Source organism: Enterococcus sp. DIV2467a (assembly GCF_050532945.1).
Classification (GTDB): domain Bacteria; phylum Bacillota; class Bacilli; order Lactobacillales; family Enterococcaceae; genus Enterococcus; species Enterococcus faecalis.
This window is the reverse complement of the sequence record NZ_CP172896.1, coordinates 2,692,501-2,742,853: the sequence shown is the minus strand read 5'-3', so window position 1 is coordinate 2,742,853 and position 50,353 is coordinate 2,692,501. Positions and strand designations below refer to the sequence as shown.

Genomic DNA, 50,353 nt, shown 5'->3' with positions numbered 1-50,353 from the left:
ACAGTGACCTCCTATATGTTTAAATTTTGGTTATCTAAAAAATGTGGATAACTTAAAAGAATGAGCATAGTCGATTTTAGCATTTTTTTAAAACTTTTTCCACAAGCAATTGTTCAATGTGGAAAAAAAGTACACAAGGGTGAAAAAAGTTTTCCACAGGGTGTCGACACTTGCGGAAGAAAGTGGTTGTTGAATGAGTTATCCACAAAAAGTTGAGAATAATTAAGCTTGACACAATCATGTTTAAAGAACTTATCAACAGCTGAAAAAACACCTGTGTAAAACTTTTTAACAGGCTGTTTTTTTGTGTAAAACTAGTGGAAAAATGGCTGTGAACAGAAAAAAATGTGGAAAACTATCCACAAGCTACTCACAGGAAAATTTAATTTGTGGATAATTGAAACGAATCTTTCTCAGGAAATATTTCTTAAATTTTATTGACAAAAGACCCCATTACTCGTTATACTATCAAAGTATGTCTATATATTGATGGATAGTTACAATTTCAGGAGGTGTAATTGCATGAAAAGAACGTATCAACCAAACAAACGTAAACGCCAAAAAGTTCACGGATTCCGTAAACGTATGAGCACTAAAAATGGCCGTCGCGTATTAGCAAGCCGTCGTCGTAAAGGTAGAAAAGTTATTTCTGCTTAATGATGGTCTGGTCTTTTAAACAGTCAATTTCTAAGAACCCTTAGTTATCTCCATAATTTTTTGGAAGATGTGAAGATAACTAAGGGTTCTTTTTCTGTTTTCAATAAAAGAAAGCAGGATTCTATAGAAAAGGCTACTAAAAAAGAGCGGAAATATGCTATTATTATTAAGAAGTAAAAAAATATAGAAACAAAGGGATGCCGATGAAAAAGTCCTACCGTGTCAAGAAAGAAAAAGAATTTCAACAGGTGTTTAATAAAAAACAATCTTGTGCAAATCGTCGTTTCGTGGTGTACGTTTTAGAGAAACCACAACAAGCCCATTTTCGAGTGGGGATTTCTGTTGGGAAGAAAATTGGAAACGCGGTCACAAGGAATGCTGTGAAGCGGAAAATCCGCGCGAGTTTATTTCAATTAAAAGACCGTATCTCTCCAGAAATTGATTTTATCGTGATTGCACGTCCAGGATTGGAAAAGTTATCGTCTGAAGAAGTGAAAGCTAATTTAACACATGTGTTAAATTTAGCTAAAATATTAGATGTAAGAGAGGGAATTGAGTAGTGAAGAAGTATAAGCGCTTATTATTAATGGCTGGGTTAGTGACCTTAGTCTTTGTTTTATCCGCCTGCGGAACCGCGCCCGTAAGTGAAAGTAGTACAGGAATTTGGGATCGATACATTGTTTATTATTTTGCCCAAGCGATTAAGTTCCTATCATTAGGCGGCAGTGTCGGAATTGGGATTATCCTATTTACGTTAGTCATCCGGATTATTTTATTGCCGTTGATGCATTTCCAAACGAAGAGTATGCGTAAAACACAAGAGTTGCAACCGCAATTAAAGGCCTTGCAACAAAAATATTCTTCAAAAGATCCTGAAACACAACGCTTATTCCGAGAAGAACAGCAACGTTTGTATGCAGAGAATAATGTGAATCCTTACATTGGCTGTTTACCACTGTTGGTTCAACTACCAATCATGATGGCTTTGTATCAAGCCATTTCACGCGTGCCTGAGTTAAAAGAAGGAACGTTCTTGTGGTTAAGCCTCGATAAGCCGGATCCGTATTTAATTTTACCGATTTTAGCGGCTGTCTTTACGTTTGCTAGTACGTATCTTTCAAGTATGAGCCAACTAGAAACAAATGCCTCACTGAAAATTATGAATTACGTTATGCCAGCGATGATCTTCTTTATGGGGATTTCATTAGCCAGCAGTTTATCTCTTTACTGGGTGGTCTCAAATGCCTTCCAAACAGGGCAAACATTGTTATTAAACAATCCATTCAAAATCCGTAAAGAGCGGGAGGAAGCAGCACGTCAAGCCAAAGCACGGGAGCGAGCGCTTGAACGAGCAAAAAGTCCTAAGAAAAAAGGGAAGAAAAAATAAAGGAGGTCGTTCAGATGCCGATTTATGAAGGAAATACAATCGAAGAAGCAACGCAGAAAGGCTTACAAGCACTTGGTTTAACCAAAGAGGATGTTACAATTGATGTGTTAGACGAAGGAAAAAAAGGATTTTTAGGTCTAGGAAAAAAACTTGCCCAAATTTCAATGGAACCAACGATTAGTGAGCAAGTCACAGAAGCGGTCGAAGAAACAGTGGAAGATATTGTTGTTGCCGATGAAGCAAAAGCAGTGGAAGAAGCAGTTGAGGAATTAACCGAAGCAATTCCTAGTCTCTCAGAGGAATCAACACATTCTTTAGAAAATCTGGAAGACGAAGCTGCTATTACTGAATTAGCGATGTATTTAACGAATATTTCAAATGAACTGAACGCCCCTGCCATGGTTCGCATAGCGCGCGAGAATGGCAATATTATCTTCCATTTAGAAACAGAAAAACAAGGTATCTTAATTGGAAAACACGGAAAAGTGTTAAATGCGTTACAGTATTTAGCGCAAGTCTTTATTCACCGCATTGCAAGCAATAAGCTATCGATTGTTGTGAATGTCGGAAATTATCGTGAAAAACGTCATGAAATTTTGGAACGTTTAGCGAAACGCACCGCGGAAAAAGCCAAACGCACTGGGCGGCCAGTCTTCTTGGAACCAATGCCGGCTTTTGAAAGAAAACAAATTCATCACACGCTAAGTAAAGATGAGCAAATCAAAACCCATTCTGAAGGGGATGAACCTTATCGGTATTTAGTGGTTGAACCAGTTAAGAAGTATTTTTAAACAGAGGTCGGGACGGAACCGTTTAGCTCCGAGAAATAAGAAGGAATTTCCGAAAATTGCTTTTTAATTTTTGGAGACCAAGTAGGTATTGTTCATCATCGAATCACTACGTTCTTCGTGATTCTCAACAATTTCGGCTTATTTCCGAAGGACCTTCAACTCTTAGAGCTTTAGCTCTTAGAAGTTGTTGAGATCGGAGCAACGCGTAGTGTTGGTTCTGTTCCCGCCGTTTATCAGGTTTTGTTCCAGGCTCTTTCCCAGTTAAATGATTTTTTAGCCGTCTCCGTTTCTTTTTTTATGTTATGATAATCAGTAATTACTCCAGTAGTAAATTCAAATGAAAAAGTTTTGTAAAGAGACGTAGGGGGAGCAACAGGTATGCGTACGGAGAAAATACTGGTTGTAGATGATGATGCAGCAGTTCGTCGCTTGATTTGGAAAGCATTACAATCAACAGGTATTCTTATTTACCAAAGTGAATCAATTGAAAAAACAAAAGATATCGTGTCCAGAGTTACCTTTGATTTGTTCATTTTAGATGATAACTTGGAACATGACAGCGATGGTTACTACTTAGTCCAAATGATTAGAGAGAAATATCCACTAGTGCCAATTATCTTTTTTAGTAGCAAAAAAGAAGAAGAGGATATCATCGCAGCCTTGGAAATGGGCGTGGATAGTTATATAACGAAACCTTTTTCCTTGAATGTTTTTAAGGCTCAGGTGATTGCTTCGTTGAATCGAGCTCGAATGATTCGAAAACAATTGAATGTTTATAAAAAAGAAGAGCTACAGGTAGGCGATTTCCGTTTTGATTATGGTCGTTATCAACTATTTAAAAAGGATTTACCTATTTCATTGTCTTCGAAAGAAGTTCAATTAATTCAATTTTTTCTGGAGAATCCCGAGCAAGTATTCTCTAAAGAACAAATTTACAGCAGTGTTTGGGGTACTGGGGATGTCGATGCGAATACGATTATGGTTTTTATTAATCGTTTACGAAGTAAATTAGAAGAAAACCCGAAAGAACCTTGTTACCTTCGGACCGTTTGGGGCATTGGTTATACCTTTACGCCAGATGGTTGCGTACAAAAAAAATGAAAAAAGGCCCGCAGTTGCACGAGCGACTGCGGGTCTTTTTGCTTATTCAATTTGCCGACGTTCCATTTCTTTCAAAATAAATTGAAGCGAACGATTTAGATGTTCATGGGTTAAAAGTGTGATCTGGTCAATATTCTTTGTTTTCATTCCGCGGAAAATTAACCAATGTTCTTCTAGGGCAATACTACGACGTTCTGAGGCACGAATCGCAATATCTCTGAAATAGATTAAGTAAGCATGGAGATCAGTCACAATTTTTTTTAAACGTAGCATCTGACTCTTAGTATAAATAAAGGAATTAAAATCTGAAAAGTTCTGTAGTAAGTCATCTACTTGGTTATTTTTATTGTATTGTTCTCCTTCGAGAAGTAAGGCTTCCAATTCATCAAAATCTTCTGGTGTCATGAGTTCCATGGCTTTAATGGTTGCTAAAGTGTCCAAAGATTTACGAATATCATAAATTTCATAAGCATCTTTCATACTAATCCCTTTAACCACGATACCCACCATAGGTATATGTTCCACCAATTGTTCTTTGACCAATTCTTGTAAAGCAAAGCGAATGGGCGTCCGACTAATGTTTAATTGCTCGGAAAATTCTTTTTCGTTAATCCGTTCACCCGCAGGAATATCCCCTAAAATAATGGTTTTTTTAAAGGCTTCGTAGGTACAAATTTTTAGAGGTTTACTGCTGGTTAAATCTAAGTTCCGTTTTACTGCTTCAACCGTTGGATTCATATGAGGCACCTCCCTATAGATTATTTTTATAGATAATAAATATAATATTAAAAATGAAAATATAACGCAAGAAAAGACAAAATGAAAAGAAAACCGAGGAGAAAAGGCACTCCTACGGTTTCAGCGACGACGTTTAATTTTGTGGAATAAATAAAGGCATGTGACCTAAAGCAACAATTGTAACAACGAAAATAACGAAAATTCCTAAGGCATATTTTGCTGATTCTTTTTGCCATTGGCCCATATCTAAACCAGTTAAACGTAATAGCAAGTAAATAAATGCCACTAATGGACTTAATAAGTGGAACGCTTGCCCCATTAAGGAAGCTAAAGCCATAGACATATTGTCAAATCCATAAGAACGTCCAGCTTCTGCTAGGACTGGTAAGACACCGAAATAGAAACCGTCGTTTGAAATAAAGAATGTTCCTGGTGCTGAAATGAACGCAATCACTAAGCCCCAAGCGCCGGCTAATTGTTTTGGAATAATATTAACAAAGCTATTTGCTAAGGCATTGGCCATACCAGAACCTTGGAATAAGCCCATGAAGACGCCAGCAGCAAAAACTAAGATAACTACTTGCACAGCATCACCAGCATTTGCACTGATACGGCTGCTTTGATCTTTTAATTTTGGATAGTTGATCATTAAAGCGATACAAGTACCAATTAGGAATAATAATAACGGTGGCATTTCAATCCACGAAGGCAAACCTAATTGACCAACGAATGAACTTAGGACTAACCAACCGATTAAGACAATCGTTAAAATACCATTGAATGCAAAATTCTTTGGACGACGAATTTCTAATAACTCAGGATCGTTAACAATAGTCATTTCTTCCAATTCTTTATCAGTAAGCGTTGTCACGCCTAAGCGAGCACGTTCTTTTTTCCCCATGCGATAAGCAACAAAGAAGATAACATACAATACAGATAAAATCATACCAGGTGCTAAATAAGAAAGAATATCGGCATCAACTTCTAGTACGGCCATGGCACGAGCTGTTGGACCGCCCCAAGGTAATAAGTTCATAATGGTGTTTTGTAAGATAACAAGCACACCTAAATTCATCAATTTCATATTAAGTTTTTTGTAGATGGGAATAAACGCAGAACAGCAAATCAAGGTTGTAGTTGTTCCATCTCCGTTTAAGGAAACAGCAGCAGCAACTACCGCAGTAGCCATCAAGACTTTCATTGGATCGCCTTTAGCAAAGTAAATCATTTTTTTAGTGATTGGGTCAAACAAACCAGCATCCAACATAATAGAGAAGTAAAGAATGGCAAATAATAACATAATACCAGTTTTTGAAGTAGTTGAAATCCCATCTAAGACGAAATTCCCAATGTTGACTTCAGGGACAACACCGTCAGCACCAGGTGGCGGACTCGCTACTCCAGTTGCAATTGCAATCAAAGTAAAAATAAGAGGAATAATTACTAAAGATGTAAACGGTGACAATTTCTTTTTCATGATTACATACATAAAGATGATAATCATACCATAAGCTAAAATAGTGAGTAACATGTTTTTCTTCCTTTCTTTTTTAGAACTTTTTTGTAAGCGTTAACAACCGGTGTTAATAAAAAAGAATAGCCATGAGAAATGTTTCACAGTATTCTTGTTTACAACAAAAAATATTTTTTGTGTTTGTCTATAGTGTGAGAATATACAAACTTTCGCAGAGAATAAATAGCCTAAAACAAAAAGAACATCAAAAAAACAATTCAACAATCAAATTCTTATTAATAACTTAATATAATATTAATAGAATCTTAACAGCTGATAAATGCTTATATACCAATGTTTACAGAGTTTTTTTCGCAAAATAAACAATAAAAGAACAATCTGAGCTAGTGTTTTCACTAGGTTTTTTAATGGTTTTTTCTATAATGAACGTATACCAAGAATTAGTGAAAGGAGAGACAATATGGGCCTATTTAAGTCCTTATTCAAGAAAGAGCAACACACACAGGATACCGAGATTAATGAAAGCGTTATCCAACGTGAAGCGGATAACTTGGAAAAGCGATGGATAGATATACCAGCATATATTCCTGCTGAGCCAAAAGAATATCAATTGGTAAGTATTGTGGCCACTGCCATCGCAGCAGGAGAGTTTCCAGAAAGTCGTTTTGTTATCAAAAAAATCGCAAAACGAAATCCAGAAGCAAAAGAAGTTGCCATTATTGCAGCCAGTATAGCTGCAGAGCTTTCAGAAGAGTCTCAGCTAGTTGTCAAAAGAATTTCAAAACAAAACCTTGAGGAGGATCATTATGTTACGCAAATTTAAAATTTCAATTGATGGGAAAGAATATTTAGTCGAGATGGAAGAAATCGGTGGCGTCCCACAACCAGCACCTGTTGCGCCACAACCAACAGAGCCAGTTGCTACGACAGAAACACCAGCCCCTGCTGTTGAAGAAACCCCAGCGCCAGCAGCACAGCCAGCCGCCCTAGCAGGAGCAGATGCAATGCCTGCGCCAATGCCAGGAACTGTGTTAAAAGTATTAGTCAATGTTGGTGATACGGTGTCTGAGAACCAACCATTGTTAATTTTAGAAGCAATGAAGATGGAAAATGAAATCGTTGCAGGAAAAGCAGGTACGGTAACAGGAATTCATGTTACCCAAGGCCAAATTGTGAACCCAGGGGAACCATTAATAACAATTAACTAGAATTAATTTAAGAAGAGGAAGTGATTTGTGTGGAGACACTGATTCAAGGTGTTATAGGAATGGGCCAAGAACCAGGACGCATTGTGATGATGCTGATTGGTGGACTATTAATGTATTTAGGAATAAAAAAAGAGTATGAACCAACACTTTTAGTGCCGATGGGTTTAGGAACGATTTTAGTGAACTTTCCTAATTCCGGCGTATTGAGCGCTGGCGGCGAGCCAGGTCCGTTTAATGTTCTTTTTGATTTTGGAATAAAAACAGAGTTATTCCCGTTATTATTATTTATTGGGATTGGGGCAATGATTGATTTCGGGCCATTGTTACAAAATCCGTTTATGTTGATGTTTGGTGCCGCTGCACAGTTTGGGATTTTCTTTACAGTTATTATGGCTGTTTTATTAGGTTTTGATTTAAACGATGCTGCTTCGATTGGGATTATTGGTGCCGCTGATGGTCCAACGTCTATTTTCGTAGCAAATACCTTACATTCAAAATACATGGGGGCCATAATGGTTGCCGCTTACTCCTACATGGCGTTAGTTCCGATTATTCAACCAGTAGCGATTAAAGCAGTGACGACGAAAGCCGAACGTCGTATCCGTATGACTTATCGGGCCGGTGAAGTTTCTCAAACAGCGAAAATTCTTTTCCCGGTTGTTATTACGATTGTCGCAGGGTTAATTGCGCCGGTGTCATTACCATTAGTTGGTTTCTTAATGTTTGGGAACTTATTAAGAGAATGTGGCGTTTTGGATCGTTTATCCATTACAGCTCAAAATGAATTGGTAAATATTATTAGTATCTTGCTAGGACTATCTATTTCCGTTAGCATGAACTATGCAGAGTTCTTAAAAGTCGATACATTGATGGTTATTGGCTTAGGGTTAGTCGCCTTTATTATGGACTCAGTCGGCGGCGTGCTTTTTGCTAAATTCTTGAATTTATTTAGAAAAGAAAAAATCAATCCAATGATTGGTGCTGCGGGTATTTCCGCTTTCCCAATGTCTAGTCGGGTCATTCAAAAAATGGCTACAGATGAAGACCCACAAAACTTTATTTTAATGCATGCTGCTGGTGCCAACGTTTCAGGACAAATCGCTTCTGTAATTGCTGGCGGCTTACTATTAGCCTTTTTAACATAGGACGGAAAGGAGAACGAATACATGTCTGTTAACATGGAAGATTTAAAAATTGCTTTTGAACTGTTAGGTTTTGGTTGGGGCGGCGTTTTCGTTGTTTTATTTATCATTTATCTAGCGTCTAAATTACTAACAAAATTATTTCCAATTAAAAAATAAAGGAGGTTATTGCTGTGAGCAGCGTATATACAATGAAAAGAATCTGGTTGCAAAAAGATAAAAAAGCTTATCAAGCTTGGCGCGAATTAATGGAAAAAGCCGAATTGCAAACGACAGAAGCACTTGATTACACCGTTGGCATATATGATGACACAGCATTAATCGCCTCTGGCTCGCTTTCAGGAAAAACGATTAAGTGCGTGGCCGTTTGTAAAAAATATCAATCTGAAAATTTGTTAACCCAATTGGTGGTTCATCTACTTGAAAAACTGAGAGAAGAAAACCAATTACACAGTTTTTTGTATACAAAACCAAAAAATGAACAAATTTTTCAGTCGCTAGGCTTTCAAAAAGTGGTTGCGAATCAAGAGGTGCTATTTATGGAGCAAGGCAAACCAGATTTTGCCGATTATCTTGATTACCTGACACAGCATAAAAAAGCAGGGCCAGCCAGTAGCATTGTCATGAATGCAAATCCTTTTACGAAAGGCCATCAGTACTTAGTCGAAAAAGCAGCCAAAGAAAGTCCGCACGTTTATGTGTTTGTTTTATCTGAAGATAAATCGCTGTTTTCAAAAGAAGCACGTTTCGCAATGGTGCAAAAAGGGGTCGCCCATTTACCCAATGTGACAGTCCTATCTACAGAAGATTACTTAGTTTCGTCTGCGACTTTTCCTACCTATTTTTTGAAAGAAAAAGCGCCATTAGAGGTAGCTGCAATTCAAGCAACGCTTGATGCAACGTTATTTAAAGAAAGAATTGCGCCAATACTCGAAATTCAGCAACGTTATGTGGGAGAAGAGCCTTATTCAGAAGTGACCGATGTCTACAATCAAGCAATGCAACAAGTTTTCGGACAAACGATAACGCTAACCATTGTCCCGCGATTAGCGAGTGATGGAGAGCTGATTAGTGCGACGAAAGTTCGCAAAGCGATGGCTGAAGGCGACAAAGAGACACTCAAGAAGTTTTTACCAGCAACAAGTTATCAATACTTAGTAGAACACAAGAAACTAATGAGGTGAAGAAAGTGAAGATTATCAAAAATGCTACTGCAGGGACAGTAGAATCAAGTGATATTATGATTACCGTCCAACCCATTGAATCAACAGAAAATACCATTGAATTAGAAAGTAGTGTCGAAAAACAATTTGGCAATCAAATTCGTCAGGTGATTACGACAACTTTGGAACATTTAGATGTCCAAGGCGTTGCGGTCAAGGCGATTGATAAAGGGGCATTAGATTGTACAATCAAAGCTCGGATGATTACAGTTTTACATCGAGGCGCTGAAAAAGAAACGTATGATTGGAAGGAGTTGGACTCATGGAACGTTTAAGAAGAACAATGATGTTTGTCCCTGGAGCGAACGCAGCAATGCTAAGAGATGCACCTTTGTATGGGGCAGATTCAATCATGTTTGATTTAGAAGATGCAGTTTCATTAAAAGAAAAAGACTCTGCCCGTGTTTTAGTCCATTCTGCTTTGAAAACTTTCGATTATGGCAATATTGAAATTGTTGTTCGGATCAATGCTTTAGATGCCGGTGGCGCAGAAGATATTGAAGCAATGGTCTTAGCTGGTGTCGATGTGATTCGTTTACCAAAAACAGAAACAGCCCAAGATATCATTGATGTCGAGGCAGTCATTACAGAAGTAGAACAGCAAAATGACATTCCCGTAGGAACAACGAAAATGATGGCTGCTATCGAATCGGCTGAAGGTGTTCTAAATGCGCCCGCGATTGCCAAAAGTTCAACTCGCTTGATTGGCATCGCGTTAGGCGCCGAAGACTATGTTACCAATATGAAAACACGGCGCCATCCAGATGGCCAAGAACTATTCTTTGCTCGTAGCATGATTTTACATGCCGCTCGAGCAGCTGGGATTGCAGCTATTGATACGGTCTATTCAGATGTAGACAATACGGAAGGCTTTGAAGCCGAAGTTCGTTTGATTAAACAGCTAGGTTTCGATGGGAAATCGGTGATTAACCCTCGTCAAATCCCATTAGTTAATACTATTTATGCGCCAACAGAAAAAGAAATCCAGAATGCTAAGGAAGTAATCTGGGGCATTCGGGAAGCCGAAGCAAAAGGTTCCGGTGTTATCTCCGTAAATGGAAAAATGGTTGATAAACCAATTGTTGAACGAGCTGAACGGGTCATTGCGTTAGCATTGGCGGCTAAATTAATTACCGAGGAGGAAATATAGACATGGTAGTAAATAAAGTAGGCAAAGACATTCCTCAATCTTATGCAGAGCAATACGGCATTTATGAAGGAGAATTAGCACACATTGATGCTTATCAAGAAGCGAGCCGAGCAATTAAACCAGTGAAACCTCGGGAGACAAAACTTTTAGGAAGTATTCGTGAAGCAATTGAAAAAACAGGGTTGAAAGATGGCATGACCATCTCTTTCCATCACCATTTCCGTGAAGGAGACTATGTGATGAATTTAGTTTTAGCCGAGATTGCCGCCATGGGGCTGAAAAACATTTCGATTGCACCTAGTTCAATTGCAAATGTTCATGAACCTTTGATCGAACACATTAAAAATGGAGTAGTCACCAACATTACTTCTTCAGGTTTGAGAGATAAAGTAGGCGCCGCTATTTCAGCAGGTATCATGGAAAATCCTGTGGTGATTCGTTCACATGGTGGCCGGGCACGGGCAGTAGCAGCAGGCGATATCCATATTGATGTAGCTTTCTTAGGTGCACCAAGTTCAGACGCTTATGGAAATGCGAATGGAACCAAAGGAAAAGCTACCTGTGGTTCTCTTGGATATGCGATGGTCGATGCAAAATATGCGGATCAAGTGGTCATCATTACTGACACATTAGTACCATATCCTAATACCCCTATCAGTATTCCACAAACAGATGTTGATTATGTGGTAGAAATTGATGCAATTGGTGATCCAGATGGAATTGCCAAAGGCGCGACACGTTTTACAAAGAATCCTAAAGAATTATTGATTGCTGAATATGCCGCAAAAATAATTACACATTCTCCTTACTACAAAGAAGGCTTCTCATTCCAAACAGGAACAGGTGGCTCTTCACTAGCAGTTACGCGGTTCATGAGAGAACAAATGCTTAAAGATGGCATTAAAGCAAGTTTCGCTTTAGGCGGAATTACGAATGCAATGGTGGAACTTTTGGAAGAAGGCTTAGTAGAAAAAATTATTGACGTCCAAGACTTTGATCATCCATCAGCTATTTCTTTAGGGGAAAATGCCAATCATTATGAAATTGATGCCAATATGTATGCTTCACCGCTTAGCAAAGGGGCGGTTATTAATCAATTAGACACAGCTATTTTATCTGCTTTAGAAGTGGACACAGATTTTAATGTAAATGTCATTACTGGTTCAGATGGTGTCATCCGTGGTGCTTCTGGCGGACATTCCGATACAAGTATGGCTTGTAAAATGAGTCTAGTGATTGCACCACTTGTTCGTGGACGGATCCCAACAATCGTTGAGCAAGTAAATACAGTCGTTACACCAGGTACGAGTGTCGATGTCGTAGTAACAGAAGTCGGCATTGCAATCAATCCAAAAAGAACAGACTTAATTGATTGTTTTAAAACCTTAGATGTTCCTCAGTTTACGTTAGAAGAGTTGAAAGACAAAGCCTACAACATTGTTGGCACCCCGGAACCAATTAAATATGGAGACAAAGTTGTTGCGTTAATTGAATACCGAGATGGTAGTCTAATTGATGTGGTACGCAATGTTTAATGGGGAAAAAGTAACACTTTTAGAGATGTTGGATGCTCGCGAACAAAGAGCTGCCACACAGAAGGAGTTGTTAGAAACAGCACCAGAAGCTAGTCTCTTATCTGCCACAATGAATATTCCTGGAGAAGTGAAAAATTCGCCCACCTTAACGGCAGTTTTTTTAGAAGTAATTGACGAAGTCGAGCAACAATTGCTGGATCAAGTACCGATTGTTAATTTTTACCGGAATGAAAAAACAGGGCCTGAATATTATTTGGCGGTTTCGTTAGCCCCACAAGAATTAAAACAAAGAATGGTCAAAATTGAAGAAACACATCCTTATGGTCGTTTAGTGGACCTAGATGTTTTATGGGGAAATGAGGAGCTAAAAAGCCTTCATCGAGGAGATTTAGGCTTGCCACCACGGCGCTGTTTTATGTGCCAAGAAGAGGCGAAAGTCTGTGGACGAAATCGACGTCACAGTCTTGAAGCAATGCAAGAAAAAATAACAGAAATAATTTTGACACGAAAGGAGCAGCCAAGTGAGTAAAAAAATTCGTTTTACAGAAACGGTGCTACGGGATGGACAACAAAGTTTAATTGCAACACGGATGCCAACCTCAGATATGCTGCCGATTATTAAAACAATGGACGAGGCAGGATTTCATGCATTAGAAATGTGGGGCGGGGCAACGTTTGATTCCTGTGTCCGCTATTTAAACGAGGATCCTTGGGAACGTCTTCGCCAAATTCGCAAAGAAGTTAAAAATACCAAACTTCAAATGTTATTACGAGGACAAAATTTACTAGGATATCGTCATTACGCTGATGATGTGGTGCGGGCCTTTGTCGAAAAATCAGTTGAAAATGGGATTGATATTATTCGTATTTTCGATGCCTTGAATGATGTCCGTAATTTACAAACAGCAATTCAAACAACAAAAGAAGCTGGCGGACACTGTCAAGCAGCGATTTCTTATACTACGAGTGAAATTCATACCATCGATTACTTTGTAAAATTAGCCAAAGAATTAAGTCAAACAGGAGCGGATTCCATTTGTATTAAGGATATGGCAGGCGTTTTGACGCCACAAACTGGTTTTGAATTAGTGAGCAAAATGAAAGATGCCATTGATTTACCTTTAGAGGTGCATACGCATGCGACTAGTGGTATTTCTGAGATGACCTATTTAAAAGTTGCTGAAGCAGGTGCGGATATCATCGATACAGCTATCTCTTCTTTCGCTGGCGGTACGAGTCAACCAGCCACAGAATCTGTAGCCATTGCGTTAGAAGATTTAGGCTTTGAAACAGGTTTAAATATGGAAAAAGTAACAGAGATTGCTGACTATTTCAATCCGATTCGTGATCGCTTTAGAAGTGAAGGCATTTTAAACCCTAAAGTTAAAGATACGGAACCGAAAACCTTGATTTATCAAGTGCCTGGTGGTATGTTATCAAACTTATTAAGTCAATTAACGGAGCAAGGTTTACAAGACAAATATGAAGAAGTTTTAGCTGAAGTACCTAAAGTAAGAGCGGATTTAGGGTATCCACCACTAGTTACGCCGCTTTCACAAATGGTCGGAACACAAGCCTTAATGAATGTGATTTCTGGGGAAAGATATTCCTTAATACCGAATGAAATTAAAGATTATGTGCGCGGAGAATACGGCAAATCACCAGCACCTATCGCAGAAGAGATTAAGCAAAAAATCATTGGGGATGAAGAAGTAATTACTTGTCGACCAGCGGATTTATTGAAACCAGAGTTGCATAGTTTAGAAAATGAAATCCAACAATACGCAAAATCTGAAGAGGATGTCCTATTATATGCGATGTTCCCGCAACAAGGAAAAGACTTTTTAGGACGTCGTGAAGATCCTTTTTACGATGTACCGTTACAGAAAGTGACAGTCAAACTTGACTTGCCAGAATAGAACAGGCAAGTGCTCCGCAAATGTATAAAGAAGCAAGGGTTTGAGCGACGATAACGGTTGTTCAAACCCTTGCTTCATCAAATAGAAAAAAGGCAGCCCGTGAAAGGAAGTGACAATGTGTTAGAAGAAGTTCTAGCAATTCATCAAAAAAATATTGGTGTACTAAGTCTTGAAGCAACAGAAGCGGTGTTAAACCATCATGATTTAGCCAAAATGTATACACCTGGTGTCGCAGAATTGAGTTTAATGATTGCCCAAAATCATGAATTAGCGCGCGAGTGGACCATTAGTGGTAAGTTAATTGCGGTTATTACAGATGGGTCAGCTGTTCTGGGTCTCGGCAATATGGGCACGCAAGCGGGCTTGCCAATTGTTGAAGGCAAAGCTTTACTTTATAAAAATTTGGCGGGGGTCGATGCTATTCCTTTAGCACTGGAACAAAAATCAGTGGACGAGATGGTTCAAACAATTGAAAATTTACAAAATAGTTTTGCAGGAATCCATTTAGAAGATATTTCTGCACCAAAATGTTTTGAAATTGAAGAAAAACTTCAACAACGTTTGAACATTCCTGTGTATCATGATGACCAAGAAGGCACAGCCATTGTCGTTTTAGCTGGGCTAATCAACGCAGCCAAAATTAAAGGAAAACCTTTAAATGAATTGCGTGTGGTGATTAACGGAGTTGGTGCTTCTGGTGTAGCGACCGCTAAGTTATGTATTCAAGCGGGAATTACGCATCTCACCTTAGTAGATCGCCAAGGTGTTTTAAGAGAAGAAGACCAGACATTGAATCCTTACCAACGTGCTTTGCTTCGACAGGTAATAAAACCATCAGTAGAAAACAAAGATTTAGCCACAGCTGTCGTCAATCAGGATGTTTTTTTAGGCTTATCAGAAGCGGATGTGCTAACGCCAGCCCTGATTAAATCAATGAACCAAGACCCAATTATCTTTGCTTTAGCAAATCCTAAACCAGAAATTGAACCAGCCCTCGCCCAAGCCAATGGTGTCCGTTTATTAGCAACTGGTTCTTCCAAATATCCGAATCAAGTGAACAACATTTTAGCTTTTCCAGGTCTTTTTAAAGGGTTATTGGCAGCGAAAGGCAGAAAAGTCGATGTCGGTTTGCAAATGACAGTAGCACGAAGCTTGGCCGCTATGATTTCAGAACCCACAGCAGAAAAATTCATACCTAATGTATTTGATGGCGGCGTAGTTGACACGGTTTTTAATGCTGTACTAGACTATATAAAACAAGAAAAGGCCACGGCAGAAGAAGGGACGTAAAAGGCAATGACAAAGCAAGCAAGGAGTAAATTAGCGCAGCAAGCACAATTGGCACTACTCTATGAAGTGACCTGTTTAAATAAACCAGGCTTGGTGGATCCAGTCGATGCAGGCGCCCATCAAGATATGGATGTTTTCACTTTTTTAGAAAGTAGTGTGGTTTTGACTCCTTATTTTGAAACCTTCGTTCAAGCTGGGACAGAGCTACGTCATTTGCCGATTGAGGCAACATTTCGCGCGATTCGACAAGTTGGTTTAGAAGCAGAACGAGCGATGTTTGAGGCAACAGAAGGTATCAATACACATAAAGGAGCGATTTTTTCTCTAGGTATTTTTTTAGCTGTCTGTGGTCGTCTAATGATTTGGGAGACCCCTTGCACCTTACAATTGTTTCAACAAACGCTTCAAACAATGACGCAAGACTTACTGGCCGACTTTGAAAACCTCGCTACGAATGAGCTAGAAAAACTAACTTGGGGTGAACGACTATTTGTTCAGCATGGCTTGACTGGAATCCGTGGTGAGGCGCAACAAGGCTATCCCGCTGTCTTTGAACAGGGAGTGCCTTATTATCAAAAACATCAAGGCACACAACAACAAAAACTCATTGATACGCTCCTTTATTTATCGCTCTATGTTGAGGATACGAATTTGATTAAACGAAGTCAAAATGTCCAAATTTTTGAAATATATCAACCGTTAATCCAGGAATATTTTGCTTTAGGGGGGACACAAACGTTACGGGGAACCCTTTGCTTAGAAAGATTGAATCACTTATTCAAAGAAAAAAATTGGAGTATTGGTGGCAGTGCAGATGCTTTAATTTTGGTGGTGTTTTTAGATAAACTAATGAAATTAAATTGGCTGACCCCTTAATTAAAAAGATAGTTACAACGCTGATTTGGTCAGTTGTTTTGACCTTATATGCTTATGGAAAGGTCTCAAGAGAATTCAAGAAAGCGATTGACAAATACCACGAAACACAGTATATTTTATTACGAAATCATTCTTATCAGAGTATACAAATACGATGATAAACAGTTGAAGCGAATCTTGATTTGCTTTTCCTAAACCTGATTCTTTTAGAATCAGGTTTTTGTTTATCTAAAAGGCGGCATTCGTTCAAAAACGGCTGTCGCCTTTTTTTATGAAATTTTTTTAATATAAAAAATTTCATAAAAAAATCTTAAAAACAGAAAAAATTGTTATATATTAGAGTCATTTTTTTGATGTAAAGTTTTTATGACTTACAGCCATAAAATTGATAAAAACAGTCAAAGAAGCATAAAAAATAATAGTGGAATTTCTCAAAAAAATAAAAAAATTTTCCGTTATTTAATTATCGATTTATCAAACGATAAGTTATAATAAAATAATTTATTTATCTTTAATGATTGAGGAGAAATGTATAAACTTCCTCATTTTCCTCTCATTGTATAATAACTCACTAATGAATTAGTGAGTTTTTTAACATATCCAGGATGTTTGTTATCAAATGAATTTTTATATAAAAATTCACAGCATTATATTTTGAAAAGCTGAGGAAATGTACTAAACTGCAGGTGTTAAATCCATTTAAATCGCTAAAGGGGGAGATGAACAACTAGGGGAAGCTAATGATCTTGGTATTTATCGTTTATTTTAAAGAAAAGAGGGACGATCAGATGAAAAAGAAAATTGTTGAGGATTTTAATCGGAAAAGTCAGCATAAAAAATGGACAAAACGCAAGATGCTTAATTTAGCAATATCAAGTGGTTTATTATTTACGTCATTAGCAATCCCTGTAAGTATAGCTGTTACCTCTGGCACAATCAGTGCATCAGCAGCGGTCTTGGATATCGAACTATTATCAAATGTTACGTCAAATAATGACAGTGGCACTTCAACGAGTAATCGTTGGACAGCCGCAAACCAAAATCAACCAGTTAATTTCACGGTTTCTGGTGGCGCTTTAGCAGATGCTTCCGCTGTGTTTAGTGGACAAAAACAAGCGGTGTTAGTGGTTCCTCCTGAGTTAAGAGGAAATGTAGCTGCAGCAGGCAGCTCAGCAATCAATACCAATGTCACGATTGATCTTTCAAAAGTTACTTTTTTGACCGCCGTTTTGAATGCAGCCAATGATTTAACCAATGTCATTACTCAAATTACCAGTGGAGCGTTAGGGAATTTAACTGGTGTTGATATTGATCTGACGGAAGTGAATCGTCAATTGGAATTAGTGAATAACATTGAAAACTTAGGTGCTGCTTCATTTACAGCTCCGGAAACATTAGCAGCTGACGGCTCATACATTAGCGCACCAATTAGTGATGGTTTAGGGTTAGTTTTAGCCCAAAATGTTTCAAACATCTTACAAGATTTGAATGCGGCAGTTCAAGCTTTGGAGGCAAAAGGAACCAGTATCCCAAGTAATCTTGTCGCCACAGCCATAAATGCAGCCTTGCTTCCTGTCAAAGGCACGGTAAACGTGGCTGTTTCAGGTGCTTTGCCTTTATTAGCGGTTGGTGGTTCAGGTGTGAATGAGTTAGTGGATGCTTCTTTACTAGGCGCAACTACGGTTACTTTACCAACTACCGTTTCAACACCTCAAAATTTATCCAATAATTTAGATGCTCGTTTTGTAGGAACAGTCGTTCAAACAGATCTTTTAGACGTTAATTTATTAGCAACAGCAGACGGTGTATCCAACATTTATTTTGCTGCAGGTACTACTAGTGAAGTAACCGCACCTACCGTAACAGGAGTAACAGGCAATTCAACGGCAGGTTACGAAGTTAAAGGAACTGCCGATGCCAATGCCACGGTTGAAATCCGAAATGCAGGAGGTGCCGTGATAGGTACAGGTACTGCTGATGGGACAGGGGCATTTACAGTTACCATTCCCGCAGGTGAAGCAGGTGCGAATGAAACGTTAACCGCCGTAGCGAAAAACGCCAGCGGCACAGAAAGTACGCCAACAACGTTCCAAACACCAGCGGATGAAGCAACCGTAACCGCACCAACAATCACAGGAGTGACAGGTAATTCAACGGCAGGTTACGAAGTTAAAGGCACCGCTGATGCCAATACCACGGTTGAGATCCGAAATGCAGGAGGTGCCGTGATAGGTACAGGTACTGCTGATGGGACAGGGGCATTTACAGTTACCATTCCCGCAGGTGAAGCAGGTGCGAATGAAACGTTAACCGCTGTAGCGAAAAACGCCAGCGGCACAGAAAGCACGCCAACAACGTTCCAAACGCCAGCGGATGAAGCAACCGTAACCGCACCAACAATCACAGGAGTGACAGGTAATTCAACGGCAGGTTACGAAGTTAAAGGAACTGCCGATGCCAATGCCACGGTTGAAATCCGAAATGCAGGAGGTGCCGTGATAGGTACAGGTACCGCTGATGGGACAGGGGCATTTACAGTTACCATTCCCGCAGGTGAAGCAGGCGCCAATGAAACGTTAACCGCCGTAGCGAAAAACGCTAGCGGTACAGAAAGTACGCCAACAACGTTCCAAACACCAGCGGATCCTAATACGCCCGTGGCGACGCCAATTGTTGAGACTGTAACAGGTAGTACAACAAAAGGCTATGAGGTCAAAGGGACTGCTGAAGTTGGCACCACCATTGAGGTTCGCGATGCAGCTGGCACGGTCCTTGGTACTGCAACAACTGGAACTGACGGAAAATATACAGTGACTTTAGATTCAGGAACAGCAACAGCAAATCAAACGCTGAGCGTTGTAGCGAAAAACGCTAGTGGCACGGAAAGTCAACCAGCAACGGCGACAACACCAGCTGATGTCACTGCACCAACAGTTGATAACATCACAGGCAACTCTGGTTCGGGTTATGAAATTACAGGAACAGCAGACCCTAACACAACAATCGAAGTTCGTGATCCATCTGGGGCAGTCATTGGTACAGGTACCTCTGATGCGAATGGTGATTTTACTGTAACGCTACCAACGGGAACGACCAATCCTGGGGATACGTTAACAGTGATTGGAAAGGATAACGCGGGAAATGAAAGTCAACCGACTGAAGTCCTTGTTCCTGCTGATGCCACGGTTACAGCACCAACTGTAACAGGAGTAACAGGTAATTCAGTTGCTGGTTATCAGGTGACAGGCACCGCTGATCCGAATGCTACCATCGAAATTCGTGATGCAGATGGGAACGTGATTGCAACAGGGACTGCCGATGGGACTGGTTCCTTTGCTGTGAACCTTCCAGCTGGGACGGCAAATGCGAATGAAACATTGACAGCGTTAGCCAAAGATCCTGATGGCAATACAAGTACACCGACAACCTTCCAAACACCAGCAGATGAAGTAGTGGCACCGCCAAGTGTCGACAAAGTAACTGGGAATACAACACAAGGATATCAAGTGACAGGTACCGCTGAACTTGGCACCACCATTGAAGTTCGTGCAACAGACGGAACAGTTTTAGGCACCGCAATAACTGGACCGACTGGCCAATATACTGTGACGTTAGCTTCAGGAAAAGCAACAGCGAAACAAACAGTGAATGTAGTTGCTAAAAATGATACTGGACTTGAGAGTCAACCAACTACAGCTATGACACCCGCTGATGTTACCACACCAACAATTGGTGACATTACTGGAGATTCAACAACTGGTTATGAAATCACTGGGACTGCGGACCCTAATACCACCATTGAAGTGCGGAACCCAGATGGAACAATTATTGGTACAACGACAACGGATGATCAAGGAAACTTTACTGTGGACCTTCCAGCGGGAGCCGCTAATCCTGGTGATACATTAACAGTTGTTGGAAAAGACGGTGACGGCAATGAAAGTCAACCAACGGAAGTGACGGTCCCTGAAGATGCAACCGTGGCAGCACCGACTGTGACGAATGTCACAGGAACAACTGCTACTGGGTATCAAGTAACTGGCACGGCAGAGCCAAATGTCACCATTGAGATTCACAATGAAGCAGGTTTAGTTATTGCTACGGGAACGACTGATGGTGCTGGCGCCTTTACAATCACTCTTCCGACGGGCACAGCAACAGCCAACGAAGCCTTAACTGCCATTGCAAAAGATGCTGCTGGGAAAGAAAGTAATCCGACTGCTTTCAAAACACCTGCTGATCCAGATGCACCAGTTGCGACACCTACTGTTGACAAAATCACTGGTAGCACGACAAAAGGCTATCAAGTAGTAGGAGCAGCAGAAGTTGGTACAACAGTTGAGGTGCGTGACGCCGATGGCACAGTCCTTGGCATGGCAACTACTGGAACTGATGGCAAATACACAGTGACTTTAGAGCCAGGGAAGGCCTCAGCTAACGAAACAATAATTGTCGTAGCGAAAAATGCAACAGGAAAAGAAAGTCAGCCAGCTACAGCAACTACACCAGCCGACTTAGCCACACCAACCATTGATTCTATTACCGGAAATTCTGGTAAAGGTTACGAAATCACTGGAACGGCGGAGCCCAAAACCACTATTGATGTCCGTGACGCAGACGGAACCATCATTGCTGCTACCACTGCTAACGAAACCGGCCAATATACGGTGACTCTACCAGCTGGCGTAGTGACACCAGGAGAAACGATTACGATTATTAGCAAAGATGGCGCTGGCAATGAAAGTCAACCAGCTACAGCCGTTATTCCAGCGGATGTTGTTTTAGCGGCGCCAACTATTACGAAGGTTGAAGGAAACAAAGCCAATGGCTATACAGTCACTGGAACTGCTGATCCAAATGTCACGGTTCAATTTTACAATAGCAGTGAACAATTATTGGCAAGTGGCAATACAACTACTGGAGGCACCTTCTCCGTTCATATTGCAGCAGGGTTAGCAACAGAAAAAGAAACGTTAACCGCACTAACCACAGATACACAAGGAAATGTGAGTCCTAAAACCACATTTATGACGCCAGCCGATATTACGGGAGAACCAGAAATTAAAATTGCGGCACCAACTGTTTCTTCAGTTTTAGGAACGTTTAAAGCCGGCTACCTTATCAAAGGAACAGCTGAACCAAACCGAATCATTCAAATTAGTAACCGACTATTAAGAAGTGTGATTGCTGTATGTGCCACCGATGCTGAAGGCAACTTCGCTATCCAATTAACAGCGGGACAAGCGACTGCTCAACAAAGTTTACTTGCGACAGCTACCGATGGCGCAGGACATTACAGTACGGCTACAACCTTCATGACACCAGCCGACCCAACGAATCCTGGAGGAGGCAATGGTAACACTGGCGGAAATAACGGCAATACAGGCGGCAATACAGGAAACAATGGCGCAACTGGCGGGAATAATGGGAATGGTTCAAACACAGGTTCAAATCCAAATGGAGGTTCTGGTTTAGGCACAACAGGTTCTGGCTTAGGTTCACTAGGCAATGGCCTCGGTACAAATGGTAGTGGCTACCACCCTAAACTAAGCACCATCAGTTATGGCACTGGAAATCACGGGAAAACAGGCTTCTTACCTAGCACAGGTGAAAAAGAGTCTTCAGCCGTGACAACAAGTTTGTTTGGCGCCTTTGTCGCACTCCTTGCGAGCATGGGAATCATCAAACGCAAACGTAAAAACTAGCTCTCTCCTTTAATTCCTATAGATGAGAAAACGTATTGTTGAGAATTCCCCACTCAATGATACGTTTTCTCGTTCCATTTAATGAAGAAAAATTGCCAAATAGAATAAAATGTGCTATTCTATTTTCAGAAAATCGAAGGAACAAGCAGTGAAAGTGCTAAATCCAACCTGAATTTTTTAATGCAGGAGGAGTGGGCGCTTTTTTTGTTGTTATGAAGAAAGGAAGCTAATTATGCAATCAGCTACAATGGAATTTGATACAATTGCGGCGATTTCTACGCCGCCAGGTGAAGGTGCGATTAGTATTGTTCGTTTAAGTGGCGAGCAAGCAGTTGCTATTGCAAACAAAGTTTATCGGTCAGGCACTAAAGATTTAGCTAAAGTCCCCACGCACACGATTCATTATGGTCATATTGTTGATCCGCAAAACGATCAATTGATTGATGAAGTCATGCTTTCTGTGATGCGGGCACCGAAAACATTTACACGAGAAGACGTGGTAGAAATTAACTGTCATGGCGGCATTGTCGTGGTGAACCAACTACTGCAATTACTGTTACGTGAAGGCGCACGAATGGCCGAACCTGGGGAATTTACAAAACGTGCTTTTCTAAATGGCCGAATGGATCTTTCACAAGCAGAAGCAGTGATGGACTTAATCCGTGCTAAAACGGATAAAGCGATGAATGTTGCATTGAACCAATTGGATGGTAACTTGTCGGCGTTAATTCGTTCATTAAGACAAGAAATTTTAAATACTTTAGCACAAGTAGAAGTTAATATCGATTATCCAGAGTATGATGATGTCGAAGAATTAACCACGAAATTACTTTTAGAAAAAGCCGAATTTGTGAAAGCGCAGATTCAACAATTATTAACGACCGCTAAACAAGGAAAAATTTTGCGAGAAGGTCTAAGTACAGCAATTATTGGCCGACCAAATGTCGGGAAATCCAGTTTGTTAAACCATCTGTTACGAGAAGAAAAAGCTATCGTTACAGATATTGCTGGAACGACACGTGATGTCATTGAAGAATACGTTAACGTTCGCGGCGTTCCTTTAAAATTAATTGATACAGCGGGGATTCGCGAAACAGAAGACATTGTGGAACGAATTGGTGTTGAACGTAGCCGCAAAGCGTTAGCAGATTCGGATTTAATTTTGTTAGTCTTAAATCAAAGCGAAGAATTGACAGAGGAAGATCGTCAACTGTTGGAAGCAACGAAAGGCTTAAAACGCGTTATTCTTTTAAATAAAATGGACTTACCGACAAAACTAGATCCTAACGAATTACAAGAATTAGTCCCTGCAGAAGAAATTTTATCCGTTTCGGTGTTGTCAAACACAGGCTTAGACCAGTTAGAAGCGAAAATTGCTGATCTTTTCTTTGGCGGCCAAACAGGCGAAAAAGATGCTACCTATATTTCTAATACACGTCATATTGCTTTGCTAGATCAAGCAGCGCTTTCGTTACAAGAAGTGATTAACGGCATCGAAGCAGGTATGCCAGTCGATTTAGTTCAAATTGATATGACCCGTTGTTGGGATTATTTAGGGGAAATCGTCGGCGATAGTGTCCAAGATGAATTAATTACACAGTTATTTAGTCAATTTTGTTTAGGAAAATAAGACAAGAGAGGAATTTTTTATGAATCAATATCAAGCAGAATCATATGATGTTATTGTCGTCGGTGCTGGACATGCTGGCTCTGAAGCAGCCTTAGCAGCCGCACGAATGGGCGTTAAAACGTTACTTTTAACAATTAATTTAGATATGGTTGCTTTTATGCCATGTAACCCTTCTGTTGGTGGACCTGCCAAAGGAGTCGTTGTCCGAGAAATCGATGCATTAGGCGGCGAAATGGGTAAAAACATTGATAAAACCTACATCCAAATGCGGATGCTAAATACTGGTAAAGGTCCAGCAGTGCGTGCGTTGCGCGCGCAAGCTGACAAACATGCCTATGCGACAGAAATGAAACATACCATTGAAAAAGAAGAAAATTTAACCCTTCGTCAAGGGATTGTTGAAGAATTAATCGTGGAAGATGGCGTTTGTTGTGGTGTTGTAACTTCAACAGGTGCCGCATACCGTAGTCAAGCAGTGGTGATTACTGCCGGTACTGCCTTGCGTGGCGAAATTATTATTGGTGAATTAAAATATTCATCAGGACCAAACAATTCGCAACCTTCCGTTGGTTTAGCCAATCATTTAAAAGAATTAGGTTTAGAAATCGATCGCTTTAAAACAGGAACGCCGCCACGAGTAAAATCAAGTACGATTGATTATTCTGTGACAGAGGAACAACCAGGCGATAAAGAACCCAACCATTTTAGTTACAGCACGCCAGATAGTGCCTACAATCAAAACCAAGAACCTTGTTGGTTAACTTATACGAATGAAACAACGCATGAAATTATTCAAAAAAATCTACACCGCGCCCCAATGTTTACTGGGATTGTTGAAGGTGTGGGCGCTCGGTATTGCCCATCCATCGAGGACAAAATTGTTCGTTTTGCAGACAAACCAAGACACCAATTGTTCTTGGAACCAGAAGGGTTGAATACCGAAGAAGTTTACGTCCAAGGCTTATCTACTTCTTTACCAGAAGATGTCCAAACAGAAATGCTTCATTCTATTGAAGGATTAGAAAAAGTAGAAATGATGCGTACAGGTTACGCCATTGAATACGATGTGGTAGTCCCGCACCAATTACGCCCAACATTAGAAACAAAGGTCATTGAGAATCTTTATACAGCAGGTCAAACGAACGGAACTAGTGGCTACGAAGAAGCTGCTGGTCAAGGCTTGATGGCAGGAATTAATGCTGCATTGAAAATTCAAGGCAAAGAGCCTCTTGTTTTAAAACGTAGTGATGGCTATATTGGCGTCATGATTGACGATTTAGTTACAAAAGGCACTAACGAACCTTATCGCTTATTAACGTCACGTGCGGAGTATCGTTTGATTTTACGACATGACAATGCGGACTTACGTTTAACAGAAATGGGTCATGAAATTGGCTTAGTCAAAGAAGAACAATATGCCGCCTATCTAGTCAAAAAAGCGGCTGTTGAAGCGGAAATTGCCCGCTTAGGCAAACATCGGATTAAACCAACCAAAGAAGTGCAAGCATTTTTGGAAACCAAAGGCGCTGCTGGCTTAAAAGATGGTATTTTAGCTAGAGATTTTCTGAAACGCCCAGAAATCAGTTATCAAGAAGTCGCTCAATTTATTCCCGCACCTGAAGAGGCGCTCGATCCAAAAGTGATTGAACAAGTAGAAATTCAAATCAAGTACGAAGGCTACATTAAAAAAGCCATGGAAAAAGTTGAGAAACTAAAACGCATGGAAGCAAAACGCATTCCAGAAAACATCGATTACCAAGCGATTAACGGCTTGGCTACAGAAGCAAAACAAAAACTACAAAAAATCCAACCAGAAACGATTGCCCAAGCAAGCCGTATCAGCGGTGTGAATCCCGCTGACATTAGCATTTTGATGGTCTACATCGAACAAGGAAAAATCGCGAAAGTGCAAGGATAATAAAAATTTGAAGCAGTTGCTTCTTCACGGATGATTGATTGTGAAGAAGCAACTGCTTTTTTGTTTTGAATTAGTCTACTTTTTTTTCTAAACTGCAAAAAAAGACTGTCTTAAATAATTTCACAAACTGACCTATACTGAAAGCGCAAACAAATGATAGGAGTGGAACAAATGACAGATTGGTTAGGAATTAAAGGAAAAGTAGTGATTGTTACAGGAGGCTCATCTGGTATTGGTCGTAGCATTGTTGAAAGCTTGTTAGCACAAGAGGTCTATGTCGCTAATTTTGATATTTCAGCATCAGAAACGCAACATGAGCATTTACTCTTTGTGAAAGTCGATGTAACTTCTCGAGCAGAAGTAGAAGCAGGTGTCGCTCAAGTGGTGGAAAAATTTGGAACCGTAGATGGCCTAGTAAATAATGCCGGAATCAATATTCCTCGTCTATTGGTGGATAAAAATCATCCTCATGGGCCTTATGAATTATCGGATGAGGTATTCGACAAAATTGTAGCCATCAATCAAAAAGGGCTCTACCTAATGAGCCAAGCAGTGGGCCGGATTCTTGTACAAAAACAAGCAGGTGTCATTATTAATATGTCTTCAGAAGCTGGATTAGAAGGCTCCGAAGGGCAAAGCGCCTACGCTGCAACGAAAGCAGCGGTCAGCAGTTATACACGTTCATGGGCTAAAGAGTTAGGAAAATCAAACGTCCGTGTCGTGGGGATTGCGCCAGGCATTATGGAAGAAACGGGCTTGCGCACTTTAGCATACGAAGAAGCATTGGCTTATACACGAAACATTTCTGTGGAGCAATTGCGAGCAGGTTATTCAAAAACAAGTACGATTCCATTAGGTCGTAGCGGAAAACTCCATGAAGTCGCTGACTTAGTATGCTATTATTTATCAGACCGTTCAAGCTATATTACAGGCATCACCACAAACGTAGCTGGAGGTAAAACAAGAGGATAGAGGTGGGAAAACTAAATGACGCTAGTAAATAGATGGTACCAAGTAATAAAATTACTAGTTGATCACAAAGGAATGAGCTTACAGGAATTGCAAGAGAAATTAGCCGCAAGTCCTCAAACAGTTCGTAAAAACATTGATACATTGAATGATGAATTAATCGGTATTGCCCAAATTATTCAGAAGGAAAATCTCTTTCAGTTAGAAATCAATAACTTTGAAGGTTTTGAAGAGGTTTTGTCTGGACGGCTAAAAAGGGAATCTGATTTTAATTCTTCAAGCAAGCGTGTTTCCTACATTATCAAACGATTAATAGAAGAAGATCAATTTATTTCAACTTATGATTTATCCGAAGAACTCGCCGTTAGTCGCGGCACAGTTAATAAAGACATTAAGCGCATGAAAGAGCTGATTGCTCCTTGGCAGGTTGCGGTTGTAGGCACGCCAAACCGTGGCATTCATTTAGAAGGAAAAGAGTTTGATTTACGCTTACTTCATGTGAATTACGTCCAAGAATATTTTGAAGAACAGTTTCTTCATGAAACTACCAAACAAATGATACAAAAAATAATCAAAGAAACAAGACTAGCGAAACAAGATAGTTTTCTTTTACGAAGAGTGGTTTCAATTGTTTTGCAGCGTGTTTTAGCTGGAAAACTCATTACGGAACTACCACCAGAATATGTTGATTATGTTCGTCATAACGAGCAGATTGAAGAACTGATGTATCACTTGGAAATAACCTATAATGTAACGTTAAGCCAATGGGAACGTTCCTTTATCAGCTTTCCTTTTAACATCAACACAAACCATATTCGTAATTCTTTATTGGCTGATGAAGGACTCTTAGCTGACTATTTTCAAAAAATGATGAAAAAAATTCATCATTCAGTTGTTGTTGAATTTGATGAGGACTTCTTGTTTTCAGAAATGAAAGATCATTTAAGAAACGTGATGAATCGACTCGTTTTTCATGTGGAGTGTCACGATTTATTTTACGGAGAAATTGAACGACAATATCCTTTGGCCTATGAATTAGCCAAGATTGGCTTGCAAGAATTGGGCCGTTTGTTAAATCGTTGTGTGCCGACGGTTGAATTTGGGTATCTCGCTTTGTATTTTGAACTAGCATTGAGAGGGAACTATGAAGCGGGAGCCAAAAAAGAAATCGCTGTAATCTGCAGTACAGGTCATGGAACGGCCTTGATCATTCAGCGGCAATTGGAAAAAGTTTTGGGTCCAGACGTCCAGATTGCCCATTTTTCTGAAGAAGAGGCAGAGAGAAGAGAATTGAATCAATATTTTGCTATTTTTACAACCATTCCCTTAAAAAATATTCGACCACAAACACCGATGATCCATTTAACTAATTTATTTAACGATACTTGGCTCAGAAATGAGTGGCAGAGAGCAAAAGAAATTCGTTCCGTGGAATCTCAAAATATTCATATGACCTATAAATTATTAGAGAATACTCAAGGTTACCGAGCGAATATCCAGAAAATGATTGCTGATTTAGAAGCAGAAAAATTAGTAGATCCCCAATTTATCGAACGAATTTTTACTAGAGAAGATCAACAAACAACTATTTTTGAATCGGGGATTGCCTTTCCCCATACAATTAATCAAGCCTTACCAACGATTATTTTATCGATTGGGGTTTTTGAAGAATCACTGGTTACACCAGAAGGTAAAGTTGATGTTATTTTGCTGTTGGGTATTCCAGAAGAGCTGACGGCCACTGTTGAAGCAGAGTTACTACAACTATATGACCGCTTGTTTACAATCGCAGGAGACGAACGTTTACGTAATGAGTTACGGAAGCAACGAGATGTTTTAGCAGTTAAAGAGTGGATGCAAAGGAAGGGGATTATCATATGAGTTTTATCTACGTATTCGGGGCGCTTTTTTTAACAGCTTACTTCGTTCAGATAGCTATGGGAATGAAACAGATTAAACACTTTAATCAAAACTACCAAGAATTGCGACAATTAGGAAAAGTCGCGATTGGTCGACGTGCAGGGAAGTTAAAAGCAGGCACGATTATCTTGTTTGCTGTGGATTCGCAAGGGAAAATCTTAGCCGCTAGAAAGATGCAAGGTGTCACCGTTCTAGCTAAATTTCATCCCTTACCTCAGTACGTGAACGAGGATATTCATTATATGGATCATTACCATCCACTCGTACAAAAGGAAAATAAATTAACCCAACAAGCGATGGAAAATGCACGAGAAATTTACTTACGTGTTGAGCTTGGCAATTATCAAGAAACACAACCATTAACGCCGCTTAATGGAGCCAAAATTCAATGGCAATTATGGAAAAATAAAGTACAAACAAAATTGAAAGGAAGTGTCGAGTAATGTCTTATATTACAAAATTTGCGGAAGGATTTATGCACCTTTTCCAAACAGGAGCAGAAACATTTATTTCTTGGATGACAGGCATCGTACCTGTTGTTTTGATGTTAATGGTAGCTATGAATACTTTAATTGCTTTTCTAGGAGAAGAAAGAGTAACCAAGGTAGCCAAACTTTCTGCCAAAAATCCTGTTACGCGGTATTTAGTGCTGCCTTTTTTATCCGCGTTTATGTTAGGCAATCCAATGTCCTTTACGATGGCACGATTTTTACCAGAATACTATAAACCTAGCTATTATGCTGCACAAGCGCAATTTTGTCATACCAGTAATGGAGTTTTTCCTCATATTAATCCTGGTGAATTGTTCGTTTGGTTAGGGATTGCGCAAGGGATTGATACGTTAGGACTAAATTCGATGGACCTAGCGATTCGCTATATGTTTGTAGGGATATTAATGAATTTTATTGGCGGTTGGGTTACCGATTTCACTACCGCCTATGTTTGCAAACAACAAGGAATTACCCTTAGTAAAACAGTAGAGATTGTTGTGGATTAGAAAGGAGCAAGGTGAGATGACGTACAATAGTATTAAGGTAGTTAAAGGAAATGGCGGTTATGGTGGGCCCTTAGTGATTACACCGACAGAAGAAAAACATAAATTTATTTACATTACAGGTGGCGGCGAGAAACCCGCAATTGTTGATAAAATCGTAGAATTGACAGGAATGGAAGCGGTCAATGGTTTTAAGACATCGATTCCAGATGATGAAATCGCATTAGCCATTATTGATTGTGGAGGCACTCTTCGTTGCGGGATTTATCCTAAAAAAGGAATTCCTACTATTAACGTTGTTCCAACTGGCAAAAGTGGTCCCTTAGCACAATACATTAATGAGACAATTTATGTTTCCGCTGTAGGCCCGAAACAGATTACATTGACATCAGAAGAAGCTGCTGCTGATACAGAAAAGCCCACCTCGAAAAAAACAGAATTTAAATATGATACAAGTAAAAAAATTACTGAACAAAAAGCGGAACAACAAAGTTTTGTTGCGAAAATTGGTATGGGTGCAGGAAAAGTTGTAGCGACATTCAACCAATCAGCCCGTGAAGGCGTACAAACGATGATCAACACAGTGATTCCGTTTATGGCATTTGTTTCTTTATTAATTGGTGTGATTCAAGGTTCAGGAATTGGTGAATTTTTTGCCAATATCATGGCGCCATTGGCAGGAAACATTGTGGGGTTAACAATTATTGGTTTTATTTGTTCTCTGCCGTTTCTTTCTCCTTTATTAGGTCCTGGAGCAGTAATCAGCCAAGTAATTGGTACGTTAATTGGTGTGGAAATTGGGAAAGGCAACATTCCGCCACAACTAGCCTTACCAGCATTGTTTGCTATTAATACACAAAACGCGTGCGACTTTATTCCCGTGGGCTTAGGCTTGGAAGAAGCTGAAGCTGAAACCGTTGAAGTCGGGGTCCCTTCTGTTTTATATTCTCGTTTCTTAAATGGTGCCCCTCGAGTACTAGTTGCTTGGTTAGCAAGTTTTGGATTGTATAGTTAAAAAATTTTTTTGGAGGATGGGAAATGTCAGTATTTACAACAAAGGTTCAGTCTATTGGACCAGAAGCCGAATTATTTAAAGAAGAAAAAATGGTCATCTTATTTGGAAAAGATGCACCAGATGCTTTAGCAGATTATTGTTATAACATTGAGGTTCAGCCAGTCACAGAAGCGATTACGGACAAGCAAACGTTAGTGATTGATGAACAAACTTACCAGATTACCGCTGTAGGCGAGGTAGTATTAACTAATTTAGACACATTGGGTCACATTACTATTAAATTTGATGGCGCAACAACACCTGAATTACCAGGTACATTATACGTTGAAGAAAAAGCTATTCCTGAAATAACTGTTGGTACAACAATCACTATTCTATAATTATCGTTTAAGGGAGGAACGTAAAAGATGGAATTTATGCTAGATACAATTAATCTTGAGGCTATTCGAAAGTATCAGAAAATTTTACCACTGGCAGGCGTAACGTCTAATCCCAGTATTGTTAAACAAGCAGGAAAAATTGACTTCTTTGCGCAGATGAAAGAAATCAAAAAAACGATTGGACAAGCGAGTTTGCACGTCCAAGTGGTCGGTCAAACGACAGAAGAGATGCTAGAAGATGCCCAAACCATTGTACAACAATTAGGCCAAGAAACATTCATTAAAATCCCAGTCAATGAAGCAGGCTTGGTAGCCATCAAACAACTAAAGCAGGCAAATTATCGGATAACAGCAACCGCTATTTATACAGAATTTCAAGGCTACCTAGCGATTGCGGCAGGTGCAGATTATTTAGCGCCTTATTATAATAGGATGGAGAATTTAACAATTGATTCTCAAAAGGTTATTGAGCATTTAGCTGCAGAAATTAAACGGACGAACGCAAAGAGTAAGATCTTAGCTGCTAGTTTTAAAAACGTGGCACAAATTAATCAAGCCTGTCAAATGGGGGCGCAAGCGGTCACTATCGCACCAGAACTCGTGACACAAGGCTTGGCAATGCCCGCCATTCAAAAAGCAGTAACTGATTTTCAGGAAGATTGGGTTGCTGTTTTTGGAGTAGAAACGGTAAACGAATTAGCATAAAAAGGACGAGAAGAAAAAGCGGCCATTTTTCTTCTCGTTCTTTTTTTGTTTCACATGAAACATCTACGATTATTCACTTGCTTAAAAATTAGACAATTTTCTTTATTTGTCAAAGAATTTCTTAAAAAAAAGGGTTATCTTTTGGGTATTTTTTTTGGTAGCAGTATGATGAGGGTATCAAATGATAGGAGGAAACGAGAATGAGATACACAAATGGAAATTATGAAGCATTTGCTCGACCAAGAAAACCAAAAGGTGTAGATGACAAGAGTGCCTACATCGTTGGTGGTGGCCTAGCAGGTTTAGCAACGGCTGTTTTCTTAATTCGTGACGGTCAAATGAAGGGCGAAAATATTCACATTTTTGAAGAACTCACGCTGTCTGGCGGTTCTTTAGATGGTAAATTTATTCCCCATGATGGCTTTGTCACTCGCGGCGGACGCGAAATGGAAAACCATTTCGAGTGTTTGTGGGATCTATTTCGTTCGGTACCATCATTAGAAGTAGAAGATGCCTCTGTCCTAGATGAGTTTTACCGTTTAGATTTAGATGATCCAAATTCTTCAAATTGCCGCATTATTCATAACCGTGGCGAACGTGTCCCGGACGATGGACAATTTACTTTATCCAAAAAAGCACAAAAAGAAATCGTTGATTTATTTATGACTTCTGAAGATCAATTAATTGGCAAAAAAATTGAAGATGTTTTCGGCGAAGAATTTTTTGAATCCAACTTTTGGATCTATTGGTGTTCAATGTTTGCTTTTGAAAAATGGCACTCTGCCATTGAAATGCGCCGTTACATCATGCGCTTTATCCACCACATCAAAGGTTTGCCTGACTTTACAGCCTTGAAGTTTACCAAATACAATCAATACGAATCGTTAGTGAAACCATTACTAAGCTTTTTAACCAATCAAGGGGTAGACTTTCAATATGAAACAACAATCAATGATATCCAAGTCGACATCAAAGGAGCTACTAAAGTTGCTCGGCGATTATTGTTGACACAAGCGGGCAAAACCAAAGAAATTCCTTTAACTGAAAATGATTTAGTCTTCGTAACGAATGGCTCAATTACTGAAAGTTCGACGCAAGGAGATCATCATACACCAGCACCAATTACTCATGAACTAGGGGGAAGTTGGAATCTCTGGAAAAACTTAGCAAAACAATCCCCAGAATTTGGGCACCCAGAAGTTTTCTGTGAAAATTTACCAGATGAAAGTTGGTTTGTCTCAGCAACGATTACGTGGGAAAATTTCGATATTGAACCGTATCTTTCTCGGTTAACACATCGTAAATTACGCACAGGAAAAATTGTCACAGGTGGTATTATTACTATCAAAGACTCTAATTGGATGATGAGTTTCGCTATGCATAGACAACCGCATTTTAAAGAACAAAATGATCAACAATCTATAACTTGGGTATATGGATTGCTTTCTAATAAACCAGGAAATTATATCAAAAAACCAATCGAACAATGTACAGGGCAAGAAATTACGAAAGAGTTACTTTATCATTTAGGGGTCCCAGAAGGGGAAATTGAACGTATTTCAGAAGAATCGGCTACCACTATTCCGGTTTATATGCCGTTTATCACTTCTTACTTTATGTTAAGAGAACCAGGCGATCGACCATTAGTTGTACCAAACGGCTCTAAAAATCTTGCTTTCATTGGGAACTTCGCAGATACTGAACGAGATACGGTGTTTACAACAGAGTATTCTGTACGGACAGCGATGGAAGCTGTTTATCAATTGCTAGAGGTTGAACGCGGAGTACCAGAAGTGTTTGCTTCTGCATACGACTTGCGCGTCTTAGCAAACTCTGTTTATTATTTATCTGACAAGAAAAAATTAACAGAAATGGATATGCCGTTCGTGGAACGCAAAATGGTTGAACACTTTGTGAAGAAATTTGAGGATACGTATATTGGTGATATTTTAAGAGAAAATCATTTAATTTAGTTGAAAGAGGTCGGGATAGAAGTGTTTAACTCCGAGAAATAAGAAGGAATTTCCGAAAATTGTTCTATAATTTTTGGAGAATTTCGGCTTATTTCCGAAGGAGTTGCTTCTGTTCCCGCCGTTTATCAGTTTTTGAGCGTGGAGCAAAAATCCAAAGTGATTTTTGTCCCATGCTCTTTTTTGTTGGATTATCAACCGTTGAATAAATATTCATTATTATGCATATTTCTTTTGTAATTTTATGGATATTAAATATATAATATGCTGAATGGGAGTAGCCAGTGGGCAACTTCGCAAAAAAATCTTAATTTCTGAAGAGACTTTTTCAAAATTTTGTTGAAAAGAAGGCGCATTTTTACCATAGTTTCTTCACATTTAACGGCTATTATTTAAACATACCCGATAAACAAAACCCTAACAAAACACTTTTTCATTTTTTAACTCCTCCGCCCGCCCTTCCCCAAAGGGCGGGTTGTTTTTTTGCGTTAAAGCAGTTGGCATTTTGTGGGGAAAGGATTATCATTATAGAAGAAGTATATAGAAAAAGGCGGCGAGAAGATGGGACGTTGGCAAGAATTACAACAAGCAATGAGTGCTGGTGTAGAGGCGGCGATTGACGCTGGCTGGGACCGCCAAGCTGTTTATGGATTAGTGGAAAGCGCCATAAAAGACACGCGTTTCTTGCCACTTGAGCAAGCGAAAACAGCAGTCACGGAACTGTTTTCTGAAGTGGAAGAAGTGGGCTCTTCAGCGTATGAGCGATTATTTCGCTTTTCGGCTTATCGTCCGCAAGAAAAGCTCTCGTTACTGTTATGGCAATTAGGTGCAGTGTTGGATCAGCATGGCATGTTGCAATTAGTAGGACCTTATCGTTTCTCGAAGACGATTGCACCGCATGCGACGTTTTGGCATTTGTTGGCAAAAACAGTTCAAAAAGCCTATCCGTTAGGTCTTCTTGGGAGCTTTAATCAAGAGAAAGCGAAAAAGATACATCAATTAAGAATGTATATTGATCGTCAAAATATCACGTATATCCGCGATTTTTTTAAACAAGAAGGGGACACCGATGAACAGGCATTAAAACGCTATGTTTTTGCGGCCAAGCCGCAAGGAATGGGCGGGCGGAAGCTAAAAAAAAGCTCTGCTCGTTTGCATAACAAATACCCTGAGGGGGCATCCTATTCTTTAATTAATAAGAAACGATTGACACCTAATTTTCACAGTGAGTTTATTTTGAATGAAGAAGGGACCTTTGTGACCCAGTGGGATGTGTTAGTTGAAGACTGGCGAGGCAGATTAATTAGTAATCCAGCTTATTATCAAGCGGCCAAAAACAATGAATACCAGGAAAAAGTCTTGAATGGTGAATCGTTTAATTATGCAAATCGGAATAATCGTACCCATGAATTACTAGATAGTTCACCACCAGGGAGATTTGATCATCAATTACGAAAAACAGCCAAAAAAGGTTGGTTAAGTCCCCGTATCCAAGAATACGACTACCGCAGAGAACGACAAATAAAGTGCGATGATTATAGTAAGTAAAACAAGCCAATGTTTCACATGAAACATTGGCTTGTTTTACTCTTAGAGAAAGGCGGTTTTCGTTGCCGCCAATTGAATATTTTGGCCCGTGACTAGAGACTTTTTACCACATAAAAAGGCGGATTTTTCTTTTATCATTCAGGCAAAAATCTTCCGAAAAGCATTGCAAGAAATTGCTATTTGCGTTAAAGTAGGAAAAGATGATTGTGAAACATTTTTCTGTTTCACAAAAAAGGAAGGAGTCTTTATGCTACCCGAAGAATTTAGACAACTATTAGCCGCAAAAGGCATTGAATTGACAGACCAACAGATGACACAATTTGACCAATATTTCCATTTACTAGTAGAATGGAATGAAAAAATGAATTTAACAGCCATCACAGAAGAAAAAGAAGTTTATTTGAAACATTTCTATGATTCTGTTTCGTTGGCATTCTTTGAAGACTTTGCCAGTGACAAAGCCATTTGTGATGTTGGCGCAGGCGCAGGATTTCCAAGTATTCCTTTGAAAATTGTTTTTCCTTCATTAAATGTCACAATTGTTGACTCTTTAAATAAACGAATTACTTTCCTAACAGAGTTGGTGAATCAACTAGGTTTGGCTAATGTTTCTTTGTATCATGATCGTGCAGAAACATTTGGTCAAAAAGCAGAATTTCGTGGCGCGTTTGATTACGTTACAGCGCGAGCAGTTGCACGATTAAATGTTTTAAGTGAACTGTGTTTACCCTTAGTTAAAAAAGAAGGCTATTTTTTAGCCTTAAAAGCATCGAAAAGTGAAGAAGAAATTAATGAAGCAAAACCTGCAATCGCTACATTAGGCGGTCAATTTCAAAAAGAAGTTGGTTTTACTTTGCCGATTACGGCAGACGAACGTCACATTGTCGTGATTCAAAAGAAAAAAGAAACCCCTAAAAAATATCCCAGAAAACCTGGATTACCAAATAAACAACCGATTAAATAAGATGGAGGCACACACATGACACGAATTATTTCTGTAGCGAACCAAAAAGGCGGCGTTGGTAAAACAACGACCACTGTAAATTTAGGCGCATGTTTAGCAAACTTAGGCAAAAAAGTCTTACTGATCGACATTGATGCACAAGGAAATGCTACCAGTGGCATGGGTGTCCCTAAACCAGATGTCGCACACGATGTGTATGATGTCCTTGTAAATGAAGAACCAATCACTAGCGTGGTTCAACATACCAGCCGTGAAAATTTAGATATTGTCCCTGCAACTATTCAATTAGCAGGCGCCGAAATTGAATTAACTTCAATGATGGCTCGAGAATCGCGCTTGAAATTAGCAATTGATGAAGTAAGAGACATGTATGATTTCGTTTTAATTGATTGCCCGCCTTCTCTAGGGCATTTAACAATCAATGCTTTTACAGCAAGTGATTCGATTCTAATTCCTGTTCAATGTGAATATTACGCATTAGAAGGCTTGAGTCAATTGCTAAATACGATTCGCTTGGTTCAAAAACATTTTAACCCTGAATTGAAAATTGAAGGAGTCTTGTTAACCATGTACGATGCTCGGACCAATTTAGGTGCCGAAGTCGTTGAAGAAGTCCGTAAATATTTCCGTGAAAAAGTCTATGACACGATTATTCCAAGAAATGTCCGTTTATCCGAAGCACCAAGTCATGGTTTACCAATCATTGACTATGATATTCGCTCAAAAGGTGCCGAAGTGTATCAAGCACTAGCAAAGGAAGTGTTGGAGAATGAATAAAGGCAAAGGTTTAGGCAGAGGCATCGATGCCTTGTTTCAAGATATCGCAAAGCTAGAAGATGTCGATGTTAAGAATGAACAAGTGACAGAAATTCTATTAAACGAACTTCGTCCCAATCCTTACCAACCGCGGAAAACATTTGATGAAACCTCTTTACAAGAACTTGCAAACTCGATTCTACATTCCGGTGTGTTTCAACCGATTATTGTTCGTAAATCGGCAGTTAAAGGCTATGAAATTATTGCAGGTGAGCGTCGGTTCCGGGCTTCTAAATTAGCCGGCAAAGAAAAAATTCCCGCAATTATTCGCGAATTTGATGAAGAATCCATGATGCAAGTTGCTGTTTTGGAAAACTTACAAAGGGAAGATTTAAATCCGCTAGAAGAAGCAGAAGCCTATGAAATGCTAATGAAAAATTTGAAATTAACACAAGCGGAAGTCGCAGAACGTTTGGGCAAAAGTCGCCCGTATATTGCCAATTATTTACGGTTGCTAACTTTACCAGATGCGGTCAAAGCAATGGTTCAAAAACAAAGCATGTCAATGGGTCAAGCACGGACGTTATTAGGCTTGAAGAACAAAGAACAGCTATTGCCATTAGCTAATCGTTGTATTAAAGACAATTTAACGGTTCGACAATTAGAACAACTTGTCGCTGAATTAAACGAAACACAAGGCAAAAAGGGCAAAAAAGCGAAAAAAGCCATCAAAGAAAAACCCATTTATATTCGTGAAAGTGAAGACCGCTTAATGGATAAATTTGGGACAACCGTAGCGATTCAAGAAAAAGAAGGCAAAGGAAAAATTGAAATTGAGTACTTGTCCTCTTCGGATTTGGCTAGAATTTTAGATATTTTAGATATTCATTTTGACGAGGAATAAAAAGCAAAGTGAGAAAGTAAGACAGAAAGTCACAAATCCTTTTGCTAGTTTCGGTAAAAAATGGTATTGTAATCATGGTATTTTTATATAAGTAAGAGAAGAAAGAAGGCTTGGAACATGTATGATTTAGGCGATATTGTCGAAATGAAAAAGCCGCATGCTTGCCAAGCAAATCGTTGGCAAATCATTCGCATGGGCGCTGATATCAAAATCAAGTGCACGAATTGCGGGCATATTGTCATGATGCCGCGTCGTGATTTTACTAAAAAATTAAAAAAAGTAATCGAGAAAAAAGCAGACTAATGCTTTGATGCCTCTAATAGAAAAGAGAATAGACTGAGAGAAAGAGTGGAAAACAAATGGCACTAACAGCTGGAATTGTCGGCTTACCAAACGTTGGTAAATCGACCCTATTTAACGCAATTACAAAAGCAGGAGCAGAAGCTGCAAATTATCCCTTTGCAACGATTGATCCGAACGTCGGCATGGTTGAAGTACCAGATGCCCGTTTACAACGCTTGACAGAACTAGTAAAACCGAAAAAAACAGTTCCCACAACGTTTGAATTTACAGACATCGCCGGAATTGTTAAAGGTGCCAGCAAAGGAGAAGGGCTGGGAAATCAGTTTTTAAGTCACATTCGTCAAGTAGATGCAATCTGTCACGTGGTTCGTTGTTTTGATGACGAAAATATCATGCGTGAACAAAATCGAGATGCGGATTTCGTTGATCCTTTAGCAGACATTGATACAATTAATTTAGAGCTAATTTTAGCAGATTTAGATTCAATCAATAAGCGCTATACTCGCGTGGCTAAAATGGCGAAAGCAAAAGATAAAGAAGCGGTGGAAGAATTAGCTGTTTTAGACAAAATTAAACCAGTTTTAGAAGAAGGTTTATCTGCTCGTACGATTGAATTTACGCCAGAAGAAGAGAAAATTGTTAAATCTCTTTTCTTATTAACCACAAAGCCGGTCCTTTATGTAGCAAATGTTTCAGAAGATGAAGTGGCGGATCCAGACAACAATGAGTATGTACAACAAGTTCGTAATTTTGCAACCAGTGAAAATGCGGAAGTAATCGTAGTTAGTGCGCGAGCAGAAGAAGAAATTGCTGAATTGGATTCTGAAGAAGACAAGGCTGAATTTTTAGAAGCAATGGGCATTGAACAATCTGGCTTAGATCAATTGATTCGTGCGGCGTACGATTTGTTAGGCTTAGCTACCTACTTTACAGCTGGTGAACAAGAAGTTCGTGCGTGGACGTTCCGTAAGGGAATCAAGGCACCTCAAGCAGCTGGGATTATCCACAGTGACTTTGAACGAGGCTTCATTCGTGCGGAAACAGTTTCTTATGAAGACCTAGATAAATATGGCAATATGCAAGCTGCCAAAGAAGCGGGCCGTGTTCGTTTAGAAGGAAAAGACTACGTCGTTCAAGATGGCGATGTTATGTTGTTCCGTTTTAACGTTTAAGAAAAGACCCATGCCCAACAAGCAATTTGTTTTGGGGTAAGCCCACATATTTAAGGCCATTCAGCCGTTTAGAAAGAGGTTCCCTCTACATGAGGGTGAGGAGGATACAACTATGGAAGCAGAAGCATTACGAGCAATCGTGGCTGAGAATCGTCAATTAGAACAGAATTTGACTAAAAGAAATGAACAATACATTTTTGACTTAAAAAAATCATTAAAAGCGGCTAATTTATCTGAAGAGGAGCTAGCATTGGCTCTACACGGTATTTTACCAGAATTAGTAGCCGGTCAAAAAACAGGTAAAACAGCCCGTCAGTTATTTGGCACTGTTTCAGAACGGACGGAAGCAATTTTAAATAAACCAGCAGAAGTCAAAGAACCAGCGGGCTGGATGATTTGGCTCGACAATACCTTATTATTGCTTGGTTTATTAACAATCATGTTAGCGGCGATGTCTCTATTTTCAAAAGGAACCGCACAGCCTCTCGGATTAACCACATATATCTTAGGTGCGATGGCTGGGGGTTATGTTTTCTATCTAATGCACAAATATGTTTACCGTTTTGATCGTCAAGGTGGCGACAAAAGCAAACGTCCTGGTTGGTTAAAAACGACTGCCATTCTATTTGGCGGAATGTTCTTGTGGATTGCAGTTTTCGCTGGTTCAGCGATGCTGCCACCAGTAATCAATCCCATTTTAGATCCGATGATTGCTTTAGTAATCGGTGCGTTAGCCTTTGTAGCACGCTATTTCTTCAAGAAAAAATACAATATTCAAGGTAGTTTCATGACACGTCAATAAACGGCGCGCGCTCAATTGTGAATGCGCTCGGCTGACGCAGAAACTGCAACAAGCAAAGTCGCTCTCTCAATAGAGCGTTTTAACAGTTAAAGCCTGGGGGATTAGTCGAAAAAACTAGTGTCCCAGGCTTCTGTTTTCAGAAGTTTGTAAAGAAAGGAGCCTCTTATGGGACAACAAGTGAAGTCTTGGTGCCGTCAACACGAGCGGCTACTCATTTTTATTAGTTTTCTCTTATTAAGTGGACTTTCTCTCTATTTTGTCTATTTTCAAGAGAATTTTTTACGAGCAAGTGATTTCCGCTTTCATCAAAATCGGGTGGAAGGTCTCGCATCAGCAATTAAAAACAACGACTGGTTTCCTAAAATCAATTATTTTTTCTTGGGAGGCTATGGCTATGCCTCTAGTTTGTTTTATCCAGATGCGTATCTTTATTTACCTGCGCTTTTGCGTGTTCTGGGGCTTTCCTTTGTCGCTAGTATGGCAATTTTTGTGTTTGCGGTAAACTTGGCAACATTTAGTCTTACTTATTATGCAGGCCGATTAATGGCGCTCTCTAAAAAAAGAAGCTATCTCTTTGCCATTTTGTATGGCTTATCTATTTACCGCATGCAAGACTTGTTTAATCGCCAAGCGTTAGGAGAATTTTTGGCGCTAAGCTTTTTTCCGTTGGTCTTAGCGAGCCTGTTTTTATTACGAAAGGGAACCACGAAATGTTGGCCGTTGTTAACGCTGGCGATGACTGGCATTGGGTTGGCTCACTTTATTTCTATTGAAATGGTTTCTATTTGGATTGGGTTATACATTCTGTTTTATTGGCAGCAGTTTTTTAAAAAGGAGGTCCTGTGGGCATTAGCGAAGGCTGCAGGTCTGACACTACTTTGGCTGGCCTTTTATCTTTTACCAGTTGCTGAACAAATGAAAAATCAAGTGTTTAAAGTTACATCCAATCCACTCACTTATATTTCCGAAAGAAGTTATCCCATTGATTCTCTTTTCATTAATAGTTTAAAGAGCAGTGTTTTTCACGCGAAAACAGCGAATCTAGGAACCCTTTTGTTTGTGGGACTTGTTGTAGCAGTGGTTTCGCTTGCCAGCAAAAAAATTCAGAACAAACGGTTTATTGGTTTGACGCTGGTACTCTTATTGATGGTTACTACGCTTTTTCCTTGGCACTGGCTGAACCACACGCCTTTAAATACGATTCAGTTTCCTTGGCGGTTTTTAGGGATTCTTTCCGTAATGCTCGCTTTTTTCATTGCACAAGACGAATGGGGCGTTTTCCGTAAATCTTGGACTGTGGCTTTGTTGGTTTTCCTTGCCATCAGCAATTTAGGCATTTATCAATATCAAAGTATTCAGTCACAACAAGGCCACCTGTTAACAAAAGCTGAGTATGAGCAACCAACGCCTTTTTATATCGGTGCGGGCCATGAATATTTGCCAGATGAAATCAATTATCAGGAATTATTGAAACAGAAAAAACGACAACTTGATTATTCGGCAGCACAAGTAACCATTACAAATGTTAGAATGCCTTATGGGAAAATTTCATTTGACTACCAAGTGGTGAAGCAATCAGCGAAGGTGACCGTTCCTTTTATTTATTACTTAGGCTATCAAGCCACGATTCAAATGAAAAACCAAACGGGCGCTAAAAAAATGAGCCTAACCAATCAAGGAGGCTTAGCCGCTCTTTCTTTATCTGGTACAGGACATGTCGACATCCGTTACCAAAGAACAAAAGTGCAAAAAATAGGGACAATGATGACCTTGCTTTCTGTTGGCGGTTTTGGATTTAGCCGATTTTTACAACAAAAAAAGAAACACAAGATAAAAGAACAACGATGAAAGTATGACCTTAATTAGGAAGAGTTGAATAAAGGACAAACCGATTTCGGCGTTTTGTCCTTTATTCCTCATTGATTATTTAAACAAATCTAGTTGACTTCCTTAGTATTATCTGTTATTTTCATATATAAAATTAAGTCGAGGAGTGGACAAAAAAATGTCAAATTGGGAAACAAAATTTGCGAAAAAAGGTCTTACATTTGATGATGTGTTATTAATCCCTGCAGAAAGCCATGTCTTACCAAATGATGTAGACATGAGTGTACAATTAGCTAAAAATATCAAGTTAAATATTCCATTGATGAGTGCCAGTATGGATACTGTTACAGATAGTAATATGGCAATTGCGATGGCTCGTCAAGGTGGACTAGGTGTCGTACATAAAAATATGACTGTCGCCCAACAAGCAGACGAAGTACGTAAAGTCAAACGTTCTGAAAGCGGCGTTATCATTGATCCATTCTTTCTAACACCAACAAACTTAGTAGCGGATGCAGAAGAATTAATGAGTCGTTACCGTATTAGCGGTGTGCCAATTGTAGAAACAATGGAAAACCGTAAATTAGTCGGAATTATTACAAACCGTGATATGCGTTTTGTAACCGACTACCAAATCAAAATTGAAGAAGTCATGACAAAAGATCATTTAGTCACTGCGCCAGTTGGCACATCTTTAAAAGATGCAGAAAAAATCTTACAAAAACATAAAATCGAAAAATTACCAATCGTTGATGAAGCAGGTCGCTTAAGTGGCTTAATTACAATTAAAGACATTGAAAAAGTGATTGAATTCCCAAATGCTGCCAAAGACGAACACGGTCGTTTACTTGTGGCGGCAGCAGTCGGTGTCACTAGTGATACGTTCGAACGTGCGGAAGCATTATTAGAAGCAGGTGCCGATGCGATTGTTATCGATACTGCACATGGCCATAGTGCCGGCGTTATTCGCAAAATTAAAGAAATTCGTGAAACGTTCCCTGAAGCAACATTAATTGCTGGTAATGTTGCCACTGCTGAAGCAACCAAAGCATTGTATGATGTCGGCGTGGACGTTGTCAAAGTTGGTATTGGACCTGGTTCAATTTGTACAACACGTGTCGTTGCTGGTGTTGGTGTTCCTCAATTAACAGCGATTTATGATGCTGCTTCTGTAGCTAGAGAATATGGTAAAGCAATTATCGCTGATGGCGGTATTAAATATTCTGGTGATATCGTGAAAGCCTTAGCTGCTGGTGGCCATGCTGTAATGCTAGGAAGTATGTTAGCAGGTACAGATGAATCTCCAGGCGAATTTGAAATTTATCAAGGCCGTCGTTTCAAAACTTACCGTGGCATGGGCTCATTGGGCGCAATGGAAAAAGGATCAAGTGATCGTTACTTCCAAGGAAGTGTCAATGAAGCAAACAAATTAGTGCCAGAAGGAATCGAAGGACGTGTCGCTTACAAAGGAAGCGTTTCTGATATTGTCTTCCAATTAATCGGTGGCTTGAAATCAGGGATGGGTTACGTCGGTGCAGCAGACCTGAAAGCGTTGCGTGAAGAAGCACAATTTGTTCAAATGAGTGGTAACGGATTGAAAGAATCACATCCACATGACGTTCAAATCACAAAAGAAGCACCAAACTATTCTGTTCAATAAAATAAAAGCTGATTTTTTTGAAATTTAAAAGAGGCAGACGTCATTTCGACGTCTGCCTCTTTTTCTGTAGAATAAAAGCCGTTATCTGATATCAGACAACGACCTTCATCTTCCCTTTATTTAATAACTGTTAGGTTACCCATGTAAGGAACTAGGACTTCTGGTACAGTCACAGAGCCATCTTCGTTTTGGTAGTTTTCTAAAATAGCAGCGACTGTCCGTCCCACGGCTAAACCAGAACCATTGAGTGTATGCGCATATTGGACTTTATCATTTTCATCACGGTAACGAATCATCGCACGGCGCGCTTGGAAATCTTCACAGTTTGAGCATGAACTGATTTCACGGTATGTCTCTTGAGCGGGAATCCAAACTTCCAAGTCATAAGTTTTCGCAGCTGAGAAGCCCATGTCACCTGTTGAAAGAGCCATGACACGGTAAGGTAATCCCAGTTTTTGCAGAATTTCTTCGGCATTATTCGTCATTTTTTCTAATTCCTCATAAGAATGCTCTGCATCACTAAATTTAACCATTTCGACTTTATTAAATTGGTGTAAACGAATTAACCCACGTGTGTCACGACCAGCGCTACCAGCTTCAGAACGGAAAGAAGGGCTCAAGGCCGTAAAGTAAATCGGTAAATCCTTGCCATCTAAAATTTCATTGTTGTAGTAATTAGTTAACGGGACTTCTGCCGTTGGGATTAACGTTAAATCCGTATCTTGTAATTGGAAGACATCTTCTTTAAATTTAGGAAATTGGCCAGTCCCGAACATGGCGGTGTCATTAACGATATAAGGCGTAATCATTTCTGTATAGCCATGTTCATAAACATGTAAATCTAACATGAAGTTGTATAACGCACGTTCTAAGCGAGCACCTAGGCCTTTGTAATAAACAAAACGGCTACCAGCTACTTTGGCACCACGTTCAAAATCTAGAATGCCTAAGTTTTCAGCGACTTCCCAGTGTGGTTTTGGTTCAAAAGCAAAAGTTCTTGGTTCACTCCAACGACGTACTTCTACATTTTCTTCTTCACCAGCACCAACAGGCACAGAATCATCTGGCAAGTTCGGTAAAGTAGTTGTGATCCCACGTAGCTCTTCGTCAATAGCGTTAATTTCTGCATCTAATGCTTTAATATTGCCGCCGACTTCTTTCATTTCCGCGATTTTGGCCGTTGCATCTTCTTTGTTCCGTTTTAATTGAGCAATTTCAGCAGACACATCGTTCCGATATTTTTTCATTTCTTCGACTTTGACTAATAAATCACGGCGACTTTCATCTAAACGCAGAAATTCCACTAAGATTTCTTCTTTCACACCACGGGTTTGTAGCTTTGCTTTTACTTCGTCAAAATTTTGACGCATCATTTTTACATCTAACATATTTTTTCCTCCTTAAAATTAGTACATAATCAATAATAACTGTTGTAGAAAACAACAAAAAAGCCATCTCACCCCAAAAATAAATATTCTTGGGACGAAATGACTGGAAATCTCGCGGTACCACCCAAGTTCAGTAATGTTACTGCCCTTGATTTGCAGATAACGGCTGCAGACCGTTCCAACTTATTTCGCTGGACACCTGGAAGAGACGGACTTCTTTATAGATGAATGTTTGCTCGCACCCCCGCAAACTCTCTGGAATTCAGTGCCATAAATACTTTTTCTCTTAGTTTTCTCTTTTCTATAGAATACCGAAAAAGTTCAGGGATGTCAATTAACTCTCTGATTTCTTGTTGGTACGCTGTAAGGGTAGATGAATAATAAAGGAAGTCCACTTTTGATCAGACTTCGCATAAATATATCCACCATGTAAAGCGACAATACTTTGTGCAATAGCCAGACCTAAACCAGTACCCCCCGTTTCTTGTGATCGGGATTCTTCGACACGATAGAAGCGGTCAAACAACTGATCTAAAGAATGTTTAGGGATAGCTGGTCCATCATTGCGAACAGCAATAATTGCTTCGGTGCCGACTTTGTCTACTTCCATCACAATATGATGGCCGCCTTTGCCATATTTCAAAGCGTTTGAAAGAAGGTTGTTAAAGACTCGGACTAGTTTTTCTGTATCGCCTTCCATCATTAAAGAAGCTGGATTGGCTTTTACTTGGATTTGCATATTAATCTTTTTCGCTTCCAATTCAAAATCGGCAGCAAGCTGTTCAATTAATTGTGCCATATCAAAAGTCGTCGTATGAATCGGTACACTTGGTTGACGGACTTTTGTATATTCAAAAAGATCATCAACTAATAATTTCATTTGTTTCGCTTTGACGTAAGCGGTATGCGTATATTTCAGTAAATCTTCTTGGCTATGAAATTGACGATCTTCAATCAATCCCAGATAACCAATAATAGAAGTTAACGGTGTCCGAATATCATGACTGACATTCGTAATTAATTCATCTTTTGATTTTTCAATTCGCCGTTCATCTTCAATGGCTGCGACAGTACTATCCACCAGACCGTTAATACTCGTCACGACTTTTGCTAAATCACCACTTAATTCAAACGGAATGCGGTGATTGTAATTACCATCAGCGATGTAATGTAACTCACTGATAATATGACGCAATTGCATTTGATGGTAGCGACGAATTAAGCGCCAATAGAGAACAGCTGCATCTACTAAAAAGAAAATGGGTAAGACAAATTTATTCCAGCTCCAAAACAAATCAGTATTTAATTCTTTAGCGACCGCATCCTTAGTGGCCCAGATGACACCAGCTAAGGGCGAGTTTTCACTAAGTAGTTGTCCTAAGAGGAACATAATTGAGACATTTAATAGTAGTAATAAAACAATTGTCACAATTGCTTCTGCTAATAACTCGCTGATTTCTTTAGAAGTTAAGGTAATTCGTTTTTGTTTTTCAATCTTTTTAGGTTTAACGAGCATCGATCTTATATCCAACTCCCCACACTGTTTGAATGACTTTTTCTCCACCAGTTGCTTCTTCAATCTTATCTCTTAAATGACTGACGTGAACCATCACGGTTTTAGCAGAAACAATACTTTCTTGTTGCCACACACGCTCAAAAATTTCATCCGCACTAAACACACGATTTGGATGACTAGCTAATAGATAGAGGATACCAAACTCAAGAGCGGTTAATTGAATTTCTTTTCCTTCTATTGTTTTGACTTCGTGAGAGTCCTTATTAATCATTAATGGGCCGACTTCTAATTCATCGGGTTCTTCTTTGGTTAATTGCATTTGGCTTCTACGTAAAATAGACTTTACCCGAGCCATTACTTCTAAAGGATTAAAAGGCTTGGTGACATAATCGTCTGCACCAGCAACTAAGCCTTTTATTTTATCCATATCGGTTGTTTTTGCTGTTAACATAATAATTGGAATTTGCGATTCTTTTCGAAGTTCTTTTACTACTTCCATTCCATCCATGATTGGCATCATAATGTCCAAGATTAATAAATCGATATCTGGTGTTGTGTGCAATTTGGATAACGCTTCTTTTCCATCATAAGCTTTCACGACTTCGTATCCTTCATTATGAATATAAATACTCAATAGTTCTACAATTTCTTTATCATCATCTGCAACTAAAATTTTCATAAGCGTTCATTTCCTCCATATATAAAAAAATCTCTTTTCCATATTTTAACAAATAATTGCTAAAAAGGACAAAATCCTTGATATATTACGATAAATTTAGAAGATTTTGCTAAAAGTTAATAAACTATAGCCAAAAAAGGATGAAAGGGGGTAAAAAACGAACGAAAACACCTAGACCAATCATAATAATCGGTATTGAAAAAAAGTTTAAAAAAAGTGAAAATAATGATTGACCAATGCTTGAAATCTTGGTATATTATTACATGTCGCAAGGCGAGTCACACAGCTGAGCGATTCAGAAATCAATAATTAAATAACAATTCTTGATTTCAAATCTCTCGAAAAAAGTTTGAAAAAACAACAAAAAAGTTGTTGACAAATAACAAACGAGATGATAAGATATAGAAGTTGTCACAACAGACAACAACAACCGAGCAAAACAACTTAAAAAACTTTTTAAAAAAAGTTCTTGACATTCAAACGAAAGTTTGTTATGATATAAAAGTTGCTGCGAGGTAACGTAGACCTTTGAAAACTGAACAAAGAATAGACGAACCAAATGTGTAGGGCGTCTTGATTCAATTCAAGACAACAAACATTTTTAACAAGCAAGCAATATGCTAGCAAACAAATTGAGCTTAACAATCGTAAGATTGTTCTAACTTTTATTATGAGAGTTTGATCCTGGCTCAGGACGAACGCTGGCGGCGTGCCTAATACATGCAAGTCGAACGCTTCTTTCCTCCCGAGTGCTTGCACTCAATTGGAAAGAGGAGTGGCGGACGGGTGAGTAACACGTGGGTAACCTACCCATCAGAGGGGGATAACACTTGGAAACAGGTGCTAATACCGCATAACAGTTTATGCCGCATGGCATAAGAGTGAAAGGCGCTTTCGGGTGTCGCTGATGGATGGACCCGCGGTGCATTAGCTAGTTGGTGAGGTAACGGCTCACCAAGGCCACGATGCATAGCCGACCTGAGAGGGTGATCGGCCACACTGGGACTGAGACACGGCCCAGACTCCTACGGGAGGCAGCAGTAGGGAATCTTCGGCAATGGACGAAAGTCTGACCGAGCAACGCCGCGTGAGTGAAGAAGGTTTTCGGATCGTAAAACTCTGTTGTTAGAGAAGAACAAGGACGTTAGTAACTGAACGTCCCCTGACGGTATCTAACCAGAAAGCCACGGCTAACTACGTGCCAGCAGCCGCGGTAATACGTAGGTGGCAAGCGTTGTCCGGATTTATTGGGCGTAAAGCGAGCGCAGGCGGTTTCTTAAGTCTGATGTGAAAGCCCCCGGCTCAACCGGGGAGGGTCATTGGAAACTGGGAGACTTGAGTGCAGAAGAGGAGAGTGGAATTCCATGTGTAGCGGTGAAATGCGTAGATATATGGAGGAACACCAGTGGCGAAGGCGGCTCTCTGGTCTGTAACTGACGCTGAGGCTCGAAAGCGTGGGGAGCAAACAGGATTAGATACCCTGGTAGTCCACGCCGTAAACGATGAGTGCTAAGTGTTGGAGGGTTTCCGCCCTTCAGTGCTGCAGCAAACGCATTAAGCACTCCGCCTGGGGAGTACGACCGCAAGGTTGAAACTCAAAGGAATTGACGGGGGCCCGCACAAGCGGTGGAGCATGTGGTTTAATTCGAAGCAACGCGAAGAACCTTACCAGGTCTTGACATCCTTTGACCACTCTAGAGATAGAGCTTTCCCTTCGGGGACAAAGTGACAGGTGGTGCATGGTTGTCGTCAGCTCGTGTCGTGAGATGTTGGGTTAAGTCCCGCAACGAGCGCAACCCTTATTGTTAGTTGCCATCATTTAGTTGGGCACTCTAGCGAGACTGCCGGTGACAAACCGGAGGAAGGTGGGGATGACGTCAAATCATCATGCCCCTTATGACCTGGGCTACACACGTGCTACAATGGGAAGTACAACGAGTCGCTAGACCGCGAGGTCATGCAAATCTCTTAAAGCTTCTCTCAGTTCGGATTGCAGGCTGCAACTCGCCTGCATGAAGCCGGAATCGCTAGTAATCGCGGATCAGCACGCCGCGGTGAATACGTTCCCGGGCCTTGTACACACCGCCCGTCACACCACGAGAGTTTGTAACACCCGAAGTCGGTGAGGTAACCTTTTTGGAGCCAGCCGCCTAAGGTGGGATAGATGATTGGGGTGAAGTCGTAACAAGGTAGCCGTATCGGAAGGTGCGGCTGGATCACCTCCTTTCTAAGGAATATTACGGAAATACACATTTCGTCTTTACTTTGTTCAGTTTTGAGAGGTCTACTCTCAAAACATTCGTTCATTGAAAACTGGATATTGAAGTAAAAAGAATCAAAACAAACCGAGAACACCGCGTTGAATGAGTTTTTTAATAAGTTCAATTGCTTATTTATTGATTAACCTTCTATCGCTAGAAGAAGTGATCAAGACCCAACCGTAAGGTTGATAAGGTTAAGTGAATAAGGGCGCACGGTGGATGCCTTGGCACTAGGAGCCGATGAAGGACGGGACTAACACCGATATGCTTTGGGGAGCTGTAAGTAAGCTATGATCCAGAGATTTCCGAATGGGGGAACCCAATATCTTTTATAGGATATTACTTTTCAGTGAATACATAGCTGATTAGAGGTAGACGCAGAGAACTGAAACATCTTAGTACCTGCAGGAAGAGAAAGAAAATTCGATTCCCTGAGTAGCGGCGAGCGAAACGGGAAGAGCCCAAACCAACAAGCTTGCTTGTTGGGGTTGTAGGACTCCAATATGGTAGTCTGTTAGTATAGTTGAAGGATTTGGAAAATTCCGCTAAAGAGGGTGAAAGCCCCGTAGACGAAATGCTAACAACACCTAGGAGGATCCTGAGTACGGCGGAACACGAGAAATTCCGTCGGAATCCGCGGGGACCATCCCGCAAGGCTAAATACTCCCTAGTGACCGATAGTGAACCAGTACCGTGAGGGAAAGGTGAAAAGCACCCCGGAAGGGGAGTGAAATAGATCCTGAAACCGTGTGCCTACAACAAGTCAAAGCTCGTTAATGAGTGATGGCGTGCCTTTTGTAGAATGAACCGGCGAGTTACGATTGCATGCGAGGTTAAGTCGAAGAGACGGAGCCGCAGCGAAAGCGAGTCTGAATA

Annotated in this window: 42 protein-coding genes, 2 rRNA genes and 1 other annotated feature (1 of these 45 cut by a window edge); of the genes, 39 read left to right on the top strand and 5 right to left on the bottom strand. The window is 39.9% G+C overall.

The genetic code is table 11. The annotated features are described in order from the left end of the window. Positions 1-522 precede the first annotated feature (522 nt). The 5 genes from rpmH to IGL80_RS13005 all read left to right on the top strand — a co-directional run bounded on the left by rpmH (position 523) and on the right by IGL80_RS13005 (position 3,936). Positions 523-657, top strand: coding sequence for a 50S ribosomal protein L34 (gene rpmH, locus IGL80_RS13025; protein WP_002356012.1), 135 nt, complete (start codon positions 523-525; stop codon positions 655-657). Positions 658-860: 203 nt separating this feature from the next. After that, positions 861-1,217, top strand: coding sequence for a ribonuclease P protein component (gene rnpA / locus IGL80_RS13020; protein ID WP_002356011.1), 357 nt, complete (start codon positions 861-863; stop codon positions 1,215-1,217). Continuing rightward, the gene (locus IGL80_RS13015) at positions 1,217-2,044 is read left to right on the top strand and encodes a YidC/Oxa1 family membrane protein insertase (protein ID WP_002356010.1); all 828 of its coding nucleotides are present in this window, start codon (positions 1,217-1,219) and stop codon (positions 2,042-2,044) included. Before rnpA ends, IGL80_RS13015 begins: the two co-directional genes overlap by 1 nt. Before the next feature lie 14 nt (positions 2,045-2,058). Further along, positions 2,059-2,835: an RNA-binding cell elongation regulator Jag/EloR gene (gene jag, locus IGL80_RS13010; RefSeq protein ID WP_002356009.1), complete on the top strand. Its 777-nt coding sequence runs from the start codon at positions 2,059-2,061 to the stop codon at positions 2,833-2,835. Between the two features lie 378 nt (positions 2,836-3,213). Further along, positions 3,214-3,936: a response regulator transcription factor gene (locus tag IGL80_RS13005; protein WP_002363545.1), complete on the top strand. Its 723-nt coding sequence runs from the start codon at positions 3,214-3,216 to the stop codon at positions 3,934-3,936. A gap of 42 nt (positions 3,937-3,978) precedes the next feature. On the opposite strand, the gene IGL80_RS13000 is transcribed toward IGL80_RS13005, so the two are convergent. Continuing rightward, positions 3,979-4,674, bottom strand: coding sequence for a GntR family transcriptional regulator (locus IGL80_RS13000; protein WP_002356006.1), 696 nt, complete (start codon positions 4,672-4,674; stop codon positions 3,979-3,981). Positions 4,675-4,807: 133 nt separating this feature from the next. Further along, positions 4,808-6,205 (bottom strand): CitMHS family transporter, encoded by a 1,398-nt coding sequence (locus IGL80_RS12995; RefSeq protein ID WP_002359209.1) that lies wholly within the window; start codon positions 6,203-6,205, stop codon positions 4,808-4,810. Between the two features lie 403 nt (positions 6,206-6,608). Between IGL80_RS12995 and IGL80_RS12990 the strand changes: the two genes are divergently transcribed. The 32 genes from IGL80_RS12990 to guaB all read left to right on the top strand — a co-directional run bounded on the left by IGL80_RS12990 (position 6,609) and on the right by guaB (position 43,633). Next, entirely contained in the window at positions 6,609-6,971 is a 363-nt protein-coding gene (locus IGL80_RS12990; RefSeq protein ID WP_002356004.1) for a hypothetical protein, read from the top strand. Then, positions 6,955-7,356, top strand: a complete 402-nt coding sequence (locus IGL80_RS12985; protein ID WP_002404707.1) for an acetyl-CoA carboxylase biotin carboxyl carrier protein subunit — start codon at positions 6,955-6,957, stop codon at positions 7,354-7,356. Before IGL80_RS12990 ends, IGL80_RS12985 begins: the two co-directional genes overlap by 17 nt. 29 nt (positions 7,357-7,385) lie before the next feature. Then, entirely contained in the window at positions 7,386-8,501 is a 1,116-nt protein-coding gene (locus IGL80_RS12980) for a sodium ion-translocating decarboxylase subunit beta (protein ID WP_002383526.1), read from the top strand. A 21-nt stretch (positions 8,502-8,522) separates the two neighbouring features. Next, on the top strand, positions 8,523-8,657 hold the full coding sequence (locus tag IGL80_RS12975) for an OadG-related small transporter subunit (RefSeq protein WP_002356001.1): 135 nt from the start codon (positions 8,523-8,525) through the stop codon (positions 8,655-8,657). A 32-nt stretch (positions 8,658-8,689) separates the two neighbouring features. After that, positions 8,690-9,682, top strand: a complete 993-nt coding sequence (gene citC / locus IGL80_RS12970; protein ID WP_002359207.1) for a [citrate (pro-3S)-lyase] ligase — start codon at positions 8,690-8,692, stop codon at positions 9,680-9,682. 5 nt (positions 9,683-9,687) lie between these two features. After that, positions 9,688-9,996 (top strand): citrate lyase acyl carrier protein, encoded by a 309-nt coding sequence (gene citD / locus IGL80_RS12965; RefSeq protein WP_002355999.1) that lies wholly within the window; start codon positions 9,688-9,690, stop codon positions 9,994-9,996. Next, positions 9,984-10,871 carry a citrate (pro-3S)-lyase subunit beta gene (citE, locus tag IGL80_RS12960; RefSeq protein ID WP_002355998.1) on the top strand — a complete coding sequence of 296 codons (888 nt, stop codon included), beginning with the start codon at positions 9,984-9,986 and terminating at the stop codon, positions 10,869-10,871. Before citD ends, citE begins: the two co-directional genes overlap by 13 nt. A gap of 2 nt (positions 10,872-10,873) precedes the next feature. Then, entirely contained in the window at positions 10,874-12,406 is a 1,533-nt protein-coding gene (gene citF / locus IGL80_RS12955; protein WP_002355996.1) for a citrate lyase subunit alpha, read from the top strand. After that, positions 12,399-12,935, top strand: coding sequence for a citrate lyase holo-[acyl-carrier protein] synthase (gene citX / locus IGL80_RS12950; protein ID WP_002386428.1), 537 nt, complete (start codon positions 12,399-12,401; stop codon positions 12,933-12,935). The genes citF and citX overlap by 8 nt, the downstream gene beginning before the upstream one ends. Then, positions 12,928-14,325: an oxaloacetate decarboxylase subunit alpha gene (locus IGL80_RS12945; protein WP_002359205.1), complete on the top strand. Its 1,398-nt coding sequence runs from the start codon at positions 12,928-12,930 to the stop codon at positions 14,323-14,325. The genes citX and IGL80_RS12945 overlap by 8 nt, the downstream gene beginning before the upstream one ends. A gap of 117 nt (positions 14,326-14,442) precedes the next feature. Beyond that, positions 14,443-15,615, top strand: a complete 1,173-nt coding sequence (locus IGL80_RS12940; RefSeq protein ID WP_002359203.1) for an NAD(P)-dependent malic enzyme — start codon at positions 14,443-14,445, stop codon at positions 15,613-15,615. Positions 15,616-15,621: 6 nt separating this feature from the next. Further along, on the top strand, positions 15,622-16,491 hold the full coding sequence (gene citG / locus IGL80_RS12935; RefSeq protein WP_002359201.1) for a triphosphoribosyl-dephospho-CoA synthase CitG: 870 nt from the start codon (positions 15,622-15,624) through the stop codon (positions 16,489-16,491). 740 nt (positions 16,492-17,231) lie between these two features. Then, a complete protein-coding gene (locus tag IGL80_RS12930) occupies positions 17,232-22,196 on the top strand; it encodes an Ig-like domain-containing protein (RefSeq protein WP_002404703.1) in 4,965 nt (1,654 codons plus the stop codon). A 232-nt stretch (positions 22,197-22,428) separates the two neighbouring features. Next, positions 22,429-23,826, top strand: coding sequence for a tRNA uridine-5-carboxymethylaminomethyl(34) synthesis GTPase MnmE (mnmE, locus tag IGL80_RS12925; protein WP_002355989.1), 1,398 nt, complete (start codon positions 22,429-22,431; stop codon positions 23,824-23,826). Positions 23,827-23,845: 19 nt separating this feature from the next. After that, the gene (gene mnmG / locus IGL80_RS12920; RefSeq protein ID WP_002359195.1) at positions 23,846-25,744 is read left to right on the top strand and encodes a tRNA uridine-5-carboxymethylaminomethyl(34) synthesis enzyme MnmG; all 1,899 of its coding nucleotides are present in this window, start codon (positions 23,846-23,848) and stop codon (positions 25,742-25,744) included. 171 nt (positions 25,745-25,915) lie between these two features. Beyond that, a complete protein-coding gene (locus IGL80_RS12915; protein ID WP_002355987.1) occupies positions 25,916-26,716 on the top strand; it encodes an SDR family oxidoreductase in 801 nt (266 codons plus the stop codon). Positions 26,717-26,731: 15 nt separating this feature from the next. Continuing rightward, the gene (locus tag IGL80_RS12910; RefSeq protein ID WP_002359194.1) at positions 26,732-28,594 is read left to right on the top strand and encodes a BglG family transcription antiterminator; all 1,863 of its coding nucleotides are present in this window, start codon (positions 26,732-26,734) and stop codon (positions 28,592-28,594) included. Further along, positions 28,591-29,076: a transcriptional regulator GutM gene (locus IGL80_RS12905; RefSeq protein WP_002355985.1), complete on the top strand. Its 486-nt coding sequence runs from the start codon at positions 28,591-28,593 to the stop codon at positions 29,074-29,076. The genes IGL80_RS12910 and IGL80_RS12905 overlap by 4 nt, the downstream gene beginning before the upstream one ends. Then, positions 29,076-29,630 carry a PTS glucitol/sorbitol transporter subunit IIC gene (gene srlA / locus IGL80_RS12900; protein WP_002359192.1) on the top strand — a complete coding sequence of 185 codons (555 nt, stop codon included), beginning with the start codon at positions 29,076-29,078 and terminating at the stop codon, positions 29,628-29,630. The genes IGL80_RS12905 and srlA overlap by 1 nt, the downstream gene beginning before the upstream one ends. A gap of 16 nt (positions 29,631-29,646) precedes the next feature. Continuing rightward, the gene (gene srlE / locus IGL80_RS12895; RefSeq protein WP_002355982.1) at positions 29,647-30,642 is read left to right on the top strand and encodes a PTS glucitol/sorbitol transporter subunit IIB; all 996 of its coding nucleotides are present in this window, start codon (positions 29,647-29,649) and stop codon (positions 30,640-30,642) included. A gap of 23 nt (positions 30,643-30,665) precedes the next feature. Next, positions 30,666-31,022, top strand: coding sequence for a PTS glucitol/sorbitol transporter subunit IIA (locus IGL80_RS12890; RefSeq protein WP_002355981.1), 357 nt, complete (start codon positions 30,666-30,668; stop codon positions 31,020-31,022). 27 nt (positions 31,023-31,049) lie between these two features. Then, positions 31,050-31,727 (top strand): fructose-6-phosphate aldolase, encoded by a 678-nt coding sequence (locus IGL80_RS12885; RefSeq protein WP_002359191.1) that lies wholly within the window; start codon positions 31,050-31,052, stop codon positions 31,725-31,727. A gap of 200 nt (positions 31,728-31,927) precedes the next feature. After that, the gene (locus IGL80_RS12880) at positions 31,928-33,700 is read left to right on the top strand and encodes an oleate hydratase (protein WP_002359190.1); all 1,773 of its coding nucleotides are present in this window, start codon (positions 31,928-31,930) and stop codon (positions 33,698-33,700) included. Positions 33,701-34,258: 558 nt separating this feature from the next. After that, positions 34,259-35,245, top strand: coding sequence for a DUF3114 domain-containing protein (locus tag IGL80_RS12875; RefSeq protein ID WP_002359189.1), 987 nt, complete (start codon positions 34,259-34,261; stop codon positions 35,243-35,245). Between the two features lie 247 nt (positions 35,246-35,492). Further along, positions 35,493-36,209: a 16S rRNA (guanine(527)-N(7))-methyltransferase RsmG gene (rsmG, locus tag IGL80_RS12870; RefSeq protein ID WP_002355977.1), complete on the top strand. Its 717-nt coding sequence runs from the start codon at positions 35,493-35,495 to the stop codon at positions 36,207-36,209. A gap of 15 nt (positions 36,210-36,224) precedes the next feature. Beyond that, a complete protein-coding gene (locus IGL80_RS12865) occupies positions 36,225-36,986 on the top strand; it encodes a ParA family protein (RefSeq protein WP_002355976.1) in 762 nt (253 codons plus the stop codon). Then, positions 36,979-37,869, top strand: a complete 891-nt coding sequence (locus IGL80_RS12860; RefSeq protein WP_002355975.1) for a ParB/RepB/Spo0J family partition protein — start codon at positions 36,979-36,981, stop codon at positions 37,867-37,869. The genes IGL80_RS12865 and IGL80_RS12860 overlap by 8 nt, the downstream gene beginning before the upstream one ends. Before the next feature lie 117 nt (positions 37,870-37,986). Continuing rightward, positions 37,987-38,172 carry a DUF951 domain-containing protein gene (locus tag IGL80_RS12855; protein WP_002355974.1) on the top strand — a complete coding sequence of 62 codons (186 nt, stop codon included), beginning with the start codon at positions 37,987-37,989 and terminating at the stop codon, positions 38,170-38,172. A gap of 56 nt (positions 38,173-38,228) precedes the next feature. Next, positions 38,229-39,344, top strand: a complete 1,116-nt coding sequence (gene ychF, locus IGL80_RS12850; RefSeq protein WP_002355971.1) for a redox-regulated ATPase YchF — start codon at positions 38,229-38,231, stop codon at positions 39,342-39,344. A gap of 112 nt (positions 39,345-39,456) precedes the next feature. Then, complete coding sequence (locus tag IGL80_RS12845; protein ID WP_002363563.1) at positions 39,457-40,146, top strand: DUF1129 domain-containing protein; 690 nt, start codon at positions 39,457-39,459, stop codon at positions 40,144-40,146. 165 nt (positions 40,147-40,311) lie between these two features. Then, positions 40,312-41,994, top strand: coding sequence for a 6-pyruvoyl-tetrahydropterin synthase-related protein (locus IGL80_RS12840; RefSeq protein ID WP_002359188.1), 1,683 nt, complete (start codon positions 40,312-40,314; stop codon positions 41,992-41,994). Positions 41,995-42,151: 157 nt separating this feature from the next. Further along, positions 42,152-43,633 (top strand): IMP dehydrogenase, encoded by a 1,482-nt coding sequence (gene guaB / locus IGL80_RS12835; protein WP_002355966.1) that lies wholly within the window; start codon positions 42,152-42,154, stop codon positions 43,631-43,633. A 116-nt stretch (positions 43,634-43,749) separates the two neighbouring features. On the opposite strand, the gene serS is transcribed toward guaB, so the two are convergent. From serS to IGL80_RS12820, 3 genes are all read right to left on the bottom strand, one after another. Further along, positions 43,750-45,021: a serine--tRNA ligase gene (gene serS / locus IGL80_RS12830; RefSeq protein ID WP_002355965.1), complete on the bottom strand. Its 1,272-nt coding sequence runs from the start codon at positions 45,019-45,021 to the stop codon at positions 43,750-43,752. 87 nt (positions 45,022-45,108) lie between these two features. Continuing rightward, positions 45,109-45,315 (bottom strand) — a binding site (T-box leader). 40 nt (positions 45,316-45,355) lie between these two features. Next, on the bottom strand, positions 45,356-46,537 hold the full coding sequence (locus tag IGL80_RS12825) for a sensor histidine kinase (protein ID WP_002363566.1): 1,182 nt from the start codon (positions 46,535-46,537) through the stop codon (positions 45,356-45,358). Beyond that, complete coding sequence (locus tag IGL80_RS12820; RefSeq protein ID WP_002355963.1) at positions 46,527-47,216, bottom strand: response regulator transcription factor; 690 nt, start codon at positions 47,214-47,216, stop codon at positions 46,527-46,529. The genes IGL80_RS12825 and IGL80_RS12820 overlap by 11 nt, the downstream gene beginning before the upstream one ends. Before the next feature lie 666 nt (positions 47,217-47,882). On the opposite strand from IGL80_RS12820, the gene IGL80_RS12815 reads away from it, so the two are divergent. Together IGL80_RS12815 and IGL80_RS12810 are read left to right on the top strand one after the other, a co-directional pair. After that, positions 47,883-49,443: ribosomal RNA gene (locus tag IGL80_RS12815) — 16S ribosomal RNA — on the top strand. Between the two features lie 226 nt (positions 49,444-49,669). After that, positions 49,670-50,353, top strand: a 23S ribosomal RNA gene (locus IGL80_RS12810) (it continues 2,229 nt past the right edge of the window). Together the 16S and 23S rRNA genes form the textbook arrangement of a ribosomal RNA operon.

What these genes read in the sequence shown, in the direction of transcription:
- IGL80_RS12865 (WP_002355976.1), top strand. Translation starts at nt 36,225, where the DNA reads ATGACACGAATTATTTCTGTAGCGAACCAAAAAGGCGGCGTTGGTAAA.
- IGL80_RS12995 (WP_002359209.1), bottom strand. Translation starts at nt 6,205, where the DNA reads ATGTTACTCACTATTTTAGCTTATGGTATGATTATCATCTTTATGTAT.
- mnmG (WP_002359195.1), top strand. Translation starts at nt 23,846, where the DNA reads ATGAATCAATATCAAGCAGAATCATATGATGTTATTGTCGTCGGTGCT.
- IGL80_RS12975 (WP_002356001.1), top strand. Translation starts at nt 8,523, where the DNA reads ATGTCTGTTAACATGGAAGATTTAAAAATTGCTTTTGAACTGTTAGGT.
- citF (WP_002355996.1), top strand. Translation starts at nt 10,874, where the DNA reads ATGGTAGTAAATAAAGTAGGCAAAGACATTCCTCAATCTTATGCAGAG.
- IGL80_RS12825 (WP_002363566.1), bottom strand. Translation starts at nt 46,537, where the DNA reads ATGCTCGTTAAACCTAAAAAGATTGAAAAACAAAAACGAATTACCTTA.
- srlA (WP_002359192.1), top strand. Translation starts at nt 29,076, where the DNA reads ATGTCTTATATTACAAAATTTGCGGAAGGATTTATGCACCTTTTCCAA.
- IGL80_RS12860 (WP_002355975.1), top strand. Translation starts at nt 36,979, where the DNA reads ATGAATAAAGGCAAAGGTTTAGGCAGAGGCATCGATGCCTTGTTTCAA.
- IGL80_RS12880 (WP_002359190.1), top strand. Translation starts at nt 31,928, where the DNA reads ATGAGATACACAAATGGAAATTATGAAGCATTTGCTCGACCAAGAAAA.
- rpmH (WP_002356012.1), top strand. Translation starts at nt 523, where the DNA reads ATGAAAAGAACGTATCAACCAAACAAACGTAAACGCCAAAAAGTTCAC.
- IGL80_RS12915 (WP_002355987.1), top strand. Translation starts at nt 25,916, where the DNA reads ATGACAGATTGGTTAGGAATTAAAGGAAAAGTAGTGATTGTTACAGGA.
- guaB (WP_002355966.1), top strand. Translation starts at nt 42,152, where the DNA reads ATGTCAAATTGGGAAACAAAATTTGCGAAAAAAGGTCTTACATTTGAT.
- ychF (WP_002355971.1), top strand. Translation starts at nt 38,229, where the DNA reads ATGGCACTAACAGCTGGAATTGTCGGCTTACCAAACGTTGGTAAATCG.
- IGL80_RS12845 (WP_002363563.1), top strand. Translation starts at nt 39,457, where the DNA reads ATGGAAGCAGAAGCATTACGAGCAATCGTGGCTGAGAATCGTCAATTA.
- IGL80_RS12890 (WP_002355981.1), top strand. Translation starts at nt 30,666, where the DNA reads ATGTCAGTATTTACAACAAAGGTTCAGTCTATTGGACCAGAAGCCGAA.
- citE (WP_002355998.1), top strand. Translation starts at nt 9,984, where the DNA reads ATGGAACGTTTAAGAAGAACAATGATGTTTGTCCCTGGAGCGAACGCA.
- IGL80_RS13000 (WP_002356006.1), bottom strand. Translation starts at nt 4,674, where the DNA reads ATGAATCCAACGGTTGAAGCAGTAAAACGGAACTTAGATTTAACCAGC.
- IGL80_RS12855 (WP_002355974.1), top strand. Translation starts at nt 37,987, where the DNA reads ATGTATGATTTAGGCGATATTGTCGAAATGAAAAAGCCGCATGCTTGC.
- IGL80_RS12820 (WP_002355963.1), bottom strand. Translation starts at nt 47,216, where the DNA reads ATGAAAATTTTAGTTGCAGATGATGATAAAGAAATTGTAGAACTATTG.
- IGL80_RS12875 (WP_002359189.1), top strand. Translation starts at nt 34,259, where the DNA reads ATGGGACGTTGGCAAGAATTACAACAAGCAATGAGTGCTGGTGTAGAG.
- IGL80_RS12885 (WP_002359191.1), top strand. Translation starts at nt 31,050, where the DNA reads ATGGAATTTATGCTAGATACAATTAATCTTGAGGCTATTCGAAAGTAT.
- mnmE (WP_002355989.1), top strand. Translation starts at nt 22,429, where the DNA reads ATGCAATCAGCTACAATGGAATTTGATACAATTGCGGCGATTTCTACG.
- rsmG (WP_002355977.1), top strand. Translation starts at nt 35,493, where the DNA reads ATGCTACCCGAAGAATTTAGACAACTATTAGCCGCAAAAGGCATTGAA.
- citC (WP_002359207.1), top strand. Translation starts at nt 8,690, where the DNA reads ATGAAAAGAATCTGGTTGCAAAAAGATAAAAAAGCTTATCAAGCTTGG.
- IGL80_RS12905 (WP_002355985.1), top strand. Translation starts at nt 28,591, where the DNA reads ATGAGTTTTATCTACGTATTCGGGGCGCTTTTTTTAACAGCTTACTTC.
- IGL80_RS12985 (WP_002404707.1), top strand. Translation starts at nt 6,955, where the DNA reads ATGTTACGCAAATTTAAAATTTCAATTGATGGGAAAGAATATTTAGTC.
- IGL80_RS12990 (WP_002356004.1), top strand. Translation starts at nt 6,609, where the DNA reads ATGGGCCTATTTAAGTCCTTATTCAAGAAAGAGCAACACACACAGGAT.
- IGL80_RS12910 (WP_002359194.1), top strand. Translation starts at nt 26,732, where the DNA reads ATGACGCTAGTAAATAGATGGTACCAAGTAATAAAATTACTAGTTGAT.
- IGL80_RS13005 (WP_002363545.1), top strand. Translation starts at nt 3,214, where the DNA reads ATGCGTACGGAGAAAATACTGGTTGTAGATGATGATGCAGCAGTTCGT.
- IGL80_RS12930 (WP_002404703.1), top strand. Translation starts at nt 17,232, where the DNA reads ATGATCTTGGTATTTATCGTTTATTTTAAAGAAAAGAGGGACGATCAG.
- serS (WP_002355965.1), bottom strand. Translation starts at nt 45,021, where the DNA reads ATGTTAGATGTAAAAATGATGCGTCAAAATTTTGACGAAGTAAAAGCA.
- srlE (WP_002355982.1), top strand. Translation starts at nt 29,647, where the DNA reads ATGACGTACAATAGTATTAAGGTAGTTAAAGGAAATGGCGGTTATGGT.
- IGL80_RS12840 (WP_002359188.1), top strand. Translation starts at nt 40,312, where the DNA reads ATGGGACAACAAGTGAAGTCTTGGTGCCGTCAACACGAGCGGCTACTC.
- citX (WP_002386428.1), top strand. Translation starts at nt 12,399, where the DNA reads ATGTTTAATGGGGAAAAAGTAACACTTTTAGAGATGTTGGATGCTCGC.
- jag (WP_002356009.1), top strand. Translation starts at nt 2,059, where the DNA reads ATGCCGATTTATGAAGGAAATACAATCGAAGAAGCAACGCAGAAAGGC.
- rnpA (WP_002356011.1), top strand. Translation starts at nt 861, where the DNA reads ATGAAAAAGTCCTACCGTGTCAAGAAAGAAAAAGAATTTCAACAGGTG.
- citG (WP_002359201.1), top strand. Translation starts at nt 15,622, where the DNA reads ATGACAAAGCAAGCAAGGAGTAAATTAGCGCAGCAAGCACAATTGGCA.